Below are 57671 nucleotides of genomic sequence, written 5' to 3'. Positions count from 1 at the left end.
CCTTCTCCGAGGCCGGCTCGCGCAGCCACTTCTGGGCCCCCGTCAGCACCGCAAGGGCCGTCGGCGGCAAGATCCGCCTCGACGCCGAGAAGAGCTGGTCGACCTCCGCCGGCCAGGCCGACAGCTACGTGTGGTCGAGCCAGCCCGTCGCCGCCCAGGAGCTCAGCACTTTGTGGCTGGTCCCCGCGAGCGCCCCGGGCCTCAGCATCCCGCGCCCGTTCGACGGCCTCGGCCTGCGCGGCAACTCGTCGGCCCCGATCCGCGCCGACAACGTCCTCGTCGACGAATCGGCGATGCTCGGCCTCGACGGCGGCGGCCTCGACATCATGATGACCACCGTCCTGCCGCACTTTCAGGTGCTCTCGGCCGCCTGCTACGTCGGCCTCGTCGACGCCGCCGTGACCGGCGCGATCGCCCACGCGAGCCGGGCCCGCTTCGCTCACATCGATCAGACCCTCGCCGACCTGCCGACGATCCGAGCCTTCGTCGCGCGCTGCGTCGTCAAGCGCGACATGGCCCGCGCCCTCCTGAAGGACACCCTCGCCGCCCTCGAGGGCAACCGCCCCGACGCCCAGCTCCGCGTGCTCGAGGTCAAGGCCGCCGCCGCCGAGGTCGCCACCGAGGTCACCGGGCTGGTCATGCGGATCTGCGGCGGCGCGGCCTATCGCAAGGACGTCGGCGTCGAACGCCAATTCCGCGACGCCCACGCCGCGACCGTGATGTCGCCGACCACGGACCTGCTCTACGACTTCATCGGCAGGCGCGCCTGCGGCATGCCGATGCTGTGAAGCAAACCCGCGACGAACGCCCCAGGCCACAGCTCGCTCGCCGCGTCGCCGTGGACGGCGGTAGCGATCTGTACGGACCTCGATCCCCTCGTGAGCGATCGTCACGCGCGCGAACCGAGCCGCGCCGCGGCCGAGCGCGAGGCCCTTCAGCGGCACCACGACGCCGCCGCGCTCGCAATCGTCGGGTCGTCGACGAAAAAAACTGCCGCGTGGAATAGACCCCGCCGGGGCCTTGTTCAGCGCCTCGTCGCGCATGCGGACCTTTCCAAGGAACAAATCGGTGAAACGGCAAGTACGAGGTGTGATCATCTCCAGTCTATTCATGCTGCCGCTCGTGTCGGGCTGTCCCGACGGCAAGGGCGAGGCGACGGAAGGCAGCAGCACGAGCGGCGGAGACACGTCCGGGAATGGCATGACCGACGGGAGCCCGACCGAGGGGAGCCCGACCGAGGGGGGCACGACCGGAGGCAGCACCGGCAGCGACAACACGACCGACGACGACACGACCGGGGGCAGCACCGGCGGCGACGGCACGACGGGCGACCCCGGAGACACGTCGCTCTGCCCGAGCGCCTGTGACAAGCTGGTCGCCTGCGAGATCGAGGAGACCGTTCGTGAGTGTGTCTCGTGGTGCGAGGAGCTGGAAAATGACATTGCGATGCTCGACCCGCGCGTGTTCCCCGGGTGTGTCGAGCGGGTCGCGGAGTTCCTCCAGTGCACCAGCATGGAACTCATGTGCTTCGAAACCGAACCGTGCGCGGGCCTCCTCGCGGCGATCGAGGAGGATTGCGGCTGCGAGATGCTCGCGGAGGGCGACGTGGAGGGGAAGGCATGCACCTACCACGAGCGATGCGGGGTTGTCTCCCGCGATGTCGACTGTACCGGCGATACCTGCGTCTGTAAGGTGAACGGCGAGGTCGTCGGCGAGTGCGAGCACCCGATGATGGTCTGTGAAAAGATCGGCCCGGACGGCGATGTCGCCGCCGCTGCGGGCGAGTGCTGCGGCTGGGAGCCCTTCGAGCTGTAAGAATGAGCCGTCCGCGCGCGCCCGGGGCGTGGCGAGCGCCCCGGCGTTCGGGCGGCGCGCCGCCGACATGGGCTCGCGCGCGGAGCGCGGGACATGTATCAGGGCCACGCGGATCTTCGCGCGCGAGGGTGACGGCGGGAATTCCTCGGTGCTGATCGATGCAGCGTCGCGCTCATGCCGAAGTGGTCGGACAGCTCGAAGCTGCCGGCGGCGCCGAAGTCGAGCGACTCGGTGTACACCAGCTCGCTGGCGGCGACCCGGACGTGGCGCGCGACGTCGCGGATCATGAGGTAGTCGAGCCGCGCCGGGCACTCGGTCGCCGCGACCTGCTGGAAGTACCGCGAATTGCAGTCGGTCGCGGCGAAGGTGTCGACCGGGACGTCGGCGCAGCGACCGGCGAGCGGCGCGTCCGCGTCGGTGCCCTGCGAGAACGGCAGCACCAGCCGGTTCATGCGCGCGACGTCGCGGGCCGGCGCGAGCCCGCTGTGGGCGCCATCCAGCCCGCCGTGGTGGAGCATCAGCGGGTACATCATCGCGTTGTGCCACCGGCCCGAGACCACTGCGTCGCAGGTTCGAACCCTTGACAGATGATCTGCGTTGCGGCGTCGGACGGACGCTCATCGACCGGGGGGAGGCCAAGGTTCATCGCCGCAGCATGGACTGGGGCCTCGCGGCGGAGGCCGCAGCGCAGGGCCGCCTGTGTTCGCGTAGGCGGCTCTCACGCGGCCCCGGTCGGGGGGCCGCTGCGTCGCACTTCGGCGACTACTTGCAGAGCTGCGCGTCGACGACTGCGGCTTGGCCCTGCCAATCCTTGACGGCGACGCCGAGAGCGTCGGCCGATCGGTTGCGCTCGGCCACCTCCGCCTCGGTCGTCGGGGCCTTCTGCGCCCGCTTGAGCGCCTGCACCAGTGTTTGCGTGCGAGCGCTCAAGAGCTTCAGCTCGGGCGCGGTGGTGGACGTGAGCGCCGCGTGCAGCGTTTCCGCCCCCGGCAGCGCGCCCTTGGTGTCGAGCTTGTCGAGCGCCGTCCGGACCTCGGCGATCAGCGGCTTCACGTCCTCGCAATCGCCCGGGGCACATCCGGAGAGCGCCCCCATGCTCGAGCTTGCCAGTGCCGCGGCCACGACGACCCACCATTCTTGCTTCCATGCGCGCCAGGTTCTGTGCATGCGCCGGATGATGCCGCGAAGCCGGGCCGCCGCCGTCGCCCAACTTGCGTCGGCGCGCGCGACGGGTCGGCTCGAATTGCGTAGCGCCGCCCACCGCGGCAGCGCCCTCCCGGCGTCAGCTCGCCGGAGCGCTGTCGCGGGGCTTCGCCGTCCTCTTCATCGACGCCCCGCTCGCGGCAGCAGAGCCGCGGGGTCGTCACACAAGCCCGCGCTTGGCCAGGGCCGTCGCCAGCGCCGAGCGCGAGCCGATGTCGAGGCGCGTGTAGATGTGGTCGAGGTGGCTGGTCACCGTCCGGGCGCCGATCCCGAGGGTCGCCGCGATCTCGGCATTGGTCAGCCCCTGACACACGAGCTTGGCCACCTCGAGCTGGCGCGGGCTGAGGTCGAGCGGCGGGAGGGGCGTCTCCTCGCGGGGATCGGCGTCGAAGGTGAAGCACAGGCGGGCCACCGGGCCGACCTCGATACGGTCCTGTCCGCGGAGGATCGTCAGGTCGACGCGGACGCCGTTGACGTGGGTGCCGTTGGTCGAATCGAGGTCGATCAGGTTGAAGATGCCGTCGCCGGCGCGGACGATCTTGAAGTGGCGGCGCGACACCCCGCTGTCTTCGAGCACCAGGTCGGCCGCCGGGTCGCGGCCGACCAGGAACTCCGCGCGCTCGAGGCGGACCCGACGGCCCGCCGCCGCCCCTTGCAGCACCACCAGCCAGGGATGGGTCGGCTTCGGCGGGCGGCTCGGTGGTGGGTGGCGGGTGGTCTTGTCGCCGGCGCCCATCGAGCGGCATTCTAGCAAGCCCGCTGCGGCCCAACGATGCGCCCGACGACCCAACTCGACAGCCGAGGCGACGGCTCCATCCACGACCCCAGGCCGGCCGTCGCGCGCGGCACGGTCGTCGGGCGCTACCTCACCTTGCGGGAGGTCGGTCGTGGCGGCGGCGGCATCGTCGTCGAGGCCTTCGATCCCGACCTCGACCGGCGCGTCGCACTCAAGCTGCTGCCGATCGCCGCGGGCCGGGATCGCCAGCAGCTCGCGCGCGAGGCCCGGGTCCTGGCGCAGTTCACCCACCCCAACATCGCCGCCGTCCACGACATCGGCGCCACCGACGAGTGGGTCTACATCGCCATGGAGTTGGTCGAGGGCGGCGACCTGGTCGCCTGGCTCGGCCAGCGCCCGCGCGGGGCCGCGGAGATCCTCGCCGTGTTCGTCGACGCCGGCCGCGGCCTGCTCGCCGCCCACGCCAAGGGCCTCGTCCACGGCGACTTCAAGCCCGGCAACGTCCTCGTCGGCGACGGGCGCGTCCGCGTCACCGACTTCGGCCTGGCGAAGCTCGATCCGGCGACCCGGCACGGCCTCGCGCCGGGGGACCCGCGGCGCGGGCTCGTCGAGGACCGGCCGAGCGCCGGCGGCACCCCGGGCTTCGTCGCCCCCGAGGTCGAGCGCGGCTGCGAGCCCGACGCCCGCGCCGATCAATTCGCCTTCTGCGTCTCGTTGCTGTGGGCCCTGACCGGGGAGCTCCGCGGCGAGCCGGCCGATCTCGAGGTCCGGATGGCGCGCCGCGGCGTCCCGGCGCGGGCCCGTCGGGCCATCCTGCGCGGCGTCTCATCGGCCCCCGACCAGCGCTTCCCGGGCATGGAGCCCCTCCTCGCCGAGCTCCGGCCCCCCGGCGCGCGCCGCTGGCCGTGGCTCGCCGGCGGTCTTCTCGGCCTCGCCCTCGCCGCAGGCGTCGCGTTCGCCCGACTCAACGGCGGCGACGCCGAGCGGGTCGACGCGTGCGCCGCCGGGCAAAGCGCCCTCGCGCGCGCCTGGAGCCCGGAGCGGGCCGCTACGCTCGACGCCAAGCTCGCTGGGAGCACCGCCCCGGCCGCGCTCGTAGCCTGGGTCGACGCCTGGCGGGCCGCCCACCTCCAGCTCTGCGGCGAGCCCGACCCCTCGCCGCTCACCGCCGCGCGCCGGCGTTGCCTCGACGACGCTCTTGGCGAGCTCGACGCGCTCACTCGCGCCCTCGCCGAGGCCGACGCCGCCGTGGTCGACCGGGCCGCCGACGCCGTCGCCCGCCTCGGCCAGCCGCAGGCTTGCCTGCGCCCTGACTGGCGGCCTCCGCCGCGCGTCGCCGCGCCCCCGGCCGACGCCGCCGAGGCCGTGCTGGCCGCCGAGGAGGACCTGCGGATGGCCGAGGCGTACCAGCGCGCCGGCCAGTCCGCGCGCGCGCGCGCCCGGGCCGAGGCTGCGCGGGACGTCGGCGAGGCCGCGAGCTACCAGCCCGTGCTCGCCGCCGCCCACTACCAGCTCGGCCGCGCGCTCATGGACGAGGGTCGCTACGACGACGCCGAACAGGAGCTGCGGCGCGCCTTCGCGGCCGCCCTGGCCGGCGGCGACGACCGCCACCTCCTCGCTGCCGCCAGCCTTCTCCTCTACTGCGTCGGTTTCAGCCGCGGCGACGCCCAGGGCGGCGCCCTCTGGCAGACCCTGAGCGCCGCGGCGCTCGCCCGGACCGGCGGCGGCACGGAGGCCGAGGCGAACTATTGGGACGCCAGCGGCGCCTTCGCCATCGTCCGCGGCGACTACGCGGCCGGCCGTGCCGCCTACGAGCGCGCCCTCGCGCTGCGCCGCGTCCTCTTCCCACCCGAGCACCCCGAGCTGGCCTGGTCGCTGTCCGGCCTCGCCGCCATCGACGTCGAGCAGCGGGCCTTCGCCGACGCCGAACGGCGCAGCCGCGAGGTCCTGGAGCTGCGGCAGCGCGCCCTCGGCCCGGGCCACCCCGACCTGATCGTCGCCCACACCACCCTCGCCGCCGCTCTCATTGAGCTGGGCAGGCATGACGACGCCATCGTCGAGCTCGAGCAGGCGATCGCCATCGGCGAGGCCCGCCTCGGCGCCGACAGCCCGCGCCTCGTCGGCGCCCGCAACAACCTCGCCAGCGCTCTCAACCGCCGCGGCGAGCACGCCCGTGCGCGCGACCTCTACGCGACCGTCCTCGCCCACTTCCAGGCCACCCGCGACGCCGACGATCCCTTCGTCGCCCTCGCCCACAACAACCTCGGCGGCACCTACTACAAGCTCGACGACCCCGCCGCCGCCCTCGAACACCACCGGCGCGCCCGCGAGATCTGGACCGCCCGCTTCGGCCGTGAGCACGCCAAGGTCGCCCTCGCCCACAACGGCGTCGCCGCCGATCTCCTGGCCCTCGGACGTTGCCACGCCGCCCGCGAGGCCATCACCGAGGCGCGTGCGATCCTCCCCCCCGGCGACCCGCTCACCCCCCACCTCGACAACACCCGGGCCAAGGTCGCCCTCTGCGAGGGTCGGGCCGCCGAGGCCGCCGCGGCCGCCGAGGACGCCCTGACCCACGGCCGCGCCGTCTTCGGCGAGCAGAGCCCCCAGCTCGCCGCCTTCCTCGTCACCCGTGCTCTCGCACGGCTCGACCTGCGCGATTTCACGGCCGCCCGCGCTGACGCCCTCGAAGCGGCCGCCCGCGCCGACGCCGGCGACGGCAACCTCCGCGCCCTCGCCCTCCTGCTCGCCGCTCGGGCCGCCCGCGACGCCGGCGACCACGACGACGCCCGCGACTTCGCCGTTCGGGCCCTCGCCGCCGCCCCGGGCGAGCAGGCCCGCTCGCGCGCCCTGCGGCAGGAGCTCGCCCGCCTGCCGCCCGGGTAGCGGCCCCGGCTCGCGGCGTCCGGCACCGACGGCACAGCGCTACGCAATTCGAGCCGACCCGTCGCGCGCGCCTACGTAGGGTGTGCGACGACGACGGTCCCGGCTTCGGGGCATCGTCGGCGCATGCATAGGACCTTCATCATCGTGGCCCTCTTCGGGCTTGTCGCGGGCGCCGGCTGCAGCAAGAAGTCGGCGTTCGTCGAGCAGTGCGTCAAGGCGGCCGACGCCTACGTGGCCGCCCGCGACAAGCGCAGCCCCGAGGCCGTCCAGCACATCACGACCGCGACCAACCTCTGCCGGGTCGCCTGCGCCGCCGGCAAGGGTGATCCCGACGCCTGCGCGGCCGACGACCGCGTCGTCGTGGCCCTCTGCGAGCTCGAGGGCAAGGACGCATGCGCGCGCATGTGCAACGAGGACAAGGACGAAGCCGCCTGCGCCAAGGTCAAGAGCATGTAGATGCAGGAGCGCGACGGGCCGAGGCGAGCGGGCACCCTCTCGCTCCGCCCGCTCGCCTCGCGCCCGGCCTTCATCGCCCTCGCCGCGCCGACCTCCGCGCCCGACATCGCGGCGACGAGCACCTCCTCGCCACGCAGCCGATCCTCGCGCCCCGCTCGTCTCTCCCGCCCCGGCGCGCCTCGACCTCACCGGAGATCGAGCCTACCGGCGGGCGCGGCCGGATCGCCGCGTGCTTCGTTGCCCGGATTCGGCCCGTCACGCGCGACCGCGTCGCCATCGGCGATTCGACTGACCCCATTCGCAAATGTCCACACCCATGCATCGTTCGACCTTGAGCGCTCTCCTCCTGGCGACCGCCGCGGCCTGCAGCAACGGCGGCTCGGCCACCGACGCGTCGAGCACCGGCGGCGATACCACGTCCGCGACCTCGACCGCCTCCGGCGCGACCGAGCCGACAAGCACCGCCGGGCCGCCGACCACCAGCGACGGCCCGTCCAGCGCCTCGGGCGGCTCGGCCACCGACGGCGGCAGCCCGGCCACCGGCTCCACGCTCACGGCCAGCACCACCGACGGTGACACCGCCGCCGACGGCACCGACGGCATCTCCGCCACCGACGTCTCCGCCACCGACGCCACCGATACCTCCGCCACGCACGCAACCGACACCGATGCAACCGACACCGACGCCTCCACGGGCGCCTCGGCCGTCTGCGGCGACGGCGTCCTCGGCCCGGGCGAGCAGTGCGACGACGGCAACCTCGACGACAGCGACGCTTGCACCAACCTCTGCACCCCCGCCGCCTGCGGCGACGGCATCCTCGGTCCGGGCGAGCAGTGCGACGACGGCAACCTCGACGACAGCGACGCTTGCACCAACCTCTGCGCCCCCGCCACCTGCGGCGACGGCCTCGTCCAGCCCGGCGAGGAGTGCGACGACGCGGACATGGACGACGGCGACGCCTGCCTCTCCACCTGCAAGGCCGCGAGCTGCGGCGACGGCTCCGTGTGGGCCGGCGTCGAGCCGTGCGACGACGGCAACGCCCTCGACACCGACGCCTGCCTCTCCACCTGCGAGGCCGCGAGCTGCGGCGACGGCTTCGTGTGGGCCGGCGTCGAGCCGTGCGACGACGGCAACGCCCTCGACACCGACGCCTGCCTCTCCACCTGCGAGGCCGCGAGCTGCGGCGACGGCTCCGTCTGGGTTGGCGTCGAGCCGTGCGACGACGGCAACGCCCTCGACACCGACGCCTGCCTCTCCACCTGCGAGGCCGCGAGCTGCGGCGACGGCTTCGTCCGCGTCGGCGCCGAGCAGTGCGACGACGGCAACCTCGTCGACGGCGACGGCTGCGAGAGCGACTGCAGCGTCACGGTCGCGCAGAAGCTCGTCTTCGTCAGCAGCCAGCTCTACAAGGGCAACCTCGGCGGCCTTGCCGGCGCCGACCTCAAGTGCCAGCAACTCGCCCAAGCCGCCGGCCTCCCCGGCACCTACATGGCCTGGCTCAGTACCATCCAGGCCTCGCCCGCCACGCGCATGACCCACGCCGCCGTCCCCTACGTCCTCCCCAACGGCGTCAAGATCGCCGACAACTGGGCCGACCTCGTCGACGGCAACATCGACCACCCCATCGACATCACCGAGACCGGCGGCCCTGTTCCCTTCGGCGGCCCCCACTGCGGCCTCAACGCCCGCGCCTCCGTCTGGACCGCGACCCGCAAGAACGGCACCCTCTACGACGAGTTTTGGAGCTGCAGCGACTGGACGAAGGACTCCGGCAGCGGCCTGTGGGGCAACGCCAAAGAAGAAGACGACGACTGGACCGAGTCATGCACCGGCGACTCGTGCGCCCGCCCGTCGTCGATCTACTGTTTCCAACAGTGAGCCGCGAGCCACGGCATGTCAGTCGCTGTGATGCCGACGCGCTGCGTCGCCGGGCTGCTGACCCACCGGCACCACATCACGGCGATGAGAGGGTTCGGCAGGGATCGCCGAAGGTGTGGCCACCGTTGCCGTCGCCGAACAAGGTGGTGCCGTAGACCCGCCGCGCCGACCTCCGACGCCGCGGACATGACCTCGCGCGGGGGGTCGTCGATCACGCCGGCCGGTTCGCACCGGTTGGTGAGGCCGAGGTCAAGCGCCCGACTGGGCGGGGCGATAGCCCTGCGCCGGGTTGCCCAGCGCGCCGATGATGCCGCCGACGGACGCGCCCACGCGCGGCGTCCAGCCGAGGCGGCACAGCTTGCCGGCGTGGATCGCCGCGTCCATGGCGAGGAAGTCGGCCATCGGTCCGATCGCGGCCCGGGCCGCGGCGAGGCTCCACGAGGCTAGCGGCACCTCCGCCGCGTCGGCGATCGCGGCGAACAACGCCGCCATCGCCACCGGCTCCGCCTCCGCCGCGTGGAACACCCCGCGCGCGTCGCCTTCGAGCAGCAGCGCGTAGCCGACGGCGAGATCGCGGACGTGGACCGTCGACCAGCGCGCGGCGCCGTCGTCGATGTAGCGGGCCGCGCGGGCCTGCCGCGCCGCGTGCACGAGACCCGCAAGCGGGCCCGCAGCGTCGCCGTAGACCATCGGCGCGCGCACGATGACCCCGCGCACGCGCGGCGCCGCGAGGACGCGCTGCTCTGCCGCTGCCAGCCAGGCGAGGGGGCCGTCCGGCGGCGCGTTCTCCTCCTCGGCGACCGGCTCGCGCGACGAGCGGGTGCAGGGCGCCGCCGAGGTCGACAGGAACACGCCGCGCGGGAGCGCGTCGAGCATCGCGGTGACGGCGGCCGCGTCGACGACGGGGCGGTCGCTGCCGGTCGTCGCGGCCGTGTGGACGACCGCGTCCGCGGCCTCTGCGGCGCGCGCGAGGACAGCGAGATCCGCCAGGGAGCCGGGGACGGGCTCGCCCCCGGCGGCGCGGACCTTGGCGACCGCGGCGGCGTCACGGGCCAGGCCGGTGACGCGATGTCCACGAGTGACGAGAGCGCGGGTGACGGCGCTGCCGATGAAGCCGCTGGCGCCGGTGACGAAGACGTGCATGAAAAATCTCCTCGGGTGGAAGTCCTGGGGGGTTGTAGAGCGCGGCAGCTGGACGGACGATGAGTCGGCGTCCAATTCTCTTGCGAGATCGTCCATGACCGACATCCTGACGACGCTGCTGCGCCACGTGCGGATCGAGACCACCCAGTTCGGGCGCATCGAGCTCGGCGCTCCGTGGGGCGCGCGGATCGGGGCGCACGACGGCGTCGATCTGCACCACGTCCTCGCTGGCGCGCTCTGGCTCGAGCACGACGGCGTGCAGCGGCGCATCGATCGCGGCGACCTCTTGCTGCTGCCGCACGGACAGCCGCACTGCCTGCGGTCCGCCCCGGACGCGGCGGTCGTCGACGCCGCGCGCGTCCCCTCGACCGGGCTGGCGGTGCGGCGACGGCTCGGTGGCGCCGGTCCGGTGACCGTCGTGCTCTGCGCCTCGATCGCGCTCGCCGGCGCGGGTCGTTCGCTGCTCCTGCGCGCGCTGCCGGCGGTCGTGCATCTGCCGGCCGAGGGCAGGGAGGCGGTGCCCGGCCTCGCGCGTCTCCTCGACGGCATCCGCGACGAGGTGCGTGCGCGACGACCGGGAGCACCGCTGTTCGCCGCGCGCCTCGCCGAGCTCCTGCTCCTCGCCTGCGTGCGCGCGGCGCTCGAACGCCGCGACGAGGTCCAGGGCGACGAACGGATCGCGCGGGCACTCCAGGCCCTCTACCGCTCGCCGGCGCGCCCGTGGACCGTCGCGTCGCTCGCTCGCGTCGCCGGCATGAGCCGCTCTGCCTTCGCGCTCGCGTTCCGCGTCGCCGTCGGCGAGGCGCCGCTCCACCACCTCCGCCGGTGGCGCATCGAGCTGGCGAAGGAGGCGATGCGCGCCCGGCCCACGCTCGCTCTCGCCGAGGTCGCCGCGGAGGTCGGCTATCACAGCGAGGCGGCCTTCAACGTCGCCTTCCGTCGCGAGGTCGGCGCCCCGCCGGGGGCGTGGCGCTCGCACCCGTCGACGTAGTCCAGGACGAGCCCGCCGGAGGGCACGATGAATCGCGCGTCGGCGAGACGTGTTCGCATCGACGCACCGGCCCCTCCGATTCGTGCCACGAACGAAAGCGTCGCGGAGGACACTCAGCAGCGGCACGCCACCAACGTCTTCCGCGGCGCGTCGCTCGGGCAGCATTCCAAGGCGGTATAGCCGAACGGCGACTCAACCGGGGACGCAGCTCGCCGGACGCATACGGAGGAGGTCGAGGTCGCCGGGGTACCAGTAGATGCCGCCGCGCGAGAGCCGAGGTGCTCACCCACTCATGGAGATGGCGAGTCGCCGACGTATTCGAGGTCGACTGTCATGACCTCTTCGTCGCTCGCACTGAATTCCAACGTGTAGAGGCCGGGTTCGAGCACGAGTTCGAGGTTTGCGAAGTGATAGCTCCGGCTGAACTGTTCGTCGCAGCCGCCGCAGCGCGTCAGGACGATCTGCGATACGCTACCGAATCCGGCCGCGGCGCTCAGGCGATACACGCCGGCATGCTCGACCTCCACCGTGCGTTGCGTGGCCAGGAACGGGCGCTCGCCGTCGTCGCTGCCGTACACGTCGCCGTCGAGGCACGAGACCGGCTGCGTCGCCGACCACGCGACCCCGACCGGCTCGGCTCGCAGCTCGTCGCAGAGGTGGATCTGGTACTGGCAGCGAGGAGCACCCGAGAGATACTCCGCCTCAAGCGAGTCGAAGCTCTCGCCGTACACGTCTTCGATGGCACGGCGCACCGCCTCCTGGCTCCGGATCTTGGCCGCCTGGAAGAGCCGCCGGAACCGCTCCTGGCCGCGCGTATCGATGAGAAAGCGGACGAATCGGGCCGCCTCCGAATAGTCGATGTCGAACGGCTCGCCGGCCAGCATCCCACCCACGGGCGCCAGCGACGGGGTCGGCACTTCCGTAAGTGACTGCGACAACGTCTCTGCCAGACCCTCGTTGAAGAAGGGGACGCTCTGACCCCAGAGTCGATCGATGATCGCGTGTGAGAGCTCGTGGCGGAGCATTCCGCTCGCTCGGCTCCCGCCCGCATCCACGTGCTGGATATGGACCTCCCGACGCGCGGGGATGTAACACGCGTTCGCATGACACTGCGGTGATACGAGCACATGGACTGGCGCGACGAAGCCGTCCTGGCTGACGTCGAAGAACTCGAATAAGCGCTCGATGTAGCGATCGAGATGGCCGACGGTTCCGGCGCAAAGCGTGCGTTCGTCGTTTTCGATGAAGAACTCGACGTGCATCCCGCGCGGCTCGCCCGCTTGCTCAGGGTCGGAGCATCCTCCGAGCCCCAGGGCCGCCAGGAACATCAGCCGTCGTGCTCGGTGACAGCGCCGGCTCATGGCAGATTCTCGCAATCCTCGGGGTCGCTGGCGCACAAGCCCGTTCCAGGGCCGTACCAGCCCGAGTCAGCGTCGCAAATCTTGTCGGCTGGCCAGGGGCAGGGTTCCAGCGCGGTGTCCTGGTCCTGGTTGTCGCCGACGCGGGGCTCGTTTGCGCTGGTGACATGGGCGATGAGCGCGTCCACCGTTGCGGCCGGCAACGAAGCGTTGCCGAAGATCCACAGGTCCTCGACCTCGGTCAGTGCAGGGAACCAGTCGGGCGGGCCCTCCAGCGCCGGGTTGGCGAGGACCTTCAACTCAGAAACCGTTTGCAGCCCGCGAAAGGCCGCGACCTCGCGCAGGCGTTCGTTCGTCTCGAGGACCAGCGACCCTAACTCTTTGACGCCGGCAAATCCGTCCAGCAGCTCGAGCTCAGGGTTGTAACGGACATGGAGCGACCCTCGCAACGGCACGGTCTCCGCAGCGCTGATGCGGCGCAACGCGAGGTTATTCTCGATCCTCACGCTAATTGATGCGAATGCTCCGGTCCACGCGATCTGGGCGAGGCTCGCGTTCCCTTCGATTCGCGTCGCGCCAGCGTGCTCCAGAGAGCCGAAGCCTGTCAGCGACGCGAGGGACTTGTTGTCGGCGACCGACCACGGGCCCCCGATGGTACGCAGCGATGGGAAGGTAACGTTGTCCAGCGCGTCGTTGTCGGCGAGGGTGAAGCTGCCGCCCACTTCGGCGAGCCCGGGCAGGTCGATCTCGAGTAGAGAGTCGTTGCCGACGAAGCGCACGTCACCTGAGATCTGCGTCAGCCTCGACATGCCACCGAACACGGTGAGGCGGCTGTTGGCGGCGATGAAGAGCGCCTCGGCTGCGGAGATGGAGCCGCCGAGCTCAAAGGTAAGCAGCTGGGGGTTTTCGGCCACGTAGAGCTCGCCGGCCAGTTCCTCGAGGGCCGGAAAGCCACCAATTGCCACCAGCGCGGCGTTGTCTGAGATAGCCAGGGATCCGCCGATCCGCCGCAGGTGCGAGAACTCCGGCAGTTCGCTCAAGGCGGGGTTTTCGAACACGAAGAGCGATCCGTCGATCGTCTCGAGCTCGGCGAGCGAACGCAGCTCCTCGGACGTGCGACCTTCGATGACGAGGTCCCCGCAGATGTGGGCGGGGCGGGATGCTCCCGTCCACACTTCCGGCCCCTGCGCGCAAGGCTCCTCCGTCGCGCATGCACCGCTGAGGCAGACAAGCCCCAGAAAGGTCCACGAGGCGAAGGACTTGGCACTTCTCGCGGGCACGCAGGTGTCATGAGCGTAGCACGGGCTCACGACAGGTGTGGGGTGGACGTGTCAGGCGGAGTCCGGCCCCTGGCGCAGAATCTTGTCCATCGGCCTGCCTTTGGCGAGCTCGTCGATGAGTTTGTCGAGGTAGCGGATCTCGCGCATGAGCGGTTCCTCGATGTCTTCCACACGTACGCCACAGACGACGCCGGTGATCAAGGAGCGCGACGGGTTCAGCCGGGGGGCCTTGGCGAAGAAATCCTCGAGGCTCGTCTTCTTCGCCAGTTGATCCTCCAAGGAGGCCTGGCTGTGGCCGGTGAGCCAGCAGATGATCTGATCGACCTCGGCCCTGGTGCGGCCCTTCGCTTCCGCCTTCGCGATATAGGCGGGATAGACGCTCGCGACGGGCAAGGCATAGACGCGGCGCCAGTTGGCGGCGGACCTGGCGGTTGCTTGCTTCATGGCGGCTACTCCTCTGGCGGCCCCGTGACCACAGGCATGACGTCGATGCCGTCGCCAGGGAAGATGGTGATGTGCGGGTGGTCCAGGAAGAGGGCGGCGGCGGCGGCGATGTCGGCGGCTTCGACGATGAGAAAGCCGGCGATCTGGTTTTGTGCATCGGCGATGCCGGACTTGGTAACGCGCTTGGTCTTGCCGACCATGACGTCGGTGGCGACGATCGCGGCGGCATTGCGCTTGTCCCATTCCTCCCACGCCTTCAGGCCGACCTCGTCGATCGCCTTCTGCTCGGATTTGGGGCGCGAACGGAAGGCGGCGAGGTCCTCGGGCTTCATAGTGTAGACGGCGAGGAAACGGGCCATGGGTGCGCTCGGGGCGGTGGGGCTTCGAGCGTCCAACGTCTGCCTGCAAAGTGCAAGTGCTTTATCGGCGGTCGAACGCCATGGTGGGGGCCCTCTCCTGCGGCCTGCCCCGCGAAGCCGTGAGCGGCCACCCTGCGCCGGTAGGCGGTGAGCGATGTCCCCGGCTCACGCGGCCGCCTGGCCCTCGTTACACAGCGGAGGCTGAACCGGGGGTCGACGGATGTGGAACCGAGCGCTTCGGGGTCGGACGGCGACGGTGCCGGCGCGCAGGCGCGCGAGGAACGGCGCGATCGGGCCGTCGAACAGCGGGGCCGGTCCGCGGGTACGTGATCGAGGCGGGCATCGTGGCACGTGAAGTCCCCGGGAGGCAGCGTCGCTGGCTCGCTGAGCGCCTGCCAGGCGGTTCGAACGATGGAGAGTCGCTTGACACTCGAGCGAGATGCTGCCACTTCAAGCGTCCTCGCGCCGCGAGCAAGCCGTTCATGCCTGCTGCGACCCGCACCCCCCTGTCGCTTTTGCTGCTCGCCGCGTTGGTCGCCGCGTGCCCCGCGGCGAAGCCACGCGTCACCGCCCCGCCCGACGTCGCCGTCACGGCGACCGCGCCGATCCCCGACACCCCTGCGGGTCAGCAGCTGACCGCCTGGTTGCGCGCCTTCAATACCGGCCAGCGCGACGTCGTGCGCCGGTTCGTCGCCGAGCGGTTCGAGCTGCCACCCGATCGGCCGCTCCCGCTCGACGACATCACCGAGCACGAATTGCAGCTCTACCGTACCACCCGCGGCTTCGAGGTGCGCAAGATCGTCGCCTCGTCGTCGGCCATGATCTCGGCGCTCGTCCAGGCCAAATGGACCGGGATTTGGATGAAGCTCGATGTCTACGTCACCGCCGAGCCGCCGGAGTACAAGGTGGCGAAGGCCCCATTCAAGATCGTCGGCATCGGCCGCAACACCGCCGACGCGCCGACCGAGCTACTCCCGCGCCAGCCGCTGACGCTGGCGGAGATCGCCGCGCGGACGGACACATTGCTGGCCAAGCTGGTCGAGGCGGACGCGTTCTCCGGCACCGTCACGCTCGCCAGGGACGGTCAGCAGTTCTATCGCCACGCCAGCGGCCTGGCGAGCCGCCGCTGGAACATGCCCAATCGGCACGACACCCGGTTCAACCTGGCGTCGGTCACCAAGATGTTCACCGCCGTCGCCATCGCCCAGCTCGTCGAGCAGGGCAAGATCGCCTACGACGACACCGTCGGCGAGATCTTGCCGGACTATCCCAACGAGCAGGTCGCGCGCACGGTCACCGTCCATCACCTGCTCTCGCACACCTCCGGCATCATCGGCGCACGCGCGCTGCTCGAGAAGGCGCCCGAACCGCGGTCGGCCCGGACCATCGCCGAAATGGTCACCCCCTTCGTCGCCGAGCCGCTGTCGTTCCCGCCCGGCGAGGAGTTCGACTACAGCAACGCCGGCTATATCCTCCTGGGCGCCATCATCGAGAGGGTCTCCGGCCTCACCTACTATGAATACATGCGCGAGCGCGTGTTCGGCCCCGCCGGCATGAAGGAATCCGACTTCTACGCCCTCGACACCGACCCGCCCAACCTCGCCGAGGGCTTCGTCGACGGCCCGAACGGCACCCGCCTCAACAACGTCTTCGATCTGGGCGTGATCGGCTCGCCCGCCGGCGGCGCCTATGCCACCGGCGAAGACATGGCGCGCTTCCACCAGGCGCTGGTGCAGCACAAGCTGGTGAGCGCGCAGTCGCTGGCGACGCTGTGGACCGGCGTGATGCCGCGCGGCGCCGCGATGTACGGCTACGGCGCCCAGATCGAGCACTACAACGGCACGCGGCTGGTCTGGCACGGCGGCGGCTGGAAGGGCATCACCAACCACTTCGAGATGTACCCCGAGCTCGGCTATACGGTCGTCATCCTCTCGAACATCGACGACGACCCCCGCGCGATCGCCTCCAAGTTGCGGGAATGGCTGACCCAGGGCGCTCGTCCCCACTGACGCTGGCAGCCTCGGGCTCTTGTGGAACCGGCGATTTGCAATGGCTCGGCCGCCGCAGGCAGGTCGAGGGGCAGGTCGAGGAGCCGCAGGCGGCGCCCGCGGCGGGCCCCGACCCTCGCCGCGGCGGCGACCGCCCCTCGGCGATGTCGAGGCAGCGCGAAGAGCCCCGCGGTCATGCGCACGGGGCCGCATCGGCGGAGCCGGAAACGGCCCTGCGCTAGCAGCCCGAGGTAGAAGTCGGTGAGACGAAATCGCTCATGCGTATCTCGAGTGAGCGACGTGCTCTGGAAGTCGAGCTCCCGGTAGGGAGTGCCGCGAATGGCGGTCAAGAAGCGCTCCGAGCCACCGCAGAAGCGTGAGGACAGCCACGAGCACGGCAGAAAGCGCGGCCCGAAGGCCCTGGAGGGCCCTCGGTTTCCCGATTCCGTGGACCTTTCGCATGATCAAGCTCAGGTTGAATCCGGCGGCGTGGATGACCAGCCGCTTGAGGATATTGTCGTGACCGCGGACGTGGACCCTGCGCATTCCGCCGGAGTCGAGCATGTGCGCGAAGGGCCGTTCGACCAGCTCGCTGCGCTTCTTCTGCAGTTCCTTGCTCTTGCCTCGCTTCACGCGGCGGCGGTTCCGGTGCACCGCCTCACGCTCGGCCTGCTTGTCCTTCCACCGCCGGCGACCACGCGCGGGCTCCGGGATGTAGCTGCGTACGTCGACCTCCTCGAGGCTCGTGAGCACGTCGTTGCTGTGGTAGCCCTTGTCGGCGACGACCTCCTCGACGCGCTCGGCGATCTGCTCCCTGGCCTTCTCCGAGCCCTCTTGGCGCACCTCCGCGAGATTGGCGTCGGCGACCTCCAGCGTCTTCTCGATGGTCTTCGTGTCGCCCGCAGCGCCGCCGTGCACCGTCACGCCGACGATGGCGCCGGTCTCGAGGTCGACCGCCTGCTCGTGCTTGTGCGCGAGGTGGGTGCTGCCGTCCTTCATCTTCATGATCTGCGCCTCGGGATCGTGCGGGTGTACCCACTCGTCGTTCGAGCCCTTCTTCGGCCGCTTGCGGTCCAGCCGCGCCAGGTCCTCGCGCGTCGGTTCCTCGATCCCCTCGGCCTTCGCCAGGTCGGTCAAGTACTCCTTGTACGCGCGTCCGTCGTCGCGGCGCACGATCGATCGCAGCGCCGCGTTCGCCTCAAGTGTCGTTGCGTCGATCCCGAGCGTCTTGCCGCGCAACAGGCCATGCTCGGCGACCAGCTCCAGCACCCGCGTGAACACCCGCTCGTGCACGTCGGTGCTCAGCCGACGCCGCGTCCGCGAGATCGTCGAGTGATCCGGCGGCTGCTTCTCCAGGCCGAGCCCCAAAAACCGCCGCAGACTCAGCGAGTCGGCGACCCGCCAGGCGATGCCCCGCTCGCTGCCGATCCCCTCGAAGTAGCCGATCAGCAAGCAGCGGAAGTACACCCCCGGCGCGAGGCCCGGTCGTCCCATCACCTCGGCGTAGAACGGCTCGCACTGCTTCTCCGCGAAACGGTCGAAGCCGTGCTTCCGGAGCAGCTTGTCGAGCGCCTCGTAGAACGGGTGCCCGAGCCCCTGCAACTTGTCATACGTGATGAACAGCGTCGGCTGCTCCCCGTTGTCGTGCCCCATGGCCATGGCAAAGCCACTTTATCAGCTTTCATCGCAGAGCGCGATACCGCGCGCCGCTCCGCTGCTCGCGAGGTTCCTCGCGGCGTGGTTGCCGCGACTTTCACCACGGGCTGCTAGAGGAACCGGAACACGCAGCGCGTGCGTCGTGAAGCGTTCCCGTTCAAGCGGTGCATCGCAGCAGCGATCGCTTCGAGCTCCGTCGCAGGATGACCTTCGCGCTCCTGATAGGCCTTGCAGACCGCGTCGAGCTCCACTGCCCACAGCCAGGTCGCGCCGGTCCAAGCGTTCGCACCGTCGACCGGACGCGGCGGGATCAACGCTTTGCCGGGCTCGTCGGAGCGGGCGCCGCTCAGCAGATCGAAGAGCACGTAGTCCCGGTCCAGGTTGATTTGAGCCCACTGCGGCCCAACGGCTCGTTGCAAGCCCAGGACCTCGATGGTGGCGTTCGCATCCGTCGACATGGCCCATCGTAGCAAGCGAGCGCCGCGCCATCGACGGTACACCTCCTCCGCGACGCGGATGCAGTGACCGGGCGGCGCTCGACGACGAAGGAGTGACCTGATCGACCGAAGGGGTCACGCGTCGCGGTGGCGCTGCCCCGGCGACGAGATGGCCGCGGCGACGCTCCGGCGCGCTTCGCGGGCTTGACCTTGACCTTGGGTCAAGGTTCATGCTCGTCGGGAGAACACCACGAGTCACCCTCCGATCCTCATGCGCCGCGACTACCCTGCCATCGTCGATGCGGTCCGCGAGACCGCCGCCCTGGACCCGCAGCGGGTCGGCTGAGCCGATGAACAAGGGCGTCACGATCAGCCAGGCGGCGGCGTTCGCCGGTATCACGGTGAAGACCGTGCGGCACTACCACAAGCACGGACTCGTCGAGGAACCCCGGCGTGACGGCTCGGGCTACCGACGATACGGACCGGCCGAGCTGCTCCGGCTGGTCCAGGTCCGGACGCTGGCCGCTGCCGGTGTGCCGCTGGCCGAGATCGGGCCGATGCTGGACGCCGACGCCGCGCAGTTCGCCGCCGCCATCGCCGACGTCGAGCGACGCCTCACCGAGCGGATCGAGGATCTGATCGCCCGACGCGACATGCTGCACCGGCTCGCCGACGGCGACGGGGTCTTGCTGCCCGACCGGGTGCGTGCGTTCCTGGACCGGCTGCCCGACTTCGGGCTGAGCGCCGAGATCGTCGCGGAGATCCGGGACGGCCTGGTTCTGGCCAGGGCGCTGGTCCCGGAAGGCTTCGACGACTACCTCACGAGGGTCGAGCGCGCACTCGGCGACACCAGGTTCGTCGAGCTGTCCAAGCGCTCCCTGGAGGCCGCGGCCTGGGCGCCGGACGACCCGCGCATCGAGGAACTCGCGACCGCGACGGCCGAGCACTTCCTCGCCAACCCCGGGCTGCTGGCGATCCTGACCAGCCTCCAGGGCCGCAGCGACGACGCCGAGGCCCGGTACGGGATGATCAAGCGCTACGGCCACGACCGGGCGCTGGCCTGGGCGAGGCTGACGAAGCTGTTCGAGCAGAAACTCCGCGCCGCGGGCGTGTCCATTCCGACTCCATGACGACGGGGGCTCGGTCTCGCATTCGGGGGTCCGTGGGAAACAGTTTCGATTCCTCCGCCCGGCTCGGCCGCCGGCGCGGAGTCATCGTTTGGAACGAGAGGGGCCACCGCCGTGCGGTGGTCACACGCTCGTTCGCCGGTCTTACCGAACCGTCTCCGTCCAGGTGACCGGCAGCTCGTGGACGCCGTAGATCTGCATGTCGGTCTTGAGCTTCACTTCGCCGGCGGGGACGGCGAGCTCGAGGGTCGGAAAGCGACGTAGCAGCGCCGCGAAACCGGCGCGCATCTCGATGCGGGCCAGTTGGTTGCCGAGGCAGTGGTGGAAGCCGTGGCCGAAGGCCAGGTGACCGCGGGTCTTGCGGTGGATGTTCAGGGTGTCGGGGTCGTCGAAGCGCCGGGGGTCGCGGTTGGCGGCCAGCATCGAGACGACGACGGTCGATCCTCTGCGGATCGTTTCGCCGCCGAGTTCGATGTCCTCCGTGGCGTAGCGATAGAGGATGTCGACCACGGACAGGTAGCGCAGGAGCTCCTCGACGGCATCGGGGAGCAGGTCCGGGTTTGCGCGCAGTTCGGCCAGCTGCTCGGGGTGCTCCAGGAGCGCGAACGTGCCGAGTGCCAGCATGTTGGCGGTGGTCTCGTGGCCCGCGAGCAGCAGCAGGAAGGCGCTGCCGGTCAGCTCCTCGACGGTGAGGTCGTCATGACGGGCCAGGTCGGACAGGATGTCTTCACCGGGAGCGGTGCGTTTGCGCGTGACCAGTTCGGACAGGTACGTGGTCAGCGCGCCGTACGCGGCCATCTTCTCGTCGAGCGGAATGTCCTTCTCCAAAAACCTGGCGGAGTTGACCTGGAAGTTCCCCCGGTCCGCGTAGGGGACACCGAGCAATTCGCAGATCACCAGCGAGGGCACCGGCAGCGCGAACTCCTGGACCAGATCGACCGGTGGAGTGAGGCGCGCCAGGCCGTCCAGCTGCCGCTCGGCGATGTCGACGATCTGCTCTTCGAGCCTTTTCATGCGCTTGACGGTGAAGGCGCCGGTGAGCCTGCTCCGCAGCCGGGTGTGCTCCGGCGGGTCCATGGCGATGAACACGCCCGGCACCTGCGGGGACGGTTCGGTCATGGCGGGCATGCCGGGGACCGCGTACGGCACGTGGAGAACGCCGATGTCCTGGCGGGAGCTGAACCGGGTGTCGGCCATGAGCTGGCGGACTGCGTCGTATCCGGTGACGAGCCAGCCCTCGTGACCGTCGGGGAAGACCATGGGACTGACAGGGCGAGCCTCGCGCAGCCGTGAGATTTGGCGCGGAGGATCGAAGGGGCCTGCATCGCGCTCCATGGGGAGGCCGTGCGGGATGGGAACCGTCGACGCGGTGTCGTTCATGACGACAGCGTGCACCTTGACCTTGGGTCAAGGTCAAACCGCGAATCGCCGCGGCCCATTCATCGGACCATGGCGCTGCAAAACTGTGCACCCCCGCGCGCCGTGCCCTCGGCGATTCGGAAGGAGCACCGCGCGTCACGGCGGGCGCGGCCGTACGGTCGCGCCCGCCGGCGTCAGCCGATCGCGGGCAATTTGGGCTAGGATGACCGCATGTCCCACCGCTCCGACCCCACGCCCACGCGCGACGCGGTGGCCCGGCGAATGGTCGCCGCGCTCCTGTGCATCGTCGCGTGCAGCTCGCCGTCGCGCGATGGGCAGACCGACGGCGCTGGCGACGGAACGACCGCGAGCTCCGATGGAGACGGCACGAGCCTCGCCCGGACATCGCCCATGACCGCCGCCGCCACCGCCCCACGCACCGCCCCGAGGCCGTCGTTCGACTTCACGACGCCGGCGTTCCGTCGGGACCCGTACCCCCTTCTACGCGCAGCTTCGGCGCGAAATGCCGCTCATCCGCCCTCGGCTCCGCCAATCACGACGAGGCGCAATTCGAAGACCCGGAGCGCTTCGACATCGGGCGCCAGCCGAATCGTCACCTCGCCTTCGGCTTCGGGCCGCACTTCTGCCTCGGCGCTCCGCTCGCGCGGATCGAGGCGAAGCTGGCCTTTCGCGCGCTGCTGCAGCGATACACAGACATCCGACCGGCCGTGCCGCGCGCCGAGCTCGTCTGGCGCCGCTCGCAGTCCGTCCGCGGCCTGACTTCCCTCCCGCTGCGGGTCCGGCGCTGACCGAGCCCATCACTCGCAGGCCCACGAGTCCGTGCACCCCCACGCCATCGTATCGGGGTCGAACCTGCAGAGCTGACCGTCGCAGTCCTCGTTCCCGGCGCACGTGTCGGCGGGCGTCCGGCAGTGCAATTCCAGGTTCCACCCCCACCCGCACATGGACGGGCTGACCCCGCACTCGAACCCCGCCGGGCAGTCGCTGTCCGTGCGGCAATCCGCCGGCACGCACCTGTTCTCCGAGACGTACCCGTTGTTGTCGTACACGCTCGCGCACAGGCACGCCGACCCGACCCCGCACTCGTCGTCGGTCCGGCACTCGCCCCCGCACGGGCACACGACCGCCGCGTAGCGGTGCAGCGCGTCGATGGGGCACCACTCGAGCCCCGCCAGGACGTCCTCGTCGTCCCACAGGAACAGCAAGCCCCCGCCTTCGCAGGGCGCGTCCGGCTCCCCCGCGGGGACCGCCTCGATGTCCTCGCAGACCTCGCCGGTCTCGCTCGCCGTCGTCGACGCCGTCCCATCCCCCGTCTCCGCCTCGCTCGCCTGGGTCACGCCGCCACCGGTCGTCACTCCGTCGGTCGCCGGCGACGTCGACGCCTCCGTCGCGGTCTCCGCCGTCTGCGTGGTCGAACCATCGCCCGTCGCGGTCTCCGCCGTCTGCGTGGCCGAAGCATCGCCCGTCGCGGTCTCCGCCGTCTGCGTGGCCGAAGCATCGCCCGGCTGCCCCGGCCCGCACCCGACCACCACCAGCACCAACACCACGGATCGCATGTCCGACCCTATCACATCGAGCCGCGCCCATGCACGCGGCTCCTGCCACGCCGCGGCGTTCCGGTCGCGCGACCACGCGCGAGGCCCGCGGTCAGGCTCGCCGCCTGCTTCAGGACGTGCGCCCGATGTCTTTCTCGCCATGTCCAATGGGACATATCCTTAAAGACATACCGCTACCTAACCGCGTCGGACGGCCGCACGGTCGGCGACGGATCGCCCATCGACCCGGCGCACCACCCGGAGCGGCGGCGACTGCACTGGAGGGCGCCACACTGCATGTCTGCGCAGTACCACGAGGTCGCTGGGGCCGTGAGCTCGCCCTGGCCCGCGGGTCCGCACCACGGCGCCGAACTTCGCCCCCGCGAGGCTCCCGATCTGCCGCTACGATGCGCGCATGTCGGTCCCCGCCCGCCTCACCCTCGCGCTCGCCGTCTCCGCCCTGCCGGCCTGCAAGCACGCGTCCACCGAGGGCCGCGGGAGCGCGCACGACGCCCTGTTCGCGGTCGCGTGGGTGCAGACGAGCGCCGAGTACGAAGCGGCAGCGCGGCAAACGTACGCCGCGGCAGAGCGCGTGCTGGAGGCCGCGCTGGCCGACCCGACCTGGACGGCGGCGGTCGAGCAGACGGGCGACTTCTCGGCGCTGCCGCCGGCGCTCATCGTCGACGTCGACGAGACGGTGCTCGACAACAGCGCCTATCAGGCGCGCCTCGTCGCGTCCGGGGCCCCGTACTCGCCCGACACGTGGAACGCGTGGGTCGAGGAGCGCAAGGCCACGGCGGTCCCGGGCGCGGTGGCGCTGCTCGGCGCCGCGGCAGCCAGGGGCGTCCGCGTGTTCTACCTGTCGAACCGCGACGTGCGGCAGGCCGAGGCGACCCGCGACAACCTCGCGCGGCTGCAATTCCCCGACACCGACGACCTCGAGACGTTCTACTTCCGCGACGTCGCGCGCGGCTGGAAGGACAAGAGCCCGCGCCGCGCCGAGGTGGCGAAGACGCACCGCGTGATCTTCATGTTCGGCGACAACCTGTTCGACTTCGTCGAGAAGGAGCGGCCGACGCTCGCCGAGCGGGCGGCGATGGTCGAAGAGCACGCCTCGTGGTGGAGCTCGCGGTGGTTCCTCATTCCGAACCCGATGTACGGCTCCTGGGACGAGGCGCTGTTCGGCTACGACCACCAGAAGACGCCGGCCCAGAAGCAGGAGGCGCGGCTCGACGCCCTCGACCCGGCGCCGTGAGGGTCTCGGCAGAGCGCCAGGGTCGATACGCGACGGTCCCTCGCGCGAGCGCAGCGCTCTCCATCGAGGAACCATTCGCCGCGCGAGGCGACTCGCCGCGCCCATGCTTCGCACGCAGACTCGTCGCCGTCCTGGCAGCCGAGGCCGGTCATCCCTTCGGTCGCCTCGCCGAGGCGACCTTCCCCGGACGGCCGCGCCGAGCTCCGGGCGCTCCGTCCGTGCCGGTCGACCGGCGGGGCCCGTGAGCGGCGGCGACGGCGACCTCGGCGTCGATCAGAGCAGGTGGCCGCTCTTGTCGCGCTTGGTCGCCAGGTAGCGGCGGTTCTGCTCGCGGACCTCGGCGATCAGCGGCTCGCGGCACACCACGTCCACGCCGCCCTGCTGCAGGCCCGCGACCTTGCGCAGGTTGTTGGTGTGCAGCACGACCGAGCCGACCTCGAGCGCGCGTAGCATGGCGGCGGCGACCGAGTAATCGCGGAGGTCGTCGTCGAAGCCCATGTGGAGGTTGGCCTCGACGGTGTCGAGCCCGCGCTCCTGCAGGTGGTAGGCGCGGACCTTCTGGGCGATGCCGATCCCGCGGCCCTCCTGCCGCAAGTACAGGATGATGCCGGCCTCGCCGCGAGCGATCCGCTGCAGCGCCAGCTCGAGCTGATCGCGGCAGTCGCAGCGGTACGAGCCGAACACGTCGCCGGTCAGGCACTCGGAGTGGAGCCGCGTCGGCACCTCGGCCCGGCCGCGGACGTCGCCGCGGACGATCGCCACGTCGTCGAGCGTGCGACCGGCATCGTCGATGAACGACACGATCTGGAGCTCTCCGTGGCGCGAGGGCAGCCGCGCCTGGGAGAATACCTGCGCGCCACGACCGGCGCGCAGCGGCCGGATCTGGAGGTTGTTCGCCATGGGCATGCGCTGCCCAATGTCCATCACCCGCACCGAAGAATCAACATCCTCTGTCATCGCTCGTTCGCCCGATGGGTGCGCGCCGGAGCGGCCGCCGGGAAACGCCCCAGAACGGGCGCTGGGCGGGCGCCCGCCCAGCGCCCGGCCGCACGCCTCTCGCTCGCCGATTCGTCTCGCGCCTGTCGATAATGACGACCGTCATCATTTCGGCCGGACGCGACTCGCGTCATTCGCGGGGCCGCTCGTCCGATTCGCAATGTGAAGCGACGTCCCCGATGGCCCACCGGGTCCGCGCGGCGTCGCGAGGTCCTCTACCCCGTCGACGCTCGCGTCGGGGCGGCCGGCGAACCCGCGCTCGCCGAGCGCCACCAGATCGACTCGACGTGCGGAGCGTCGCCGAGCAGCGCGGCGGCCGGGTCCGCCGCGCCGAACAGCGCATCCAGCTGCGACGCGTAGGCGCGCACCGCCGGACCTGCGCGCAGGTCGAGCGCGGCGAACACATGCTCCTCGCGGCGCAGCGGCAGCTCCGGCGGGGTCGGCGCCGACAGCATCGCCGCCAGCGGAGCCAGGCAGGCCTCGCGCTCGTCGGCCGGCAGGTAGGCCTGCACGAACGCGGCCGCCCGCGCCGACGCGAGGTACTCCTCGGCCGGCGCGGGCGCGACCGGCTCGCCGTCGATCACCGCGCCGATCCGCCGCAGCCGGGCCCGCACGGCGTGGCGCACGAGCGCGTACGGGCGGTCCTCATAGAACCCGACGCGCCCCGCGACGCTCGCGTGCGCGGCCTGGACGACGCGGTGATCGAGGTGCTCGCCGACCCCGAGCGGCAGCAGGACCACCTCCGGCGCGACGCGCGTCACCGCCGCGACGATCGCCCGCGCGACGACGGCGGCGTCGACCGCGTCGACCTCGCCGAGCACGAGCGCGCGGAAGCTCCGCGGCAGCCCCCGGCGCTCGGGCGCGTCGAGCAGGCCGAGGTGCAGCGGCTCGGCGCCGAGCCGCGACAGCGCCGCGACGTCCTCGGCGCGCCGCGCGGGATAGCCCGCGTCGCCCTCGCTGAACACGGTCGCCACGACCACGCGCTCGACCCGGGCGCGCGCCGCCAGCCAGGCCGGCAGCGACAGCACCGCGTCGTCGAGGTGCGGCGATACCACCAGCACCGTCACGCGGCCCTCTCCACCAGCGCCCCGCCGACGCCGAAGCCGAGCGTCAGCACCAGCGTGACGCCGGGGGCGACGCCGTCCTCCGCGACGCCGATCGCCGCCAGCTCGGCGTCGTTGACGAGCAGCGTCGGCACGGCGCCGAGCCCCGCGGCCGCCAGGAACGCCTCGACGATCGGCTCGCCCGCGCCCCAGGGGTACGAGCACGTCCCGAGCGCGCCGTCCGGCGCAATCTCGCACGGCAGCGCCATCACGATCCGCTCGCAGCCCGCGCCCGCGGCCGCCCGCAGGCCGGCGGCGACGAACGCGATCAGGGCCGCGCGCCCCGCCCCGTCGACCGGCCGCGTGCTGATCGGGATCGCCGCGAGGTCGCGCGGGGAGCTCCAGCGCCGGCCGTCGCCGGCGAGGATCTTCAGACGGCTCTGCCCGAGGTCGACGACGAGCCCGCGCGCGCCGGCGAGGACCGCCAGGCCGCCCCGCTCGGCGCACCGCTCCGGCTCCGGCGCGCACACGGCCGGCACGCGCGAGCTGTCCCAGCGGACATGTCCCGCGGCGCCGCCGGCGAGCACGACCCGGTCGACGCGCCGGCACGCCTCCGGCAGCGGCGTCGCCGACTCGCAGGCCGCCTCGCCGTCGCGCAGCGCCTCGACCGCCCGCGCCAGCGCCCGCCCGTACGTCGCGTCGCGCGGCGCGGCGTACAGCGGCGCGCCGTCGACGACGACGTCCCACAGCTCGACGGGGGTCACCCGGGGATCACGGTGGCGAGCGAGCACTTCGTCTCCTCGACCGGCGGCCACGCCGGACATGTCCTTCGCGCCAGGTAGCGATAATACCAGCGCTCGAGGCGGTACCCGACGCGGCAGACCGCGAGCGCGAGCTGGAATTCGCGATATGCGATCCGGTCGGCCAGCGGCGCCGCGGCCAGCCGGTCGGGGCGGCGCGCGCCGAACCGCCGGTGCGCCGCGTCGAGCTCGGGGAACAGGGCGCTGCACCGCTCGAGCTCCATGCGCATGCGGCGGTAATAGCGATACATCCCGCGCAGGGTCTCCGGCGCCCGGAAATACACGCACCCCTCGGCGGCCTCGGCGAGGGCCTGCGGCCCGCGCTCGGCGACGATCCGGCGCGACAGATAGATGTCGTCGACGCGCATGCCGGCCGCGTAGTCGTAGAAGCGGTCGCGCGGCAGCCGGGCGATCCGCGGCGCCAGCTCGGCCCGCGTCGGCACGTCCCAGCCGCGGATGGCGAAGCACTTGCCGTTGAACCAGGTGCGCTGCGAGGAGAACCCGCGCTCGCGGTTGTACACGTGCAGCGCCCGCGCGAGGCGCCCGCGCGCGACCGGCGGCAGCGGCAGGCGCGGCGGGGACGCGACCGCGAGCTCGGGCCGCGCGAGCATCGTCCGCGCCAGCGCGGCGAGCGTCGGCGGCGTCACCAGCACGTCGGCGTCGACGAAGATCTGGAACGGCCCCGACCGCAGCCCCGCGCGCTGCGCCTCGACCTTGCCGCCGCTCGAACGGCGCGTCGCCACGCCGCGGGCCCGGGCGACCGCCTCGGTGCCGTCGGTGCAGTCGTCGAGCACGACCTCGATCTCGCAGCGGAACCCGCGCTGCGCGGCGTGGCGCGCCGACGCCAGCAAGGCGTCGAGGCACGGGCCGAGCGCCCGCTCCTCGTTCTTGGCCGCCACGGTCACGGGGATCACGCGCGACATCGTTCGAGCACCGCCCGGGCGGCCGCGCGAGCGCCTCCCGCGGCGCGGTAGCTGGCGGCGATCCGCCGCGCGCTGCGGCGGTGCTCGCCTTCGCCGCACAGCGCCGCGAGGTGCCGCCTCACCTCGTCGACCTCGGCGCGCGCGAGGTCGCACGCGACGCCGGCCCCGGCCTCGGCGACGAAGCGGGCGTTGTGCGGCTGGTCGTTGCAGATCGGCGAGACCAGCAGCGGCACCCCGTGCGCGAGCGCCTCCATCACCGAGTTGGCGCCGCCGTGGCTGACGAACGCGCGCGCCCGGGCCAGCAGCGCGAGCTGCGGCGCGTACGCGACCGCGCGGACGTCGGGCGGCGCGGCGAACGTGCGCGCCAGCCCGCCCATCGCCAGCACCAGCTGCCACGGCTGGCCGCGCGAGGCCGCGGTCACCACCTCGAACATCCGCGGCTGGTGCCAGATCTGGCTGCCGAGCGCCATCAGCACCAGCGGCCGGTCGTCGAGCGCCAGCGCCTCGACCTCGTCGCCGCGAGCATCGAGCGGCAACGACGCGCCGGCGAGCAGCACGTCCGGGACCTCGCGGCCGATCAGCGCGGCGGTCGTCCACGCGACGTTGAGCCACGGCGACAGGCAGTCGCTGACGCGAAATTGCGGCGCGGGCACGCCGTACTCCGCGAACAGGGCCGCCCGCGGCAGCGCCGACGTCGTCGCGATCAGCGCGCTGTCCCACGTGTCCGGCACGACCGGGTTGAGCGAGGTCGAGAACCCCGCCCACGGGATCTCCGCGCGGGCGGCCACGATCGGCGCCGCGTAGGCCATCGGGTCGGCGACGATCACGTCGGGCCGGAGCTCGCGGACGACCTGCGTCAGCCGCTCGACCTCGGCGGGCACGGTGTCGACCAGCATCGCGCCGATCCACCCGCGCAGGCGCTCGGGGTCGGCGACCAGCGCGGCGAAGCTCGCCCCGCGGTTGTCGTCCGGCGGCGGGGCCCCGGTCGCGCCGACGAACACGCGCTCGGGCGCGAAGCCGGCACGGGCGAGCGGCTCGCGGAGGTCGCACGGCGCGTAAAAAGCCACCGTGTGGCCGCGGCGCGCCAGCTCCTGCGCCGGCCCGACGAACGGGTGCACGTGGCCTTTTTCGGCGAGCACGACGAACAGCGCGCGGGTCATGCGAGCCCGTGATGATGCCCGAAGTGGCCCAGACAGACGACGCGAAACAGGGCCGCCCGCTCCCACTCGGCGAGCGTCCGCCGCGGCTCCGTCAGCGGCGCCAGCGCGGGCAGGTCGACCAGCATCCGCACGAGCGCCGGCGGGTCGGCGAGCAGCCGCGACGCCTCGCGCTGCAGCACCGCCGCCGCGCCCTGATCCTTCGGCAGCGCCGACTTGCGGCGCAGGCGGATCTCCTCCGGCAGCACCCCGCGGAGCGCCGCGCGCAGCCTCGCTTTCTCGACCCCGCCCGCGAGCCCCGTCGCCGGCGGCACCGCGGCCGCGAGCGCGAGCAGCTCGACGTCGGCGAACGGCACCCGCGCCTCGAGCCCCGCGCGCATCGTGTGCACGTCGCCGTTGTGGAGCAGCCGCGGCAGCCAGCGCTCGACGATCAAGGACGTCGTCCCGGCGATCCGCGCCGCCGGCGAGTCGGTCGGTCGCATCCACGCCCGGTAGCGCTCGGTGAACGCCGCCAGCGGGTCGGCGAGCACCTCGCGGCGCACCGGCACCTGGCCGAAGCGGCGCAGGATCGCCGCCGGGCTGGCCGTCGCGGCGGCGTCGAGGAGGAAGTGATAGCCGAAGTGCGTCTCGTCGGCCGCGTCGCCGACGAGCACCGCCTTGACGGCCCCGGCCGCCGCGCGCGCGAGCCGGTCCTGCGCGACCTCCTGCTCCCACGCCGGCAGCGCGTCGTTGTGGCGGGCGATCCGCTCGAGGTCCGCGGCGAGCTCGGCCCGCGGCGCCTGCACGCGCGTCAGCGGCAGCCCGCTCGCCGCCGCCGCCCGCGTCGCGAACGGCGAGTCGTCGGACACGACGATCGTCGAATGTGCGTAGTCGAACGCGTCCATGCCGTCGAACGCGATCGTGTACGCCGGCGGTGGATCGGGCAGCGCGGCCGCGGCGAACGCAGCGACCGCGCTCGAGTCGAGCCCGCCGCTGAGGAACACGCCGATCGGCGCCTCGGCGACGCAGGCCCGCCCGACCGCGCGCTGCAGGGCCGCTCGCACCGCTTCCGGCGCCGGCGCCTCGCCGCCCTGCGCGACCTCGAAGCGGAAGTACCGCTGGATCTGCACGCCGTCGACCGCGACCTCGAGCGTGTGCCCCGGCTGTAGATAGTCGACGCCAGCGAACATCGAGCGCGCGACCCCGCTGAAGCACGGCGCGATCAGGTATTCGAGCACCGCGTCGACGTCCGCGCCCACCCGCGAACGGAGCGAGTGCGCGACCGCGTGCGCCTCGGAGGCGAACACCAGCTCCACGCCGTCCCACGCGTACGCGAGCGGCTTGACCCCGAGCGGGTCGCGGGCCAAAAAGCCGCGGCGGCGCGCGTGGTCCCACACGAAGAACGCGAACATCCCGTTGAAGCGACGCACGCAGGCGGGCCCCCAGGCGGCGAACGCCGCCAGCACCGTCTCCGCGTCGCAGCGGGTGCGGAACGGGTACCGCAGCTCGGCGCGCAGCTCGGCGTGGTTGTAGACCTCGCCGTTGTAGACGATCGAGAACCGGCCGTCGGGGGTCGTCATCGGCTGGGCGCCGCCTTCGCGATCGAGCAGCGCGAGGCGGGTGTGCTGGAGCACCGCGTACGGGTCGACCAGCTCGCCCTCACCGTCGGGACCGCGGTGACGCAGCCGCCCGCGCATCGCCCGGGCCCGGCCGAGCTGGGCCGCCGCGCCGCCGTCGAAGCGAACGATCCCGGCTATGCCGCACACGACACGATCAGCCCGGGGAAGCGCCGCGACAGCAGCGCGAGCGTCGTCCAGCCGACGCGCGCGCGATCGGCGGAGAGATCGGGCTCGCGGCCGAGGGCCTGCGCCAGCGCGGCGACCCGCGGGCCGTCCCACAGCGGCGACAGGTCGATCGGCGGGGCGAAGCGCGGCTGCTTCGGCCGGCGGGCGATCGACTCGGGGACCCCGAGCGCGACCGCCAGCGATCGCAGCGCCTGCTTGTGCGGGTCCTCGGCGACGTGCGCCGCGACCGACTCGTCGAGGAACGGCGCGACCGGCACGAGCCCGGCCGCGCGGGCGAGCGCGCCGACGATCGGCAGATAATCCGCGCCCGACGTGCCGCGAAACACCTCGTCGGCGCCGTCCCCGGTGACGAGCACGTCGAGGCCGTCGTCGCCGACGGCGCGCGCGAGCAACCAGCGGCTGACCGGGTGCAGGTTGTACAGCGGACATTCGCAGGCCGCGATCACCAGCGGCAGCGCCTGCACGTAATCGGCCGCGCTCGCGCGAACGACCCGGAGCTCGAGCCCCAGCCGCCCGGCCACCGCGCGCGCCTCGGCCTCCTCGCTGTAGCCGGGCAGCTCGGGCGCCAATGTGTAGACCGTCGCGCGCGCGCCGAGCAGGGCCGCGAGCGCGGCCGAGTCGACGCCGCCGCTGAGCGCGAGGGCGACCCGCCCGCGCGGCAGCCGGTCGCAGGCCCCGGCGAGCAAGGCGTGCAGCGGCCCGGGTGCGTCGCGGCGGTGGATGCCGCGCAGCCGCGGCGGCAGCACCAGCCGCGCGCCGTCGATGCAGGTCGCGCCGTCGGCCGCGACCTCGCCGAACGCCGCGCGCACCCCGTGCCGATCGAGGGCCACGGCCGCCCGGCCGACGAGGCCGGCGAGCGAGGGCCCGCGTCGGCCCCGCCATTCGTAGCAGTGCGCCTCCATCACGTCTCGCGCACGCGCAGCGGGTGCAGCCGACCGGCGCGGACATCCGCCCTCGACAGCTGGGTGTGCGCCGCGACCGGGCCGTCGCCGCCGTGGCAGAAGCGGCACGAGACCAGCGGTTCGGCGCGGTTGAGGTACGCCAGCAGCGCCGCGCCGAGGTCGGGCGCGTCGAGCGGCACCCCGTCCCCGGCGAGCGCCGCCTCGCGATCGTCCGCGTAGGCCCCGTGGGCGATGTCGCGGTGGAATTCCTCGGCGTAGGCGGCCCGCGTGCACATGTAGAACTTGCCGCGGCGGACGACCAGGCAGCGGTGGCGCAGCCAGCAGCGCTCGTAGGTGGCGCCGACGGTCGCGTCGTCGGGCTCGCGGGCGAGCCGCATCACCTCGCTGAACTCGCCGACCGGCTTGACGTTGAGCACGACGTCGAACGCCCGCGCCCTGGCCCGCGCCGCCGCGAGGTGCGCCGGCCGCACCGGCGCGCTGGCGTAGTGAGAGATCGTCAGCTCGTCGAGCGCCGCCCAGAACGCGTCGTCCATCGCGTGCAGGCGCAGGCCGTTGGTGAACAGGCGGATCGTCTCGCTGATCCCGCTGCGCCGGATCGCGTGCAGGACCTCGGTGATCTGCGGGTGCAGCAGCGGCTCGCCGCCCATGATCTTGAACACGTCGACCTGCAGGTGCGCCGCCATCGTCCGGCACATCGCCTCGATCTCGGCGACCGTCAGCGTGCGCTCCGCCAGGTACGGCGACATGTTGCAGCAGTGGGCGCAGCGCAGGTTGCAGTGCTCGACGACGTGGAGCTCGAACGCCTCGACGCGGATCTTGTCGCCGCTGCGCGTGTAGACCTTGCGCTGCGAGGTCGGGCGGGCGCCGCGCCGGGCGAACGTCGCGCGCGCCCGCGCCCGCCCGTCGCGCGGGCGCACCTGCACGGCTGTCTCTTTGGACAGGCGCCGCCGCAGCCAGCGCTCGGCGCGCGCCTCGTCGTCGTCGACGACCGCGGCGTCGACCGCGAGCAGGTCCTCGACGCGGTACGCCCCGGCGACGCCGTGGGCCAGCAGCTCGGCCTGCGAGGTCGCGTGGCGCAGCGCGGCCAGCAAGCGCTCGAGCGCCGGCTCGCCGCGGTCCTCGACTGCCACCTGCACGTCGAGTTGGTCTTCGCCGGCCTCGCCGCCGATCACCGCGACCTCGATCGCCACGCCGTCATGGTTCGTCGACCAGCCGGTCATCCCGGCGAGGGTAGCCGGCCCGGCCGCTCGCGCTCAAGGCGGTCCGACGCCGCGCGGTTCGCGGGATCCGGGCGCGCGCGCTTCGACGTCCCGCCGACGACGAGGCCGGTCGAGGCTGACCCATGGGGTCACGCGCTCGGCGCCCGCGAGGTCCCATGGGGTCTACGCCGCCGCCGCGCCGAGAAGCATGCCCCGGCGCCTGGCATGTCGCTTGCTGATGATCGCGGGCGGCGGCCGTGACGTCGTCGGTCACGCGCAGCGCGAGGCGTCGTCATCAATTCCAATCATCGTCCCCTTCTCATCCTGTCCCTTTGTACATCCACGCTCGCGGTCGCGTGCGACGCGAGCCCCGCGCTGCTCGAGGAGCCCGCGCTGACCCCCGAGGTGATCGAGGCGATCGTGGCGATGCGACCGGCTCCTCGGCGAGCCATCCACCGAGCCTCACCGGCCGCTGCGAGGCGTGCCTCGAGTCTGGACAGCGCCGGAGCGCTGGGCCAGGGTGTCCGCATGCTCGCCCCCACTCACGAGCCGGCCGCCTCCGTCGCGGACGACGAGCGCCGCGTCCTCGCCGCGAGGGCCGCGGCGCTCGTGCTCGGCGCCCTGATGTTCTGGCCGGTCGTCACGACGCTGGGCGCCGGTCTCCAGTACGCGCTCCTCGACGTGCCCGGCGGCGCCCTCCCCTCGTACGCGACCCGGGCAGCGCTGATCGGGGGCGAGGCCGTGGTCCGACTCGTCGTGCTGCTGCTGGTCCTGCGCCTCGCGTCGCACGAACCCCGGGCCGCTCCGCGGCGCATGTCCTTGCTCGGGTGGATCGCGCTCGCGCTGCTGGTCGCCGCGGCCCTCGGGGCCCACGCGGCGAGCGTCCGGCTCTCGGCCCGGATCGCCCAGGCGGTCGGCTCGCTCGGCGCGGAGCCGCTGTCGACGTGGCTGCAGGAGACCACCGAGCTGTCGCTCCTCCAGCTCGGGCTCGACGCGACGGCCCTCCTCGCGGGCTTCGTCTACGCGGTCGTGCGCTGGCAGATCGCCGCCGCGCGCACGCGTCGTTGACGGGCCGGCGCCGCTCGCGTCCTCCATCGCACGGAACCCCCCGGTTCACGACTCGCCGCCGACGCGGTCCCAGTCGACCTCGCACAGCGCCTCGACGAGCAGCGAGCGCCACAGGTCGTAGGCCGCGCCGCACACCTCGCCGTCCAGGTGACAGTCCTGGCTGTACGATTGATTGAAGGCGACCACGACGTCGACCCCGGCGGGGATCGCCGTGCAGCGCGCGGACTCGGTCGCGACCGCGAAGTCGTAGCGCCCGCTGCCCGCCGCCAGCGGGACGACCGCGTAATCGACCGGCGCGCCGACGAACTGGCCGGCCCACGCGGTCGCGCCGGCGAGGTTGCCCCCGTGCTGGCGATTGACGGGACTTTGGTGCAGGGCCCGCGAGCGGCCGTAGAACGGGGCGCCGTCGTCGTGGCCGCCGGGCATCACCCGGCCGAGCCAGTAACGCCCCACGATCTCGAGCAGCACCGGGGCCTCGGCGGCGAGCAGGCCGGTCGACACCGGCGCGCCGATCCATTCATACGACAGCGGCAGCCGCTCCCGCTCCCACGCGTAGTTGACGGGCCGGCCACGCTCGCGCCATTCGTCGAACGTGCACCGGCCGTCGCCCTGCAGGATGCAATAGGGCCGCTTGGGATCGTCGTATTCGGGGTAGTACGTGCGCCGCCCCGGCGTCCACATGCGATAGCGCGGCTCCGCCGGATCGCGCGCCTCGAGGTACGGGTGACTGAGGCTGATGCCGTGCCGCGAGGCGCGGCCCGCCGCCAGGCCGAGCTCGTCGCGCAAGAACGCGTCGAGCAGCGAGCCGTCGTGCGACTCGAGGTCGCCGCCGCGGGCGACCTCGAGGCGACCGCCGACGGTGGCGGCGACCAGCGAGAGGACGTCGAAGCCGAGGTTCGAGTAGCTCGCGCGCGCCCCGGGGTCCGAGCGCAGGCAGGTCGAGCCGAGCGCCAGCACGCCCTCGGCCAGCTCCGGCGGCGCGACGAAGTAGCCGTCGCGCCCGGGGCCCTGGCGGATCGCCCGCCGCGGGGGCATGAGCGCGGCCTGCTCGGCGGCCAGCGCCTCGCGGGTCCACAGCTCGCGCAGCGCCTGCAGGCGGTCGCCGGCGAGCAGGTCCGGGCCGGCGCCGGGCAGGCCGGCGCGGTGCGACAGCAGGTGGCCGATCGTGACCTCGCGCCAGCGCGGATCGGCGCGCGCGTCACAGTCACCGCCGGTGGCGAACGCGGGCGCGCGCGGACCGAGCAGCGTCTCCTCGATCCGCGGCGGCAGCAGGCGCAGCGGCCCGCCGACCAGCGGCAGCGCCTCGATCGCGGCGTCGTCGGCGGGCAGGCCTTCGGCCGCGAGGGCGTCGCGCAGGACGCGGCGCACGAGGATCGCGCCGATGTTCTTGCCGACGCTGCCGATCCGCATCGGCGTGTCCGGCAGGGTGGTCGCGCCGCCGGCGAAGCGGTCGCGCCGGGAGGCGCACTCGCGGCTGGGCGGGCCGTCGCGGAAGCCGTAGCCGCGCGCGGCCACGACCTCGCCGTCGCGCGCGATCGCCAGCACCCCGGCGCCGATGCACAGCTGGCTCATCACGCGGACCACGACGTCGTCGACGCCCTCCAGTGCGGGGTCGAGCGGACCGTCCGCGGGGATGTCGTGCCGCGCCGGCCGGTCGCCGTGGCAACCTGACCCGAAGGACATGCCCAGCGCGAGCCCGGCGACGAGGGCGGCGAGCCGCGAGGTCGCGCGTCGGCGAGGCATCGCGCTCAGCATAGGCGAAGACCGCCCGCCGACGCGAGCCCGGACGACCTGCGCCGTGGCTGCGATGATGCGGGTGATGCGGCGACTACGGGGCCATCTGGATGCTCGAGATGTCGTCGTCGAGGCCCTCGGACAAAAAGCCGCCTTTCGGGAGCGAGTCGAGCTCCGAGTGCGGCGGCAGCTCGATGCCCCCCTGCGAGAACGAGGGGTGCCAGAACGCGACCAGCCGGCGCGCGCTGTTGTTGCGCATCGACGAGATGCTGTCGTTCTCGATCCCCATGCTCTCCGCGTTCGCGTACGACTCGTCGCCGGGCAGCACCACGCAGTCGCCGCGGAGGTAACTGTTCTCGAACAGCGCGATCTCCCCCTCGCGGAGGTCGTCGCACAGCTGCGAGCGGCTGGCCGGCTCGACGCGGATCGACGAGATCCTGTCGTTGAAGCCGCCGAGCCCCGCCGCCATCGTCCCGGGCGCGTAGGCGTTCCAGTCGCCGGCGAACACCGGGTCCTTGAAGATCCGGGCCCGGACCGCGCTGCCGACCTTGATCGCGCTGATGGCGTCGTTGCCGACCAGGAAGTTGGCCGCGTACGGGTAGAAGCCCGGCGTCAGCGCGGCGCAACTGCCGGCGAAGTTGCTGTCGCGATAGACGAGGACCTCGTGCGGCAGGGGGTTGCGCGCGCAGTTCGTCGCGGTGCCGGTGAGGATCGAGTGCGGCCAGCCCTTCGGCTCGGACGGCGGCGTCGGCGTCGGCGGTTTGGGGCCCGGGTCCAGCACGCCGCCGTCCTTCGGGATGTCGACGGGAGGCTGGAAGGTCCCGGGCCCCGGCGTGGGCGTCGTCGGCGTGACGCCCGGTCCCGGCGCGCCGCCGTCTTTCGGGGGGTGGACGCCGGGCCTTTTGCCCTTGCCCGCGGGTGTCGGCGGGGGCGGTGTCGGTGTCGGCGTCGTCGGCGTGACGCCCGGTTCGAGCGCGCCGCCGTCCTTCGGGATGTCGGCGCCGGGCTTTTTGCCCTTGCCGGCGGACGCCGGCGAGGCGCCGACCAGAGCGGCGGCGAGGAGGAGCAGCACGGGAGCAGCGCACCGATCGAACCGGACCATCGTCGAATCTCCTGACACGGTCGTCGAGACGCGGGGCGACGCCGATCTCGACCGCCCGCAGGCTACCGCAAGGCGGCCGAGCGCCGGCGCCGACAGAACCGCGCAACGCCCCGCGGGCGCCGTTTCAGGCCCCGTCGCGGCCGCCCGCGCCCGACGTGAGCGCCCCCGGGGACCGGCCACCTCGCCGCGCGCGGAGCGTCCGCTCGCGTGCGCGCCCGCGCGAGGCCGCCGGCAAATGATGGCAGGCGCCGATTCGGGGCAGTCGAGGCTCGCCCGCCCGGCGCTGGTGTGCATGCTCCATGGGACATGTCTTGACAAACATGCTTACATCCAACGTCTCTCCAGCTGAGCGGATGGGGTCATGACAATTCCGTGGCTCGAGTCTCCAGTCCCGCGGGCGATTTCGCGACGCCGCCTCTCCGCCGGCGACTCGTCGGGCGATTTCATCGAACATGGCCCCTGGGGCGGGCTGCCGTCGTCACGGCTCGTATTCGAGCCGTGATCGGCTTCTCCGCACGGCCGTTCCTGGCCCGTGGACTGCGGCGCGAGCGGTCCGCAAGATGAACCAATGAACTACGTTCCAATAGGTCTTCCGCAGCGGGCGCGCGACCCCGAGGCCCGGCGAGAGCGGCTCGCGCGGAGCCGCGGGGAGTACGAGTACGAGCCGCGAGATCCCGAGACACACTGGCTATATCCCGTCCCGGTCGCCAAGCGCTTCCCGATCCGCGAGTGGTACAGCCCCGGCTGGGTCCTGCGGCTGTTGCCGGTGCTCGTGCCCTCGCTGGCGCGCCGGGCCTTGCAGACGGGCCTCGGTCGAGCGGCGGAGACGATCGGGCTCGTGCGGGGCGCGGATCGCTTTCGCCTGCTCTCGCTCGGCGTCACGCGGCCGGCGTGGGTCGACGAGACGGACGCGCTCGACGACGCCTTCGCGCGCCAGCGCCTCGACGGTCCGTGCCCGGTGCTGCTCGAGCGAGTCCGCGATCCGGCCCGCCTCGCGCAGCTGTTCGCCTCCGGCGAGGCGCTGGCGCGCGCGCACGCGCCGGAGCTGGCGGCCGGGCGGCTGTTCGCGGTCGAGTACTCGCTGTTGCAGCGCGCCTTGCCGCTGCGACGGCCCCGCGACTCCCGCTGGCGCGCGCGCTACATGGCGGCGCCCCGCGTGCTGTTCCAGCAGCACGGAGAGCGCGGCGGACTCTGCGAGCTGCGCCCGATCGCCATCCAGCTCGACGGGCCCGACGCGCCGCCGCCCAACCCGCTGTACCGCCCCGGCGACGGCGCCGCCTGGTACATGGCGAAGCTCCACGCCCAGGCCGCCGAGATGAGCGTGCACATCTTCGGCAGCCACCTCGGGCAGGTCCACACCGTCATCGAGGCGTTCGCCATGGCCACCCCGCGCTGCCTCGCCCCCGAGCACCCGATCCACGTGCTGCTCGAGCCGCACCTGCGCTGGACCCTGCAGGTCAACGCCGACGGCAACGCCCTGCTGCGCGACACCTCCAGCCACTTCGGCACGATCTACGGCGGCTCGCTCGCCGACATGCGCGCCGTCCTGATCGCGGCGCGCTCCGAGGTCACCTTCCTCGACCTCGAGCTCGAGCGCGACCTGGCGCGGCGCGGCGTCGCCGAGGCGCCGCTCGACTATCCGTTCCGCGACGACGCGCGCCCGTGGATGACGGCGATCCGTCGCTTCGTCGCCGCGTACGTCGAGCTGTTCTACGGCGGCGACGCCGACGTGACCGGCGACCACGAGCTGCAGGGCTGGTTCCTCGAGCTCCTGTCCCCCGACGGCGGCGACCTCCGGAGCTTGACCGCGAGCGGCCGGCTCGGCACCCGCGAGGAGCTGGTCGAGGTGCTCACCCAGGTGCTCTTCACCGCGGGGCCGCGGCACGCGGCGCTGCACTACGGGCAACCTGACTTCTATTCGTTGATCGAGGGCTTCCCCGCGGCGATCTACCAGCCGCCCCCGCGCGAGGGGGCGCCGGCGAGCTTCGACGCGCTCCTCCCCCCGCTCGCGCCGGCGGCCACGCAGGTCCACTACAGCGCGATCGCCGTGCATCGGGCCAGCCGCTTCGGCGACTATGCGTCGTCGCGCCTCGGCAAGCTGCTGCAGGCGCGCGCCGCGGTGCAACGCCTGCAGCGCGACCTCGCCGCGATCGAGGCCGAGCTCGACGAACGAAACCGCCGGCGCCCCCGCCCCTATCGTTATTTGTTGCCCAGCCTGGTCCCCGCCAGCGTCCACTTCTGAGGGGGCCATGCGACGAACATCGTGGAAGAATTGGCACGGCAACCTGCGCTGCACCGCGCGCGTCGAGGAGCCGGACAGCCTCGCCGCGCTCGCGCGAGTCGTGCGCGACGGCGCCTCGCGCGGGCGGGTGCGCCTGTGCGGCGGCGGCTATTCGTGGAGCCCGCTGGTGCCGACGCAGGACACGCTGATCCGCATGGGTCGGTTGACTCGCTGCCTGTCGTTCGACCGCGACGCCGATCCGCCGACCGTGCGGGTCGAGGCGGGCGCGACGATCGGCGAGCTGACGGCGGCGCTGCGGGCCCGCGGGCTGTCGCTGATAAGCCCGCCGATGTTCGACCGCGTCACCGTCGGCGGCGCCGCCGCGACCGGCTCGCACGGCACGCGCATGAGCGCCGGGTGCTTCGCCGACAGCATCGCGTCCATGACGCTGGTCGACGCGAGCGGCGAGGTCGTCGAGCTCGACGGCGCCGACGCCGGCGCGCTGCGGGCGGCGCGGGTCGCTCTCGGGGCCTTCGGGGTGATCTACGCGGTGACGCTGCGCTGCGAGCCCGCGTTCCGCGTCAGCGTGGAGCAGCGCTATCACCCGCTCGAGCACGTGCTCGACGAGCTCGACGATCTGACGTCCACCTACGAATTCGCCGAGCTGCTGTGGATGCCCGGCGAGCCCGACGTGCTCGTCCGCGGCCTGCACCGGACCACCTCGCCGGAGACGCCGGAGCTGTGGCCGAGCGGCAACCTGCACCGCCTCCGCATGGGCACCGGCGTGCTCGCCGGCGAGTTGATGATGCCGGCGATCGTCCGCCTGCGCCCCGACCTCGCGCCCGCCCTGCTGCGATTCGGCCGCGCGGTGATGTTCGCCGAGGGCGCGTGGGTGCGGGCCGCCGCGCGCGAATGGCACCACATCGACGCCTACCCGCGTTGCCTGGACTTCTCGTGCTCCGTGCCGATCGCCGCGACCGCGACCGCCTTCCGCATCATCCGCGCGGCGATCGAGGAGCACCGCTCGCGCGCCCGCTTCCCGGTCAACCTCGCCGCGGTGGCCCGCTTCACCGGCCCGAGCGACGCCTACCTCGCCCCGTGCGAGGGGCGTCCGAGCTGCTTCATCGAGGTCGCCGCGGTCCGCGGCACGCCGGAGTTCGACGGCTTCCACCGCGAGCTGTACGAGCGCCTGTCCGCCGCCATCGCCGGCCTGCGGCCGCACTGGGGCAAGCTGCTGCTGTCGCCCGCCACCTGGCGCGATCGCTTCGACAAATTGCCCGAGTTCCTCGCCGAGCGGCGGCGCTTCGACCCCGACGGCGTGTTCCTCAACGAATTCCTCGAGCGCGAGGTGTTCTCGCTCTGACGCGCTCCGACCTCAGGCACGACGACGCACGCGCATCGGCATGTCGCCCGCGGGCCGGAGCGTCACGAACGGCAGCGGCACGACCGGGCCCGCGGACACCCGCTCGAAGCGGAACCGCTCGATCAGCGTCGCCAGCACCAGCACGCCCTCGAGCATGGCGAACGCCGCCCCGATGCACACGCGCGGCCCGGTGCCGAACGGCAACCACGAGAGCCGCGGCCGCGACGCCTCGGCCTCGGGCGAGAAGCGGCCCAGGTCGAAGCGCTCGGGCTCGGGATAAAGATCGGGCCGCCGGTGCAGCATGTACGGCGCGATGTAGATCGAGGTGCCCGCGGGCAGGTGATAGCCGCCGACCGTCGTCGCCTCGACGCTCTCGCGCGCGAACATGTAGATCGGCGGATACAGGCGCAGCGCCTCCTTGAAGGCCCGCGCGGTCAGGGGCAGTCGCGGCAGGTCGCTCACCGCCGGGCGGCGCCCCGCGAGCGCGTCGACCTCGCGCTCGAGCTCGAGCCGCGCCTCGGGGTTGCGATCGAGGAGGTCGAGCGTCCACGCGATCGCCGACGCGGTGGTCTCGTTACCCGCGCCGAAGAAGGTCATGATCTCGTCGCGCAGATCCTGGTCGCCGAGGTGCCCCTGGTCGTCGCAGGCGCGGATCAGCAGATCGAGCAAGTCCTTCGCGGTCTCGCCGGACGCGCGCCGGGCCGCCAGCAGCGGCAGGAGCCGCGCCTCGATGCGCGCGACGTCGGCCCGTAGCGCCGCCGTGCGGGCCCCGGGCAGCAGCAGCGGCCGCTCGAGCCGCGCCGCCAGGCGCTCGATGGCGGCAGCGCCGCGATCGCCGAGCCGCCGCGAGAGGCCCGCGAGCAGCCGGCCGAGCACGAGCTGCGCCATCAGCGGGAGCGAGGTCGCATAGTACCCGGTCCAGCCCAGGGTCCGGGTCAGCGGCTCGCTCATCGCGTCGGCGAGGTCGAGGTCGTCGGCCGAGAACAGGGCGCGCGCGATCGCTGCCATGGCGATCCGCACCGCCTCGTGCATCACCGGCACCTCCGCGCCGTCCTGCCAGCGCGCGGCCACCTGCGCCGCCGAGTCGACCATGACCTCGCCGAAGCGGGCCAGCTCGGCCTGGGTGAACAGCGGGGCCAACAGGCGGCGATGACGACGCCAGCGCGCGTCGCCCTTGCTCGAGACCAGGCCCGCGCCCACCAGCGGCATCAGGCTGACGCGGGTCGACAGCGGCTTGTCGAAGCTCTTCGCCTTCTCGACCAGCACCTCGTGGATCAGCGACGGCGCGTTGATCAGCACCACCCGGCGGTGCAGCACCCGCAGCACCGCGATCCGATCGATCTCCTGCGCCGCGCGGCGGAGCAGGCCCAGGCGATCGTCCCGCAGCTCCGCCAGGTGCCCGAGCACGCGGTGGCCCCCGGAGAGGACCGTTATTCGCGAGATGTCCGCCGTCACGCCGCCAGGCCCGATCCCTACCACGAAGCCCGCAGCGACGGCCACGCCGCGCAGTCGCACCTGCGCGGCCGCGGCTCGCTCACGCGCAGATTCACCCGCGCGACGAAGACGTCGCGCTCGTCGCGTTCGAGCGGCGCGCGGACCTGCCTCGGTCGCCGCCTTCGAGCACCCGCTGGACCGCGCGGAAGGCCGGCTTCGCCGCGTAGTCGGCGTCGAACAGCAGCGGCGCCGCGTCGCCGAGCTCGTCCCACGCGTAGCGGTCCGAGAACCCGAACACCGTCGTGCTGCGGCAGGCCGGGACCGCGAGGCAGGTGCCGACGATGCCGGCGTAGATGTCGGCTTGCAGCTCGAGCTGCGCCGCGTCGGTGCCGGCGATCGAGACGTCGAGCTCCGTGATGTAGATGTCGAGGCCGAGCGCCGCGATGCGCTCCATGTTGGCGCGGACGTCGTCGAGGTCCGGCGGCGCCGCGGCGTCGACGTGGAACTGCAGACCGATGCCGTCGATCGGCGCGCCGCGAGCGACGAGGTCGGCCGCCATCTCGTGCATGAAGTCGGACTTGAGCCCGAGCGCCTCGGCCCCGGTCTCGTTGTACAGCAGCACCGCCTCGGGATCGGCCGCGCGGGCGGTGCGGAACGCCCGCTCGATGAACTCGACGCCGAGCACGTCGGACCAGATCGACCACGCGTACTCCGCGAATTCGTCGCCCGTCTCGTCGGGGCCCCAGATCGCCTCGTTGACGACGATCCACGCGTCGACCTTGCCGCGGTAGCGCGACACCAGGGTCGTGATGTGCTCGTCGAACACCGCGCCGAGCGCCTCGGCGTCGCCGCTCTCGCCGAGCTCCGTCACCCACCCCGGCAGCTCGAAGTCCCACACGAGGAACATGCCGGTGACCGCCTGCCCGTGGACCGTCGCGTAATTGATCGACAGGTCGGCGGGGACGAAGAAGTAGTCGCGGTCCTCGCCGCGGGTCGTCGCCCAGTAGAGCTCGGTCGGCGCCGCCGCGCTGAACTGCTCGGCCAGCAGCGCCTCGAAGCCGAGGTCGTGCAGCGGCGGCCAGATGTCGATCGCGCTGCCGAACTCGATCCCGCGCGCCTCGGCCAGCTCGCGCAGCGGCGTGCCGAGCTCCGGCGCGGCCGGCAGCGCCTGGCTCATGGCGATCTCCCGCAGCTCGAGCGTCGCCCCGGGATCGAGGTGGACGTAGAGGCCGGCGGCCTCGCCCGCGGGCGCGAGCGGGGCCGCGAGGCGCAGCGTCGTGACCGCGTCGCCGGCCCGGACCTCGACCGCCGCGCCGTCGACGGTCACCACGAGCTCGGCCGGCGCAGGCGCGGCGATCGTGCGCTCCTGGATGACCTCGTCGCCGGCGCGCTCGCGCAGCGCCCAGGCCCCGCCGTCCGCCGTGAGCTCGACCGCCGCGCGCGCCTCGGGCTCGCCCGGCCCCGCGATCACGAGGCCGCTCGCGCCGGCGCCCCCGGGCGCGAGCACGGCGCGGATCGAGACCGGCTCGTCCGGCGTGAACGCGCCGCCCCAGATCGGCCAGACGACCGTCTCTTCCTGCGGATTGTCGAGCGCGACCGGGTGCTCGGCCACCACGACCGGCCGGACGTACTCGACGTCGGGGCCATCGCCCGGCGCAGCCGCGCACGCGGTGATCGACAGGAGAGAAGCGAGGAGGACGAGGCGCGTCATGCGGTCCGCGTTTCTTATCAAGCGGAATCGCCGGCGTCGACACTGTCCACAACAGGCCGCGGAACGATCGGGTGCCTCGATGCAGACACGCCGTGCGGCAGCGAGCGCCGCACACCGGTCTCATCATGACCGGCTCTTCAGGGTTGAGGGTGGCGCAGGTTGCGCGCGAAATCGCGCCGTGATATCGTGCGCGAAATGGCAGAGACCGAACTCTACGCCCGAATTCTCGGTATCGAGGCTCCCTGGAGAGTTGCTGCGGTGAAGCTGCAGCTCGGGCAGGGGCAGATCGTCATCGAGGTCGAGCACGACCCCGATGTGCCGACGACGTGCCCGGAGTGTGGCCAGGCTGTTCCCCGTCACGATACGCGGACTCGCCGATGGCGGCACCTCGATACGTGTCAGTATCGGACGATCATCGAAGCCGGCGTACCGCGGACGTCGTGCCCGAAGCACGGTACGCTCACGATGCGCGTCTCATGGGCGGACGGTAGCGCTCGGCTCACCGCGCTGTTCGAGGCGCTCGTGATCGACTGGCTCCGCGATGCGCCGATTGCAGTGGTCGCGGAGCGCCTCGGGCTCTCGTGGGATCAGGTCGCCGGCGTCCAGGAGCGTGCAGTACAACGCGGACTCGAGCGCCGCGAGGTCGCGCTGCCGGAGATGCTCGCCGTCGACGAGACCTCCTTCCAGCGGCGCCACGAGTACGTCACGATCGTGCATGACCCGAAGTCCGCCAGCAAGCGGGTCATCCACGTCGCCGACGGACGCGGCAAGGGGGCCCTCAAGGGCTTCCTGAGCGGCTTTTCGCGCCCAGAGAGGGCTGCGGTCTCCGTGGTCGTCATGGACATGCACGAGCCCTACATTCAAGCTGTCCGCGAGGCCATCCCCGATGGCGACGCGAAGATCGCCTTCGACAAGTACCACGTCGCCGCGCGCCTCGGTCAAGCCGTCGACCACGTGCGACGCGAGGAACACCGCGCTCTCCACGGCCTCGGCGACAACCGGCTCAAGGGCACCAAGTACCTCTGGCTGCGCAACCCCGAACGGATGAGCAAGGAGGTCTGGGACGACTTCGAGGCGCTGCGGACGAGCTCGCTGCGGACGGCCCGCGCGTGGGCGCTCAAGGAGGCGGCGATGGAGGTCTGGGAGCACACCTCGCCGAGCAACATGCGGGACCAATGGGGCATGTGGTACGATTGGGCTATCCGCTCTCGCCTGGAGCCGATGAAGGCCGCCGCGCGCATGGTCAAAAATCACCTCGGCGGCATCATCCATGCAGCCACCGAACGGATCACCAACGCCTCTGCCGAGGGCCTTAACTCGGTCATCCAGAAGCTCAAGTACGTCGCCCGCGGCTTCCGTAACCGCGACCGCTTCCGAGCTGCGATCTACTTCCACCTCGGCGGCCTCGACCTCTATCCTGCCGGGATCACGCGCTGAGTCAGCGGTATCCACCACAAACCCTGAAGAGCCTCATGACCGGGGCCGCTCGCTGCCGTCATTCGCCGCCGCGAGCCGTCACGGGAAGCGGGCGAACGCCGCCGCGATCGCAGCCCGCGTGCGCTTCGAGGTCACGTCGCGCACGAACGGATCGGCGGGCGGGCTCATCGCCACGAGGGCGATCACGCCGGCGTAGAGCACGGCCGTGGCGAGCAGCTGACGTCGACTGCCGAGCTTGAGCGCGGTGCCGAACGATCGCTTCATGCGTGCGCCGAGGAGGTCGACGCTGGAGAGCTCGTCGAGCGCCAGGTGCACGAGAAAGCCGCCCGTGAGGAACACGCCCGCGAGCCAGGCCTGGGTCGGCGCGAGGTGGAAGGCGCGCGAGGCGACCAGCACCACGGCGACGCCGACCAGCGCGGCGAACGGGAGCGAGTGGACGAGGCCGCGATGCACGCACAGCCAGGCGGTGAAGCCCCGCAGGCCGACGCGGACCGCCACGAAGGCCGCGACCGCCGCGGCCGCCGCGAGCCACGGCGCGGCGTCGTCGTACAGCGCCAGCGCGGCCGCAGCCGCCGCGCCCACCACGAGCGCCCCGAAGAGGATCCGGGTCGGCACGGAGCTCTCGGCGTCGATGTCGGGCAGCATTCCCCCGAGCACCCCGAGCCCGAAGCAGACGCCGCCGACGAGCGGAGTCACGAGCCCGCCGGCGATCGCCAGCCCCGCGGCGAGCGCCGAGGGAATCGCCGCCCCGAGGACGTGGACGCGAAAGTTCGCCATGGACCGGCCGCGAGTTTAATGAAGACCCGCCCCCGCCTTCAACGTCCCCCCGCGCCCGCCGCTCGTGACCGAGCGGCCTGCGCGGCCGTGCGCCCCTTCCCGGCGGCGCAGCGAATCGCGGCAGGCCCTGCTGGCATCATTTGTCGACCCACTCCCACTTCGAGGCGTCGAGCCTGCCCTTCACCCATTCCTCGCAGGTGGCGCAGAACTCCGACCGGTGATGGACCGTCGTCCGCGTGTGGTACATGACGCAGGGCTTCTCGTCGCCGCCCTTCGACAGCGCCAGGGGCACCTTGACCCAGTCGGAGTCGGCGTCGGCGAGGATCCCGAAGTCCGCCTTGACGCTGGCCTTGGGGTGGTCCTCGGTGTTGAAGGCGCAGTGATCGCCGCGGCCGCCGTACTTGCGATCGTAATGATGCTCGTGCTCCTTGGGCACCATCCCGAGCGCGTGGCCGATCTCGTGGAGGAACAGCACCAGCAGCGTCCGGTCGGCCTCGGCCGTGCCGCTCGAGCCGGCGTGGTACTTGTTCGAGACGAAGATCGTGCCGGGGGCCTCTTTCTCGTCGCGGTTGCCTCCGATTGTCTGCACCATGTTGACCTCGATGGCGACCGCCGAGCAGACCGTGCCGAGCTTTTGGTTCAACTCGTCGTCGGTCACCTCGACGCGCGCTTCCCTGTCGCTCAGCCGCTCGACCCGGTATTTGCCCTCCGAGGACTTGTAGGAGGTCTCCTTGTCCGCGGGGACCGCCGACTTGACCGTGGGCACGGACTGCGCGCCCTGGACCATGAACTGCGCGCCGGCCTTCGCCTTCAGCACGCATTCCCAGTGATCCGTCGCGCCGAGCGGGTCGGTGAAGCTCTCCACCTCCCAGGTCTCGTTCTGGCTCGCGCCCACGGTGCAGGCCCCGCGCCTGAGATCGAACGTCTGCGAGCGCACCGGCGGCGGCGGCCCGGGCGGAGCCGGCGGCCCGGCCGGCACGGTCTTGATCGTCAGGGTGATGGACAGGCCCTCGTCGCGCAGCTTGTCGAACTCCTCGCCCGCGATCACGCAGACCGTCAGCCGCTGACGATCGGGGCTCGTCGTCGCCGTGATGTGCTTCTTGGCGACCGTGCTCTCGCGCGGCTCGGGGACGCTCAAGCGGAGGTCGCCGAGGATGTCCTGGGGCCGGACCGGGAACACGTGGAAGCCGTCGTTCGCCCTGAGCTTGCAGCTCCAGCGCTCGCCGAGCCGCGGCCGGGCGCTCGCCTCGGCCACCTCGAACTTCGCCTTCTCGTCCTCGGGCGTGTCCTGCTCGTCCGGCGGGACGACCTCGGCCCGGCCCGTGTCCTCGAAGCGGAACCGCTGCTCCTTCCCCGCGATCGACATCGCCTTGGTCAGCACGTAGCCGCACTGGTTGACCAGGACCAGCCGCAGGTGCTTCTTCCCGCCGTACAGCGGGTGGGTGTGGAACGGCACGACGCTCTTCCAGTTGTACTGGTTGAGCGGCCTGCCCGCCACGTACGTGAGCGGCTCGCTCTCGAGCTCGACCGGCGGCTCGGCCTCGATGAGCTCGACGTCCATCTTCGCGTACGCGGCCACGAGCTCGCCCTTGATCGCCCTGTAGGCCCGGAGCCCCTCCGCGTGCATGTAAAAGAACGTGTAATAGATGGTCCGCCGCTCGTCCTTGCCCTTCGGCTGCGCCTGCCTGAAGGCCGCATGCACCTCCAGGCCGGCGTACGCCACCTCATCGTCGAACGCCGCGAAATAGGCCCGGAGCGGGTTGACCACCCCGCCGGCGACGCAGCGGGCCGTGAGCGCCTCGTCGCGATCGGAGGTGTCGACGAGCACCCGCTTGAGCTCGGGGGCCGAGAGGTCGCGGTTGATGAGCTTCACCTTGGCGGCGATGTTCGCCACCATCGGCAGGCCGAAGGACACGCCGAGATCCTTGCTCACGTGGGTCCCGGCCAGCGACGCGTGCAGGTCCTTGTACGCCGCGTCCAGATCCTTGATCTTGATCTCGTCCTTGACCTGCGTGCTCACGTCCGTCATCTGCGGGCGCGCGCGCGCGTCGATCATCGCCTGCTCCGGCGGCGCCGCGTCCCACTCCTTGCGCCCGGGCAGCATCGGGTCGAAGGCGAAGTCGAACAACCTCCGCAGCCACTCGACGGCCTGCTCGGAGCTGTCGATCGCCGCCTTGATCGCCGCGACCTGCTTCGGCAGCGAGTCGACGTCCGCCCCGGACTTCCCGGTCCAGCCCACGACCTGGTCCCAGAAATACACGTAGGCCTGATAGCGCTCGTGCTTCGGGTTGTTCACCTCCGGGAGCGTCGCCTTCAGCCGGTCCCGCTCCTCCTTGAGGCTCTTGAGGTCGCGGAGGGCGTCCGGCATGAACTTCTTCTCGATCTTCTCGTAGTCCGCGCGCACCTGCAGCGCGTTGCAGCGCGGCTTGATGTCGCTGCGCTGCGGCTTCTTGCCGCCCTTCGTCAGCCCCTCGAGCACCTCGAGCTCTTGGGTCTCCGCCGGGGTGAGCGGCTCGCCCTGACCGGCTCGCCGCTTCGCCAGCGGCTCGATCCGGTCGGCGATGATCTTGGGCAACAGGGCCTCCGCCTGCCCGACCAGCGACTCGAGCACGCCGAGCTCGCGGGCCTCGTCTTCGCTGAGCGGCCCGTCCTGGGGCCCCTTCTTCTGCAGCTCCGCCTCCCACGTCGGGATCTGGTCGTCCTCCAGGGAGCTGATCTTGTTGTTCAGGTTCGAGTACTCCTGCGTCTCTTCCTTGACCATCGCCGGCTCGGCGCGCAGCGCGTCGATCTCGGGCATGATCCGGTTCGGCAGCAGCTCGCTGAAGAACGTCCGCACGAACCCGAGGCGGTGGGCCGCCACCAGCCCCTTCGGGGTGTAGAGGGTCGTGCTGTCCGAGGGCACCAGCACGTCGACGCCGGGGCCGGTCCCGCGCTCCGAGTGATGCCCCTTGCTCATCGTGCAGCCGCCGACGAACAGCGTGTTCTCGAACGAGCGCGGCAGGTCGCTGCCCTGGAACTCCCGCTTCTGCGGATAGCGGCTCACGTCGCCGAAGTCGAAGTCGGCGAAGTTCAGCGGGAACGAGAAGCCCGTGTTCCCGCCGGTCGCCAGGAACAACACCTTGCTCTTCGCCCGCGTGACGACCTTGTCGGTCTCCGGCATGCTGAACGGCATCCACGCGCTGCAATTGACGATGTCCGCCCCCTGCTCGATCGCCCAGCGGAACGACCGCGCCCCCGTGGCGTCGTTCATCTCCCCCATCGTCTGACCCTTCTTGGTCATCACGTCGAGGAGCGCGATCCGGCCGCTGCCCCAGGCCGCCTGCCCGGCCACGGTCGTGCCGTGCTTCGACGGGTTGTCGGCGACGAAGTGGGTCGGATAGCCCTTGCGCGGGCGCGTCGGTCGATCGTTGGCCTCGTCCCCCGCGTCGAAGTAGCGCCCGTCCACGATCCGCGGGGCCAAGTAGTCGAGCCCGCCCGGGCTGGTGTCGTCGAAGATGCCGGTGTCGCACACGCCGATCGTGACCCGGCTGCCGCGTCGGCCCTGCGCCTGGCGGTAGAGGGCCGCGAATTCGGGGTCTTTCTGCTCCTTGAAGTCCTTGCCCTCGACGTGCGCGAGCAGCCGCAGCGCGCCGACATCCGCGCGGCCATCGGCCTCGACCGCGAGCTCCAGCGTGGCCGAGCAGACGAGGTGATGGTCCAGGTCCAGCAGGCACGCCTGCAACACCTCGGTGCCGTGGCCGACCTCGAGCCCGATGAAGGTGAGCCGCTCGAGGACCGAGTAGTCCCTCGTTCGGCCGCCGGCCTCGACGAACTTCACCAGCATGCCGTCGGTGAGCTCGTGGACGGGGCTTTGGATCCCGTCCTTGCTCCGCGCGGCGCGGACCCGGCTGAGGTACCGGTACGCCGGCTTCACGCTGCCCTTGTACGAGCGGATCGCGTTGCGCAGCCGCAGCTTCGCCCCGAGGTACGCGAGCTCGAGCCTGCCGGCGTACGCGCGCGGCAGCGGCGGCTTCAGCCGCAGCTCGACGGCCAGCGGCTCCCGCAGGCCCTGCTTCACCGTCACGTGCGTGAGCACCTCGTCGCGATCCGCCAGGCTGAAGTACACCGCCGGCAGGACATCGTTGGTGTTGCGCACCCCGAACGAGCGCGCGGCGTAGCGCTCCCGGCTGCCCTCGCCCGGCGGCGCGACGGCGAAGCGCACGTCGGTGCACTGGAACCGCTGCACCAGCCACGCCTCGATCTCGGCCTCGGTGCGGAGCGCAGGCCGGTGGTTATGCCCGTGCGGGGCGAGGGAGACGTAGACCGAGCCCGCCGTCGCATGGATGGACGCCGCGTCCGGGTCCTGCAAGCTCCGCAACCACTGCCGCACCTCCTCGCCGCGCAGGCTGCGGCCCTCTTTCGTCGTCACGTGCTCGATCTCGGTCCACAACATCGACGGCCCCCCGCGAACCCGACCCCCGGCGACGCGCTCAGCCGCCGTACTTCGCTTCCAGCGCGCGCTTCGTCTCGTCGTCGAGCGCGCCGGTGATCTCGAGGCCGTGAGCGGCCTGGAACGCCTGGAGCGCCCGCGACAACGCCGCGCCGCCGCCGTCGCCGAGCGAGCCGGCGTAGAACCCGAGGCTCTTGAGCCGCCCCAGCGCGCCGCGCGGCGTATCCACCGGCTCGAGGCGGCCGAGCGCGAAGTCGTACTCTTCCCCGGTCTCGAGGAAGCGCACCCGCGCGGCGCGGGCGTCGGGCGCGATGAATCGCTCGATTCGACCCTCCGCGTCGGTCAACTCGTCGTGGGCCACGATCACGCCGTCGACCGTGAGCTCGTATCGCTCCTCCGCGCGCGGGAAGCCGGCCACCAGGAACTGCAGCCGCAACTTCTCCGGCACGCCCCGGCGCCGGAAGATGTGGCGGCGGTCGGTCTCGACCGCCGCGCTCTTCTCCTGCCTGGCAGGAACGACCACCACGTCGCCGGCCACGAGAATGTTGGGATTCTTGCGCTGCCGCCGCAGCTCCGCGTTCTCCGGATCTCGCCATACCGTGTCCGGAGCGAGGCCGTGGCGGAAGGCGATGCTCGAGATGCACTCGCCCTCGGCCACGATGTGCTGCGTCGGCATCCTGTTCCTCTCGCAGGAATTGCTACACACCGCTGCATACACCGTCAAGCGCACGGGAGCGCCCCATCACGCCCACGGCGCTCCCCGAGCGCGATATCGACGCGCGACGGTCGATAGCGCCCCGCGGCGATCGACGAATGCCACGAGCGTGGATCTCGAGCGGCCGGCCGTCCCTCGGCGCCCGCCTGCTCGCAATCGGCCTTCACCCCGCGTGGTGCCCACATTTCCGCGAGCGCGCCGCGCTCAGCCGCCCATCGTCGCCTCGTGGACGAACGGCCGAGCCGATCGCGCGATCGACGATCGCCCGGGTCCCCGCGCGGAGATCGACGATCGACACCTGCCGCGCCCTCGGATCGGCGGAACAAGCCTCGTGCAGCAGCGTCGTCCCGGTGCGATCGATCGCCCCTTCCCCGACGGGCACGAGCGCCAGCGGCGTACCATCCTCCCGCGGCACCACGTAACCCGCGCCTGGATATTCGTCCGGCATGTGTTCAAACCCCGCGCCAGCGAGCCCCGTCGTTCGCTCGCCCTCGCCCTCGCCCGGCGGTCGGCGGACTTGCGCTCGCCGGTCCGCAGGTCGTACGCGAGCAGCGACGGCGCCTCGCTCGTGCGCGGCCCGTCCTCGAAGTAGCGGGCGAAGGTGACGACCGCGCCCTCCTCGATGCCCACCATTCGCTCGTCCGCGAATCGCACGAGCGGTCCGCCGAGCGGATCGAAGCGCCCGTCCTTCGACGCGAACAGGAACGTCCCGAACGTCACGTCGCCCTGGACGCGGAAGACGAGCCCGGCCCTGGGTCAATCGTCGGTAAATTCAGCCCGCGACGCCCCCGCGTACCTGCCCCGAAGGACAGCCGGACCGCGCTCCCCCTCGAAACCTCATGGTCGAGCCACCGGCGCCCCGTCGGGTCGCTGCCACTCCGGCAGCTCGGTGCCCAGCGCGAGGCCCATGCCGGTCACGAACTCCCGCAGCTCGTCGACGATCTTCTTGCTGGAGGACGGCCGATCCAGCAGGTCCTCCGCGCTCCACTGCACCAGCTCGCCGACGTAGACGATCCCGGCCTGGTGGAGGATGTTCCAGGCGCGGACCGAGATCTCGAGGTCTTCGACCAGGTCGTTGAGGCGCTCGTCCATCGCGCGCGCGACTTTGCCGAGGCCCCGCGGCGGGTGTCAAGCAGCCGCGGCCGCGGGGCCGTCCACGTCGCGTGCGGCGCGGCCTGCTCTCGTCGCCCGCTCAGGGGTCGACGGGCAGCCCGCTCGGCACCGACAGCGGGATCAGGTGCGAGAAGTCGGGCCCGGCGTCGTCGCTGAGCGAGCCGAGGAAGGCCGCGAGGTAATCGATGGTCCCCCAGCCCCAGACATCGACGGTGGCGAGCAGCGGGTCGACGCCCTCGGCGATGATGGCGGCGCGGTTCTCGAGGAACTGCGAGTGCATCGCCACCTCGTCGACGCTGTCGGTGATGTCGTAGTCGAGCAGCGCGTCGACCGGGTCGCGGTAGTGGCGGAGGAAGTCCTTGATGTCGTTGTAGTGGCTCTGGCGGCCCCAGGGCCCGGTGTACATCACGTTGCGCAGCGGCGGGGTGCGCCACGCGTACTTGTCGTCCGGGTCGCCGGAGATCCGCATGCGCCCGAAGTCGTCGAGCCCGCCCGGACCGTCGCCGCCGGGGACCGTGTCGCCGGGCCCGAACTGCGGCGCGAGGGTCTTGTGGAAGTCCTCGTCGGTGAACGCGTTGCCGGAGTGGCAGGAGGTGCAATTGCCGCGGTCGCTGTCGAGGAAGTGGCGGGCGCCGACCAACTGGCTGTAGCTGAGCGCGTCGTCGTCGGGCGGGATCAGCACCCCGGTGGCGGGGTCGTAGCGGCCGACGAAGCGGTCCCACGGGGTGTCGTTGGAGAAGAACGCGCGGAACTCGTAGGCGGCGATCGCGTTGCCGGCGTAGGCGAAGTGCATGTCCTCGAACGCGACGCCCGGGTAGGCCGCCTCGAACATGTCGACGTACTCGGGGATCGCGCCGAGCCGGTCCATCATCATGCCCCACGCGCAGATCACGAAGTTGAACGGCGGATTGTCGAGCGCGCAGGCGGTGGTGAAGTCGTTCTCGTTCGGGAAGCCGAGCATCTCCTGGTCGGTCACCTCGGGCATCATCGCCTGCCCGGCCGCGACCAGCATGTCGGGGTCGAACGCGTCGTCCTGCCAATCGAAGGGGATGAACGGCCCGCCGAGCGGGATGACGTGGCCGGTTGCGTCGAGCGGCACCTTGTGGTCGACCGTCAGGCCGGTGGTGAGCTTGTGGAGGTTCCACAGCGGCTGCGTCGTGCGCCCGCCCACCACCGCGCCGATGCGGTTCGGACCGATCCCGACGCCGCGGATGCCCCGGTTCATCGTCAGGTGGTCGGTCGTGCCCAGCCGCGGGTGATGACACGTCGAGCACGACGTGTCCATGTTGCCGCTGAGGATCTTGTCGTAGAAGAGCGCCTCGCCGAGCTCGACCAGCTCGTCCGACGTCGGCGGCGGCAGCTCGAGCGGGGTGATGCCGTTCTCCGCGATCAGCGCGCGGACCTCCCAGATGAGGTGCTGCCGCGGGCCGAAGGTGTTCAGCTCGTCCACTTCTTCGGTGTCGACCTCGGTATCGGCCGCGGTCTCCTCCGACCGCAGACCGACGGGCTCGCTCACCGGGTCATCGTCGCACGCGACCATGGGGATCATCGACAGCCACAGAACCGCCACCACACGATGCTTCAGCATGACACGCTCCAAGCAGGAGAACGACCAGGGATTGGCTCCACAGAGCCCGTACGTCGAGGTTCAGTTGTTCGGCGACATGCCCTCTCGCTACGTCACCACGCACTCACCCCAGCGCTCGTCGCCGCGACGGCCCGCCGATCTCCTGCCGTGCCACGAACCATCGCACGAATACCCCGCGGCCCACAAAACGCTGGACGAACATTTTGCACGAACCGCCGAGGCCGTCAAGCCACGAGCGGTGAACGCACATTCTTTTTCTGCAGTGTCCACAATGTACCCCTGTCCCCTTCACCCACGCCCACACGCACCGAGACTTTTCCGTAGTGCGAGGCTCGTCCTCACGCGTGCTCACCCGCCTCACCCGCATCGATAGCGCGCTTCCCGAGTCGCACTCGCTCCCCGCTTTCCGCCACTCGTGCTCCCTGCCGCGCCACGCCTTCCCTCGCGCCCCTCCGCGTTCATCCGCGCCTGCGCCTCACGCTCGCAGGTGCCTCCCGGGCCCCCCGACTCGCAAGGTCGCGTACGGCCCTCGTGACGCATGTCGCGTTGCATCATCTTGACGCGCCGATGCGCAGCCCGGCGCTCCGACGATCGCGTGCACATTGCAGAAATCGCAGACGAGACTGGATTTTCACTCGCGGGAGGACCTCGCGTCATTGCCACGCGCAGCAACGACGGTCGCCAGCGAGGTCAGCCGCGCCCATCGTGCTTCTTCACTCGCCCGCGCCGACCAGCCCCTCGGTGACGTAGAAGAAGCCGATGCACATCTCGTCGGCCGTCCCGTAGCCCCAGGTCGTCGTCGTGTCGCGGCCGGTGGTGTCGTAGGTGCAGGTGATCCGCAGCGTGTCGCCGGCGCGGACGTGGCGGGGCTCTTCGTAGAACGCGAACTGCTGCCAGTGGAATTGATAATCGTCGACCCGGGCCAGGCACGCCTCGCCGTCCGGCGAGCTCGCGGTCACGCGCAGCTGGCGACCGAGCTCGTGCATGTGCGGCCACACGCCCCACAGCGTGAAGTTTTCGTGCATCTCCCGCGTGTCGGTCTCGACCACCGCCGGCTCGCCCGCCGGCAGCTCGAGGTACGCGTCCTCGACCCGCTTGATGAACGCCTCGTGCGGCACGCTGGCCGCCAGCTGCAGGTCGATCGCGGTCTGGTCGGGGAACGTGCCGTGCATCCGGTTGTAGTGCATCTGCAGCACCGCCTTGCGCCCCGCGCCCATGCGCAGCCCGGTGCCCGCGGGCAGCCGTCCCCCGCGGTCGCTCGAGCCCGCGCCCACCAGCCAGCGCGACGGCACCAGCGGATCGCCGAAGCAGGTGTAGCCCGGGCCCGCGTCGGCCTCGTCGAGCGCGGCGGCCTCCGCCTCGTCCTCCCCGTCGTCGAGCGCGTAGAGCGTCAGGTGATGCACCATCTCGGCGCGGCCGAGGCGGATCGCGAACGCGACGACGAACGCGTCCTCGCGGAGCCGCGGGTCGAGGACGAAGCAGCGATAGACGTCGTCGGCCGTCTCGTCCGGGGTGTACGGCTCCGGCATCGCCAGCGTCAGATCGACGCGATCGAGCTGCCACGGCGCCGGCGGCTCCGGGGCCTCCTCCGCGGGCTCGCCCGCGGGCGCGCCCGCCTGCGCCCACGCGGCGAGGGTGGCGATGTCGCCCTCGTCGAGCCAGCGCGCGCCGACGTAGGTGTTGCAGGCGCCGCTGTTGTCGAGGTTGAAGGGCGGCATGCTCCGCTCGCCGGTGACCGCGGCGATCGTCGCGGCCAGCGGCGCGACCTCCTCGTACGTGGTGAAGGAGAACGGGCCGACCCCGCCGGGCCGGTGGCACTCCACACAATTGTCGGCGAGGATCGGCGCGATGTCGCGGTGATACGTCGGTTCGGCGCGATCCACCGACGCGTTGCAGGCCGCGGCGAACCCGCCCAGGAGCGCGAGACGGAGCAGCATGCGCGCAGACAAAGCACGAGCGGCCACCGCACGCAGACAACGCGCGCCCGGGCGGCCCGCGAGGCGCCCGAGGCCGGCTCGTCCGGCGCCCCCGCGCCCGACGCGGGGGCATCGCCGCCGCGAGCGAGCCCGACCACCGCGCGCGCCGATCCGGCGACCGGACGGCAAGGTCGCCCTGCATCGACGCGAGCTCCGCGCGAGCCTTGGGGACGGCGATCCCCGATTCACGCCCCAGGGCCTTGAGACACCTCGAGCCCGCGCCTCGCCGCGACGTCGCCCGCCGTCCCTGCGAAGGACCTGGCGCCGTCGAACCTCAGCCTGTCCGCGCCGGCCCGCAATCCTGCCCGGGCGCGCGGTCGCACCCGCGGTCGGGAGACCGATCATCACACACGCGGCCCGGGGAAAAGAATGCGCAATGCGCCGGCTCGCGCCCCCGCGATCGCCCGCTCTCGGGTATCGTCCGCCGTCATGACGCTGCGTTCGCTCGCTTCGCTTGTGCTCCTCGCCCCCCTCGCCTGCAGCCCCGAATCGAAGGACGATTCCACCGCCACCGACACCGCCGGCGATTCGACGGACGCCACCGGCACCGAGACCGGCGGCGACACGACCACCGGCGCCTCCGGCGACACGACCATGGACGCCGAGACGGTCGCGCCCCAGCCCTCGCCCGAGGCCACCGAGGTCTGCACCGCCTCCTGCGACAAGTTCAAGTCGTGCGCCGACGACCCGGCGATGTTCGACAGCGCCGAATGCATCTCCGACTGCGAGGCGCTCATCGTGTTCCTCGGCCACAACAACCCCGGCACCCATTGCCCGGACACCGAGCTGAACCGTCAGGACTGCCTGTCCAAGGCCACCTGCGAGGAGATCGACGCCTACGTCTCGCCCGACGACCCGCCGAATCAGGTGTGCCAGGAGTGGGACGAGAAGCTCGGCGAGTGCGCGATCGAGTGAAGCTCTTTCGGGCATGCTCGTAAAGACATGGCTTCAAAGACATGTCCTGAAGTTCACGAGTCCGTCGCGCGACCGGGCGCCGCCGCCACCTTCGCCCGGGCGACGCGAGCGGTGCGCGGCAGGATCACCGTGAAGGTGGTCCCGGCGCCCTCGGCGGCGGCGACCGTGACCGAGCCGCCGTGCGCCTCGACGATCGCGCGGGTGATGTAGAGGCCGAGGCCGAGCCCGGAGGCGCCCCCGGCAGGGCGCGCCTGGGCGCCGCGGAACGGCTCGAACACCACCGGCCGCAGGGCCGGCGCGATCACCCCGGCGTTGTGGACGCTGGCGACGACGCGGTCGCGCGCGCTGCCGTCCAGGCGCACGCGGACCGGCGCGCCCTCGCGGTGGCGCACCGCGTTGCCGAGCAGGTTCGAGAACACCTGGGCCAGGCGGTCGGGGTCCCAGCGCCCGCCGAGGTCGCCGGTCGTGGCCACCTCGATGCGGGCGTCGGGCCCGGCGCGCACGAGCTCGTCGACGACGTCGCGGACCACCGCGTCGAGCGCGACCGGTCGGGCCAGCACCGCGATGCCGCCGCCCAGGCGCACGCGCGTGAGGTCGAGGAGCTGGTCGATCATCCGCGACATGCGGCGGGCGCTCGCCCGCAGGCGCTCGAACGCCTCGGTCGTGTCGGTCTGCCCGTCGGCCCGGCGCAGCAATTCGGCGCACAGCACGATCGCGGACAGCGGCGTGCGCAGATCGTGCCCGAGGATGCCGATGAAGAGGTCGGTGAAGCGCAGCATCTCCTGGTTCGCCTGCGCCTCCGCCCGCGCGCGGGTCAGCGCCCGCGCCCGCGCCTGCTCGCGGACCCGCGTCACGATCAGGACGACGGCGCTGAGCGCCGCGCCGAGCCCGGTGACCAGCGACGTCAACGGCGAGCCGTTCGGACCGTGGGCGGCGCGGGCGAAGCGGACCGTCCACGGGTGGCCCGCGATCTCGACCATCTCCAGGATCGCGTCGTCGTCGTCGCCGGCGATCCGCCGGCCGAAGCGGTACAAGAGGCGCTCGGCGTCGACGCCCTCGCCGTCGTACAGCTCGAACGCCACGGCCGGCAGCGCCTCGGCGAAGATGCCCTCGATCAGATCGCCGGCGCGCAGCGGCGCATAGACGTAGCCCTTCAACTTCTCGCGCCGCTCGGCGACCGAGGCCGGGACCCCGCCGTCGACGTACACCGGCGAGTACAGCAGAAAGCCGGCCTGCTGGTCGTGCTCGTCGATCTCCTGCACGAGGGTGACCTTGCCGCTCAGCGCGACGTCGCCGATGTCGCGCGCGCGGTCCATGGCCTCGCGGCGGGTCCGCTCGGTCCGCATGTCGAAGCCCATG

46 protein-coding genes (2 of these 46 running past the window's edge) are annotated in these 57671 nt (G+C 72.1%); 15 read left to right on the top strand and 31 right to left on the bottom strand.

All coding sequences use genetic code 11. The annotated features are described in order from the left end of the window. On the top strand, positions 1 to 788 hold the 3' portion of the coding sequence (locus tag NAEX_RS33370; protein WP_096333806.1) for an acyl-CoA dehydrogenase family protein. Its footprint begins 337 nt before the window's first position; only the last 788 of its 1125 coding nucleotides appear in the window; its start codon lies beyond the left edge, outside the window; the stop codon is at positions 786 to 788. 253 nt (positions 789 to 1041) lie between these two features. Continuing rightward, complete coding sequence (locus NAEX_RS48675) at positions 1042 to 1815, top strand: hypothetical protein (protein ID WP_143141145.1); 774 nt, start codon at positions 1042 to 1044, stop codon at positions 1813 to 1815. A 98-nt stretch (positions 1816 to 1913) separates the two neighbouring features. Here the strand turns inward: NAEX_RS48675 and NAEX_RS33365 are convergent, their stop codons facing one another. The 3 genes from NAEX_RS33365 to NAEX_RS52380 form a co-directional block, all read right to left on the bottom strand. Continuing rightward, entirely contained in the window at positions 1914 to 2375 is a 462-nt protein-coding gene (locus tag NAEX_RS33365; protein WP_096331525.1) for a hypothetical protein, read from the bottom strand. Positions 2376 to 2577: 202 nt separating this feature from the next. After that, positions 2578 to 2982 carry a hypothetical protein gene (locus tag NAEX_RS33360; RefSeq protein WP_143141144.1) on the bottom strand — a complete coding sequence of 135 codons (405 nt, stop codon included), beginning with the start codon at positions 2980 to 2982 and terminating at the stop codon, positions 2578 to 2580. A gap of 196 nt (positions 2983 to 3178) precedes the next feature. After that, positions 3179 to 3754, bottom strand: a complete 576-nt coding sequence (locus NAEX_RS52380) for an FHA domain-containing protein (RefSeq protein ID WP_096331523.1) — start codon at positions 3752 to 3754, stop codon at positions 3179 to 3181. A gap of 36 nt (positions 3755 to 3790) precedes the next feature. Between NAEX_RS52380 and NAEX_RS33350 the strand changes: the two genes are divergently transcribed. The 3 genes from NAEX_RS33350 (at position 3791) to NAEX_RS33340 (ending at position 8972) form a co-directional block, all read left to right on the top strand. Further along, a complete protein-coding gene (locus NAEX_RS33350) occupies positions 3791 to 6637 on the top strand; it encodes a serine/threonine-protein kinase (protein ID WP_096331522.1) in 2847 nt (948 codons plus the stop codon). A 123-nt stretch (positions 6638 to 6760) separates the two neighbouring features. After that, positions 6761 to 7093: a hypothetical protein gene (locus NAEX_RS33345; RefSeq protein WP_096331521.1), complete on the top strand. Its 333-nt coding sequence runs from the start codon at positions 6761 to 6763 to the stop codon at positions 7091 to 7093. A gap of 331 nt (positions 7094 to 7424) precedes the next feature. Then, the gene (locus NAEX_RS33340) at positions 7425 to 8972 is read left to right on the top strand and encodes a DUF4215 domain-containing protein (protein ID WP_170136208.1); all 1548 of its coding nucleotides are present in this window, start codon (positions 7425 to 7427) and stop codon (positions 8970 to 8972) included. Between the two features lie 249 nt (positions 8973 to 9221). Here the strand turns inward: NAEX_RS33340 and NAEX_RS33335 are convergent, their stop codons facing one another. Further along, complete coding sequence (locus NAEX_RS33335) at positions 9222 to 10115, bottom strand: NAD-dependent epimerase/dehydratase family protein (RefSeq protein ID WP_170136207.1); 894 nt, start codon at positions 10113 to 10115, stop codon at positions 9222 to 9224. Positions 10116 to 10209: 94 nt separating this feature from the next. Between NAEX_RS33335 and NAEX_RS33330 the strand changes: the two genes are divergently transcribed. Next, positions 10210 to 11106, top strand: coding sequence for an AraC family transcriptional regulator (locus tag NAEX_RS33330; protein ID WP_170136206.1), 897 nt, complete (start codon positions 10210 to 10212; stop codon positions 11104 to 11106). Between the two features lie 290 nt (positions 11107 to 11396). Here the strand turns inward: NAEX_RS33330 and NAEX_RS33325 are convergent, their stop codons facing one another. Genes NAEX_RS33325 through NAEX_RS33310 form a run of 4 tightly spaced genes read right to left on the bottom strand, consistent with a single transcriptional unit; the run spans position 11397 to position 14547 of the window. Continuing rightward, positions 11397 to 12434, bottom strand: coding sequence for a gluzincin family metallopeptidase (locus NAEX_RS33325; RefSeq protein ID WP_096331517.1), 1038 nt, complete (start codon positions 12432 to 12434; stop codon positions 11397 to 11399). Positions 12435 to 12463: 29 nt separating this feature from the next. Then, positions 12464 to 13744 carry a receptor L domain-containing protein gene (locus NAEX_RS33320; RefSeq protein ID WP_170136205.1) on the bottom strand — a complete coding sequence of 427 codons (1281 nt, stop codon included), beginning with the start codon at positions 13742 to 13744 and terminating at the stop codon, positions 12464 to 12466. Positions 13745 to 13795: 51 nt separating this feature from the next. Further along, the gene (locus tag NAEX_RS33315; protein WP_096331515.1) at positions 13796 to 14188 is read right to left on the bottom strand and encodes a DUF2200 domain-containing protein; all 393 of its coding nucleotides are present in this window, start codon (positions 14186 to 14188) and stop codon (positions 13796 to 13798) included. Positions 14189 to 14193: 5 nt separating this feature from the next. After that, a complete protein-coding gene (locus NAEX_RS33310) occupies positions 14194 to 14547 on the bottom strand; it encodes a YciI family protein (protein WP_096331514.1) in 354 nt (117 codons plus the stop codon). A gap of 482 nt (positions 14548 to 15029) precedes the next feature. Between NAEX_RS33310 and NAEX_RS33305 the strand changes: the two genes are divergently transcribed. Further along, a complete protein-coding gene (locus NAEX_RS33305; protein WP_170136204.1) occupies positions 15030 to 16556 on the top strand; it encodes a serine hydrolase domain-containing protein in 1527 nt (508 codons plus the stop codon). A gap of 255 nt (positions 16557 to 16811) precedes the next feature. Here the strand turns inward: NAEX_RS33305 and NAEX_RS33300 are convergent, their stop codons facing one another. Together NAEX_RS33300 and NAEX_RS33295 are read right to left on the bottom strand one after the other, a co-directional pair. Beyond that, positions 16812 to 18194: a transposase gene (locus tag NAEX_RS33300; protein WP_096325674.1), complete on the bottom strand. Its 1383-nt coding sequence runs from the start codon at positions 18192 to 18194 to the stop codon at positions 16812 to 16814. Positions 18195 to 18301: 107 nt separating this feature from the next. After that, a complete protein-coding gene (locus tag NAEX_RS33295) occupies positions 18302 to 18649 on the bottom strand; it encodes a hypothetical protein (RefSeq protein ID WP_096331512.1) in 348 nt (115 codons plus the stop codon). Positions 18650 to 18978: 329 nt separating this feature from the next. Here NAEX_RS33295 and NAEX_RS33290 point away from each other — a divergent pair, with 329 nt between their 5' ends. Further along, entirely contained in the window at positions 18979 to 19758 is a 780-nt protein-coding gene (locus NAEX_RS33290; RefSeq protein WP_096331511.1) for a MerR family transcriptional regulator, read from the top strand. Positions 19759 to 19899: 141 nt separating this feature from the next. Here the strand turns inward: NAEX_RS33290 and NAEX_RS33285 are convergent, their stop codons facing one another. Further along, the gene (locus tag NAEX_RS33285; RefSeq protein ID WP_096331510.1) at positions 19900 to 21135 is read right to left on the bottom strand and encodes a cytochrome P450; all 1236 of its coding nucleotides are present in this window, start codon (positions 21133 to 21135) and stop codon (positions 19900 to 19902) included. A gap of 290 nt (positions 21136 to 21425) precedes the next feature. Between NAEX_RS33285 and NAEX_RS54020 the strand changes: the two genes are divergently transcribed. Then, complete coding sequence (locus NAEX_RS54020) at positions 21426 to 21923, top strand: cytochrome P450 (RefSeq protein WP_275937611.1); 498 nt, start codon at positions 21426 to 21428, stop codon at positions 21921 to 21923. A gap of 9 nt (positions 21924 to 21932) precedes the next feature. Here the strand turns inward: NAEX_RS54020 and NAEX_RS33275 are convergent, their stop codons facing one another. Then, a complete protein-coding gene (locus tag NAEX_RS33275) occupies positions 21933 to 22691 on the bottom strand; it encodes a hypothetical protein (RefSeq protein ID WP_096331508.1) in 759 nt (252 codons plus the stop codon). Positions 22692 to 23085: 394 nt separating this feature from the next. Here NAEX_RS33275 and NAEX_RS33270 point away from each other — a divergent pair, with 394 nt between their 5' ends. After that, positions 23086 to 23925 (top strand): 5'-nucleotidase, lipoprotein e(P4) family, encoded by an 840-nt coding sequence (locus tag NAEX_RS33270; RefSeq protein ID WP_096331507.1) that lies wholly within the window; start codon positions 23086 to 23088, stop codon positions 23923 to 23925. A 273-nt stretch (positions 23926 to 24198) separates the two neighbouring features. Here the strand turns inward: NAEX_RS33270 and ribA are convergent, their stop codons facing one another. From ribA to NAEX_RS33235, 8 genes are all read right to left on the bottom strand, one after another. Beyond that, a complete protein-coding gene (ribA, locus tag NAEX_RS33265; protein ID WP_211302518.1) occupies positions 24199 to 24831 on the bottom strand; it encodes a GTP cyclohydrolase II in 633 nt (210 codons plus the stop codon). Positions 24832 to 25136: 305 nt separating this feature from the next. Continuing rightward, on the bottom strand, positions 25137 to 25988 hold the full coding sequence (locus NAEX_RS48670; protein ID WP_143141478.1) for a PIG-L family deacetylase: 852 nt from the start codon (positions 25986 to 25988) through the stop codon (positions 25137 to 25139). Further along, positions 25985 to 26728 (bottom strand): hypothetical protein, encoded by a 744-nt coding sequence (locus NAEX_RS48665; RefSeq protein WP_143141479.1) that lies wholly within the window; start codon positions 26726 to 26728, stop codon positions 25985 to 25987. Before NAEX_RS48665 ends, NAEX_RS48670 begins: the two co-directional genes overlap by 4 nt. Further along, positions 26725 to 27678: a glycosyltransferase gene (locus NAEX_RS33255; protein ID WP_170136203.1), complete on the bottom strand. Its 954-nt coding sequence runs from the start codon at positions 27676 to 27678 to the stop codon at positions 26725 to 26727. The genes NAEX_RS48665 and NAEX_RS33255 overlap by 4 nt, the downstream gene beginning before the upstream one ends. Beyond that, positions 27675 to 28847, bottom strand: coding sequence for a nucleotide disphospho-sugar-binding domain-containing protein (locus NAEX_RS33250; RefSeq protein WP_096331503.1), 1173 nt, complete (start codon positions 28845 to 28847; stop codon positions 27675 to 27677). The genes NAEX_RS33255 and NAEX_RS33250 overlap by 4 nt, the downstream gene beginning before the upstream one ends. Next, positions 28844 to 30589: an asparagine synthase (glutamine-hydrolyzing) gene (gene asnB, locus NAEX_RS33245; protein WP_096331502.1), complete on the bottom strand. Its 1746-nt coding sequence runs from the start codon at positions 30587 to 30589 to the stop codon at positions 28844 to 28846. The genes NAEX_RS33250 and asnB overlap by 4 nt, the downstream gene beginning before the upstream one ends. Then, a complete protein-coding gene (locus tag NAEX_RS33240; RefSeq protein WP_170136202.1) occupies positions 30577 to 31458 on the bottom strand; it encodes an asparagine synthase C-terminal domain-containing protein in 882 nt (293 codons plus the stop codon). The genes asnB and NAEX_RS33240 overlap by 13 nt, the downstream gene beginning before the upstream one ends. 71 nt (positions 31459 to 31529) lie before the next feature. Further along, positions 31530 to 32750 (bottom strand): radical SAM protein, encoded by a 1221-nt coding sequence (locus NAEX_RS33235; RefSeq protein WP_096331500.1) that lies wholly within the window; start codon positions 32748 to 32750, stop codon positions 31530 to 31532. A 507-nt stretch (positions 32751 to 33257) separates the two neighbouring features. Between NAEX_RS33235 and NAEX_RS33230 the strand changes: the two genes are divergently transcribed. Further along, positions 33258 to 33797, top strand: a complete 540-nt coding sequence (locus NAEX_RS33230; protein ID WP_096331499.1) for a hypothetical protein — start codon at positions 33258 to 33260, stop codon at positions 33795 to 33797. A 45-nt stretch (positions 33798 to 33842) separates the two neighbouring features. Here the strand turns inward: NAEX_RS33230 and NAEX_RS33225 are convergent, their stop codons facing one another. After that, positions 33843 to 35540, bottom strand: coding sequence for a serine hydrolase domain-containing protein (locus tag NAEX_RS33225; RefSeq protein WP_170136201.1), 1698 nt, complete (start codon positions 35538 to 35540; stop codon positions 33843 to 33845). Between the two features lie 85 nt (positions 35541 to 35625). Next, entirely contained in the window at positions 35626 to 36603 is a 978-nt protein-coding gene (locus NAEX_RS33220; protein WP_096331497.1) for a hypothetical protein, read from the bottom strand. 598 nt (positions 36604 to 37201) lie between these two features. On the opposite strand from NAEX_RS33220, the gene NAEX_RS33215 reads away from it, so the two are divergent. Together NAEX_RS33215 and NAEX_RS33210 are read left to right on the top strand one after the other, a co-directional pair. Continuing rightward, a complete protein-coding gene (locus NAEX_RS33215; RefSeq protein ID WP_096331496.1) occupies positions 37202 to 38875 on the top strand; it encodes a lipoxygenase family protein in 1674 nt (557 codons plus the stop codon). A gap of 7 nt (positions 38876 to 38882) precedes the next feature. Beyond that, complete coding sequence (locus NAEX_RS33210) at positions 38883 to 40217, top strand: D-arabinono-1,4-lactone oxidase (RefSeq protein WP_170136200.1); 1335 nt, start codon at positions 38883 to 38885, stop codon at positions 40215 to 40217. 12 nt (positions 40218 to 40229) lie between these two features. Here the strand turns inward: NAEX_RS33210 and NAEX_RS33205 are convergent, their stop codons facing one another. Beyond that, positions 40230 to 41672 carry a cytochrome P450 gene (locus NAEX_RS33205; RefSeq protein WP_211302517.1) on the bottom strand — a complete coding sequence of 481 codons (1443 nt, stop codon included), beginning with the start codon at positions 41670 to 41672 and terminating at the stop codon, positions 40230 to 40232. A gap of 91 nt (positions 41673 to 41763) precedes the next feature. Beyond that, on the bottom strand, positions 41764 to 43362 hold the full coding sequence (locus tag NAEX_RS33200) for an endo-1,4-beta-xylanase (protein WP_096331493.1): 1599 nt from the start codon (positions 43360 to 43362) through the stop codon (positions 41764 to 41766). A gap of 195 nt (positions 43363 to 43557) precedes the next feature. On the opposite strand from NAEX_RS33200, the gene NAEX_RS33195 reads away from it, so the two are divergent. Further along, positions 43558 to 44799: an ISL3 family transposase gene (locus NAEX_RS33195; RefSeq protein WP_096326274.1), complete on the top strand. Its 1242-nt coding sequence runs from the start codon at positions 43558 to 43560 to the stop codon at positions 44797 to 44799. Positions 44800 to 44877: 78 nt separating this feature from the next. On the opposite strand, the gene NAEX_RS33190 is transcribed toward NAEX_RS33195, so the two are convergent. The 6 genes from NAEX_RS33190 to NAEX_RS33160 all read right to left on the bottom strand — a co-directional run bounded on the left by NAEX_RS33190 (position 44878) and on the right by NAEX_RS33160 (position 55358). Further along, positions 44878 to 45576 (bottom strand): metal-dependent hydrolase, encoded by a 699-nt coding sequence (locus tag NAEX_RS33190; protein WP_096331492.1) that lies wholly within the window; start codon positions 45574 to 45576, stop codon positions 44878 to 44880. Between the two features lie 136 nt (positions 45577 to 45712). After that, positions 45713 to 50008: a S8/S53 family peptidase gene (locus NAEX_RS33185; protein ID WP_096331491.1), complete on the bottom strand. Its 4296-nt coding sequence runs from the start codon at positions 50006 to 50008 to the stop codon at positions 45713 to 45715. 37 nt (positions 50009 to 50045) lie between these two features. Then, the gene (locus tag NAEX_RS33180) at positions 50046 to 50681 is read right to left on the bottom strand and encodes a peptidoglycan-binding domain-containing protein (protein WP_096331490.1); all 636 of its coding nucleotides are present in this window, start codon (positions 50679 to 50681) and stop codon (positions 50046 to 50048) included. Between the two features lie 876 nt (positions 50682 to 51557). Further along, positions 51558 to 51812, bottom strand: a complete 255-nt coding sequence (locus NAEX_RS33170) for a DNA-directed RNA polymerase subunit alpha C-terminal domain-containing protein (protein ID WP_096331488.1) — start codon at positions 51810 to 51812, stop codon at positions 51558 to 51560. A 100-nt stretch (positions 51813 to 51912) separates the two neighbouring features. Continuing rightward, positions 51913 to 53421, bottom strand: coding sequence for a cytochrome-c peroxidase (locus NAEX_RS33165; RefSeq protein WP_096331487.1), 1509 nt, complete (start codon positions 53419 to 53421; stop codon positions 51913 to 51915). A gap of 713 nt (positions 53422 to 54134) precedes the next feature. Further along, complete coding sequence (locus NAEX_RS33160; protein ID WP_170136198.1) at positions 54135 to 55358, bottom strand: monooxygenase; 1224 nt, start codon at positions 55356 to 55358, stop codon at positions 54135 to 54137. Positions 55359 to 55826: 468 nt separating this feature from the next. Between NAEX_RS33160 and NAEX_RS33155 the strand changes: the two genes are divergently transcribed. Continuing rightward, on the top strand, positions 55827 to 56312 hold the full coding sequence (locus NAEX_RS33155) for a hypothetical protein (protein ID WP_096331485.1): 486 nt from the start codon (positions 55827 to 55829) through the stop codon (positions 56310 to 56312). A gap of 53 nt (positions 56313 to 56365) precedes the next feature. Here the strand turns inward: NAEX_RS33155 and NAEX_RS33150 are convergent, their stop codons facing one another. Continuing rightward, a protein-coding gene (locus NAEX_RS33150; RefSeq protein WP_170136197.1) for a CHASE domain-containing protein crosses the window boundary here: on the bottom strand, positions 56366 to 57671 show its 3' portion. Its footprint extends 452 nt past the window's final position; the window shows 1306 of its 1758 coding nt (coding positions 453–1758); its start codon lies beyond the right edge, outside the window; the stop codon is at positions 56366 to 56368.

Source organism: Nannocystis exedens (assembly GCF_002343915.1).
Taxonomy (GTDB): Bacteria; Myxococcota_A; Polyangia; order Nannocystales; family Nannocystaceae; genus Nannocystis; species Nannocystis exedens.
This window is presented reverse-complemented; position numbering and strand designations above follow the sequence as displayed.

What these genes read in the sequence shown, in the direction of transcription:
- NAEX_RS48675 (WP_143141145.1), top strand. Translation starts at nt 1,042, where the DNA reads ATGCGGACCTTTCCAAGGAACAAATCGGTGAAACGGCAAGTACGAGGT.
- NAEX_RS33360 (WP_143141144.1), bottom strand. Translation starts at nt 2,982, where the DNA reads ATGCACAGAACCTGGCGCGCATGGAAGCAAGAATGGTGGGTCGTCGTG.
- NAEX_RS52380 (WP_096331523.1), bottom strand. Translation starts at nt 3,754, where the DNA reads ATGGGCGCCGGCGACAAGACCACCCGCCACCCACCACCGAGCCGCCCG.
- NAEX_RS33350 (WP_096331522.1), top strand. Translation starts at nt 3,791, where the DNA reads ATGCGCCCGACGACCCAACTCGACAGCCGAGGCGACGGCTCCATCCAC.
- NAEX_RS33345 (WP_096331521.1), top strand. Translation starts at nt 6,761, where the DNA reads ATGCATAGGACCTTCATCATCGTGGCCCTCTTCGGGCTTGTCGCGGGC.
- NAEX_RS33335 (WP_170136207.1), bottom strand. Translation starts at nt 10,115, where the DNA reads ATGCACGTCTTCGTCACCGGCGCCAGCGGCTTCATCGGCAGCGCCGTC.
- NAEX_RS33330 (WP_170136206.1), top strand. Translation starts at nt 10,210, where the DNA reads ATGACCGACATCCTGACGACGCTGCTGCGCCACGTGCGGATCGAGACC.
- NAEX_RS33325 (WP_096331517.1), bottom strand. Translation starts at nt 12,434, where the DNA reads ATGTTCCTGGCGGCCCTGGGGCTCGGAGGATGCTCCGACCCTGAGCAA.
- NAEX_RS33315 (WP_096331515.1), bottom strand. Translation starts at nt 14,188, where the DNA reads ATGAAGCAAGCAACCGCCAGGTCCGCCGCCAACTGGCGCCGCGTCTAT.
- NAEX_RS33310 (WP_096331514.1), bottom strand. Translation starts at nt 14,547, where the DNA reads ATGGCCCGTTTCCTCGCCGTCTACACTATGAAGCCCGAGGACCTCGCC.
- NAEX_RS33305 (WP_170136204.1), top strand. Translation starts at nt 15,030, where the DNA reads ATGCCTGCTGCGACCCGCACCCCCCTGTCGCTTTTGCTGCTCGCCGCG.
- NAEX_RS33300 (WP_096325674.1), bottom strand. Translation starts at nt 18,194, where the DNA reads ATGGCCATGGGGCACGACAACGGGGAGCAGCCGACGCTGTTCATCACG.
- NAEX_RS33295 (WP_096331512.1), bottom strand. Translation starts at nt 18,649, where the DNA reads ATGTCGACGGATGCGAACGCCACCATCGAGGTCCTGGGCTTGCAACGA.
- NAEX_RS33290 (WP_096331511.1), top strand. Translation starts at nt 18,979, where the DNA reads ATGAACAAGGGCGTCACGATCAGCCAGGCGGCGGCGTTCGCCGGTATC.
- NAEX_RS33285 (WP_096331510.1), bottom strand. Translation starts at nt 21,135, where the DNA reads ATGAACGACACCGCGTCGACGGTTCCCATCCCGCACGGCCTCCCCATG.
- NAEX_RS33275 (WP_096331508.1), bottom strand. Translation starts at nt 22,691, where the DNA reads ATGCGATCCGTGGTGTTGGTGCTGGTGGTGGTCGGGTGCGGGCCGGGG.
- NAEX_RS33270 (WP_096331507.1), top strand. Translation starts at nt 23,086, where the DNA reads ATGTCGGTCCCCGCCCGCCTCACCCTCGCGCTCGCCGTCTCCGCCCTG.
- ribA (WP_211302518.1), bottom strand. Translation starts at nt 24,831, where the DNA reads ATGCCCATGGCGAACAACCTCCAGATCCGGCCGCTGCGCGCCGGTCGT.
- NAEX_RS33250 (WP_096331503.1), bottom strand. Translation starts at nt 28,847, where the DNA reads ATGACCCGCGCGCTGTTCGTCGTGCTCGCCGAAAAAGGCCACGTGCAC.
- NAEX_RS33235 (WP_096331500.1), bottom strand. Translation starts at nt 32,750, where the DNA reads ATGACCGGCTGGTCGACGAACCATGACGGCGTGGCGATCGAGGTCGCG.
- NAEX_RS33230 (WP_096331499.1), top strand. Translation starts at nt 33,258, where the DNA reads ATGCTCGCCCCCACTCACGAGCCGGCCGCCTCCGTCGCGGACGACGAG.
- NAEX_RS33225 (WP_170136201.1), bottom strand. Translation starts at nt 35,540, where the DNA reads ATGCCTCGCCGACGCGCGACCTCGCGGCTCGCCGCCCTCGTCGCCGGG.
- NAEX_RS33215 (WP_096331496.1), top strand. Translation starts at nt 37,202, where the DNA reads ATGAACTACGTTCCAATAGGTCTTCCGCAGCGGGCGCGCGACCCCGAG.
- NAEX_RS33210 (WP_170136200.1), top strand. Translation starts at nt 38,883, where the DNA reads ATGCGACGAACATCGTGGAAGAATTGGCACGGCAACCTGCGCTGCACC.
- NAEX_RS33200 (WP_096331493.1), bottom strand. Translation starts at nt 43,362, where the DNA reads ATGACGCGCCTCGTCCTCCTCGCTTCTCTCCTGTCGATCACCGCGTGC.
- NAEX_RS33195 (WP_096326274.1), top strand. Translation starts at nt 43,558, where the DNA reads ATGGCAGAGACCGAACTCTACGCCCGAATTCTCGGTATCGAGGCTCCC.
- NAEX_RS33190 (WP_096331492.1), bottom strand. Translation starts at nt 45,576, where the DNA reads ATGGCGAACTTTCGCGTCCACGTCCTCGGGGCGGCGATTCCCTCGGCG.
- NAEX_RS33185 (WP_096331491.1), bottom strand. Translation starts at nt 50,008, where the DNA reads ATGTTGTGGACCGAGATCGAGCACGTGACGACGAAAGAGGGCCGCAGC.
- NAEX_RS33180 (WP_096331490.1), bottom strand. Translation starts at nt 50,681, where the DNA reads ATGCCGACGCAGCACATCGTGGCCGAGGGCGAGTGCATCTCGAGCATC.
- NAEX_RS33170 (WP_096331488.1), bottom strand. Translation starts at nt 51,812, where the DNA reads ATGGACGAGCGCCTCAACGACCTGGTCGAAGACCTCGAGATCTCGGTC.
- NAEX_RS33165 (WP_096331487.1), bottom strand. Translation starts at nt 53,421, where the DNA reads ATGCTGAAGCATCGTGTGGTGGCGGTTCTGTGGCTGTCGATGATCCCC.
- NAEX_RS33160 (WP_170136198.1), bottom strand. Translation starts at nt 55,358, where the DNA reads ATGCTGCTCCGTCTCGCGCTCCTGGGCGGGTTCGCCGCGGCCTGCAAC.
- NAEX_RS33155 (WP_096331485.1), top strand. Translation starts at nt 55,827, where the DNA reads ATGACGCTGCGTTCGCTCGCTTCGCTTGTGCTCCTCGCCCCCCTCGCC.